Raw genomic sequence first — 54,831 nt, 5'->3', positions numbered from 1 at the left:
CGACGTTCGACACGATGTGCATGACCTGGCTGTAGCGCTCGATGAAGAACGAGTCGGTCACCCGGACGCTGCCGATCCGCGACACCCGCCCGGCGTCGTTGCGGCCGAGATCGAGCAGCATCAGGTGCTCGGCCCGCTCCTTCGGATCGGCGAGCAGCTCCTCGGCCAGGGCGGCATCCTCGGCCGGGGTCGCGCCGCGGCGGCGCGTGCCGGCGATCGGGCGGACCGTGACTACCCCGTCCCGCACCCGCACCAGGATCTCCGGCGAGGAGCAGACGATCTGGAAATCCTCGAAATCGAGGTAGCACAGGAACGGCGCCGGGTTCGTCCGCCGCAGCGAGCGGTACAGGCTGAAGGCCGGCAGCGTGAACGGCGCCGAGAAGCGCTGGGACAGCACCACCTGGAACACGTCGCCCGCGACGATGTACTCCTTGGCGCGCGCCACCATGGCGAAGAAGTCGGCCGGCGGCGTGTTCGAGACCGGCTCGGGATGGGCGACCGCCGACAGGTCGACCCGCGCCTCGATCGGCAGCGGCCCCTCGAGGGCGGCGGCGACCCGGTCGACGCGCTGCAGCGCGTCCTCGTAGGCGGCCCGAGCCGCGACGCCTGGGCCGGGCCGGACCGGCGACACGACGGTGATGACGTCGCGGATGGAGTCGAAGACCACCATCACCCGGGGGCGCACAAGGATCGCGTCCGGCACGCCGAGCGGGTCCGGGTTCGGCTCCGGCAGCCGCTCCATGGCGCGGACCATGTCGTAGCCGAGATAGCCGAACAGGCCGGCGGCCATCGGCGGCAGGTTTTGGCCATCCGACTCGCCGATGGCGCTCTCGGCGATCAGGGCGCGCAGGCTCGCGAGCGGCGCCCGGGAATCCGGCTCGAACCGCGTGAGGTCTGCCCCGCGCGCGATCGCGGGCGCGCCCGCCCGGCAGCGCCAGATCAGGTCCGGATCGAGTCCGATCATCGAGTACCGGCCGCGGACAGCGCCGCCCTCGACCGATTCGAGCAGGAAGGCCGGCCCGGAATGGCCGGCGCGCAGCTTGAGGAACGCCGCGACCGGCGTCTCGAGGTCCGCGACGAGGCTTACCGCCACGAGGCTCGGCTGCCCGGCCTCGTAGCGCGCCGCGAAGGCCGCGTAATCGGGCGCTTCGGCCATGCCTCAGTACTCGCCGCCGATGGCGCGCCGCAGGGCCGCCGGGTCGACCTTCACGCCCGCGTTCTTCTGGACCTCGCTGATGTACTGGGACAGCACGTCATCGGCGAGCGCCGCCTGGAAGCTCTGCGTGATCTGCTTGTCGCTCGGGCTATCGGCCACGAAGGCCGGCACCGTCGCCGCCGTGACCTTGAAGACCGCGCGCGAATCGCCCGCGGCCGCCGTGCCGGCCTTGCCGACCGGGGTCGCGAAGATCAGGTTCACGACGTCCGCCGTGAGCATGTCCTTGGCCTGGTTGCGCGCGAGATCCTGCGCCTCCTGCAGGTTGACGCCGACCTCCTGGGCGGCCGCCTCCATGGTCTCGCCCTTGTTGATCTTCTCGACGAGCTCGCGACCCTTGGCCTGAAGGCGCTTGGCGATCTCGGTCGCGGTCCAGCCAGCCTTCACGCCGTCCTTGACCTGATCGAGGGGCTTGTCGTGGGCGGCGTCGATCCCGGTCACGTCGTACCAGACGTAGCCGCCGGTCTTGGTCCGCAGGGGCTCGTTGTCGCCGCCGATCTCGGCGCGGAACAGGGCCGGCAGGGTGGTCTCCGCATCGGGAATGTCGGTGACCCGCTGCCCGTCCGGTCCCTTGCCGTTGGCGTCCACGGCCTTCACGGTGACGATCTTGAGGCCGCGCTCCGCGGCGATGTCGGCGAGGGGCTTGGCGCCGGCGCGCTGGTCCTCAATCGCGTCGCGGGTGGTCTCCATGGCGTCGCGGGCACGGGCCAGGGCGAGGGCCTTGCGGATCTCTCCCTCCACCGCCTCGAACGGCTTCACCGTCCCGGCCTCGATCTTGGTCACGCGCAGCAGCACCGTGCCGAACCGGCCCTGGACCGGCTGGCTCACGCCGCCCTCCGGCAGCGCGAAGGCGGCGTCGGCGACGGCCTTGTCGAACAGCTCGCTCTTGGTCAGCGTGCCGAGGGTCAGGTCCTTCTCGTCGGTGCCGCGCTCGGCCGCCACCGCGTCGAAGGTCTTGGAGCCGTCCGTAATCGCCTTGCGGGCCGCCTCGGCGGCGGCCGCGTCGGGGAACACGATCTGCTGGATGGTGCGCTTCTCGGGCGTGCCGTAGCGGTCCTTGTTCAGCGCGTAGGCGGCGCGGGCGTCGGCCTCCGTGATCGCGTCGGGCTTCGCCATCGCCTCGGGCTCGACCACGAGGAGGTTGACCGACCGGAATTCCGGCGCCCGGAAGCCGGACTTGTTGGCCTCGTACCAAGTCTTGAGCTCGTCGTCCGTCGGATCGGGGATCTGGCCGGCCACCGAAGGGGTCAGCATCAGGTAGGCGGCCGCGCGGCGCTCGGTGGTGTAGCGGTGAACGGCTTCGCGCATGGCGAGCGGCACGTGCAGGTCCGACGACACGGCCTCGGCCAGCTGAAGGCGGGCGATCACCGAGCGCTGCTCGCGCACGAACAGGCCCTCGTTGAGGCCGGCGCGCTGCAGGGTCTGGTAGAAGAGCTGCGGCTCGAACTGACCCTGCTGGTTCTGGAAGCTCTTCTCCTCGTGGATCGCCTTGATCACCGAGGCATCCGGCACGGCGAGGCCGAGATCGTGGGTCTTCTGATCGAGGGCGGCCTCGGTGATCAGCTGCGACATCACCTGCCGGTCCAGACCGAGCATCCGCGCCTGATCGGGCGTGAGCGGACGCTTCAGCTGCGTCTGATAGCGCTGGAGCTGGTTCTGGTAGGCTTGGCGCACCTGCTCGGCGGTGATCGGCGTGCTGCCGACCGTGGCCACCTTGTTGCTCGCGCCGCCGCGGAAGAACTCCTCGACCCCGAAGATGCCGACACCGGCGATCAGCAGCGTGAAGATGATCGTCAAGACGATCTTGCCGAGCCAGTGCTGGCTGGCGTTGCGGATGCCCTGAAGCATGGTCTGTGATCGAGTACCTTCGGCAGCCGCCCCGTCACCGGGCCGGCGCTGTCCCTGAGAGCCGACCGCGATAGACCATTCGCGTCCACAGGCAAAGGCTCGGGCACGCCGGGCCGTTTGCACGCTCAAGCTCGCTCTGGTAGGCCGCGGCAACTTCGGAAACGCCGCGACGGAGCGAGGGCAGGAATGACGCAGTCTGGGCGCAGGCCGCTTGTCGCCGGCAACTGGAAGATGAACGGGACCCGGTCATCCATCCAGGTGGTCGAAGCGATTCGCGACGGGCTGTCGCCGGACCTCGCGTCCCGCATCGACGTGCTGATCTGCCCGCCCGCGACGCTGATCGGATCCTGCGTGGCGGCAGCGGCCGGATCGCCGATCGCGATCGGCGGCCAGAACCTGCATGCCCGCCCGAGCGGCGCCTTCACGGGCTCGATCTCGGCCGAGATGCTCGCCGACCTCGGCGCCAAGTACGTGATCGTCGGCCATTCCGAGCGCCGGGCCTACCACCACGAGACCGACGACGGGGTCCACGCGAAGGCGCTGGGCGCCCGGCGCGCGGGCCTGTGCGGGATCATCTGCGTCGGCGAGACGATCGAGGAGCGCGAGCAGGGGCGCGCCCTCGACATCGTCCGCGCCCAGCTCGCCATCGGCCTGCCGAAGGGCGCGACCGCGGCCGACACGGTGATCGCCTACGAGCCGGTCTGGGCGATCGGCTCGGGGAGGACGCCGACGCCGCGCGACATCGCCGAGGTCCACGCCTCCCTGCGGGAGATGCTCGACAAGCTCGTGGGCGACGAGGCGCAGAAGATCCGCATCCTCTACGGCGGCTCGGTGAAGCCCGGGAACGCCAAGGAACTCCTGTCGGTGGACAACGTCGACGGCGCGCTCGTGGGCGGCGCCAGCCTCGTGGCGGAAGATTTCCTGGGGATCTGCGCCGCCTACGCCTGAGCGCGCAGCCGCCGTTAGGCCCGGGTGCGGCGCTCGCGCGCCCGGGTTGTCAGATCTTGAAGGCCTGCCGGGCGAGCAGCCGCCAGCGGCCGCCGTCGCTGTGCCAGACCTGCATCACGCCGATATGCACCGGTGACGTCTTGCCGACCGAGACCACCTCGCCGGTGAAGATGTGGCGCGCGATCGCGTCGTCGCCGACCACCGAGACGGACCGGTCCGACAGGGTGATGTTTGGGAAGGCCGAGCGCCTGCTGGTCAGCGTCTCGATGAAGGCCGTCTTGTCCTGCACCTGACCGCTGGAATGGCCGTAGCTCAGCCCGTCGAGGACCAGGGCGTCGAGGGCCGGCCCGTCCGCCGACAGAAGGGCCCTGGTGAGGGCGTCGACCGCCTGTTCCACGGCGGCGCCCTGAGCGGCATCGGATCCGCCCGCGGAGCCCGGGCCCGAGCAAATCAGGACGGGCACGGCGATGGCGGCGGCGGCGAGCGCCGCGCGGCGGGACACGGACATGGCTAGCCTCCCGGACCGAGCGGCGCGTTCGGTAGGCCGCCCTTCCCCGACAGAGAGCACGATGCGCGGCCGAAGGCGAGGGTCGAAGCGGACAGCCGGCCGCTCGCGTCAGGTTGGCGACGGGCGACCGGTGGTGTATGTCGTCGCCGAATTCCGGCCGGTCCGCCCGAAGCGTCGCCCCCGAAGCTCTCGCCGCACGCCCCCGTGCCCGGGAGGTTCGTGAACGATCGCGGGCCCCGGCCCTCGTGCGTTCGTCTTCCGGTGCCCGCTGCCGGCGCGCGGCGCTGAAGAAGACTCCGGAACACCGATGCAGACCGTCCTGATCGTCGTCCACCTCATCATCGTGCTCGCGCTGATCGGCGTCGTGCTGCTCCAGCGCTCCGAGGGTGGCCTCGGGCTCGGCGGTGGCGGCGGTGGCGGCGTCGGCGGATTCATGACCGGCCGCGGTCAGGCCAACGCCCTGACGCGGGCCACCGCGATCCTGGCGGCCCTGTTCTTCACGACCAGCATGGTCCTCGCCATCCTGTCGCATCGCTCGGCGGCGCCCAAGTCGATCCTCGACACCGGCGCGCCGCAGACGTCCGGCCAGCCGGCCAAGCAGCCGACCGGTGCCGACAACCTGCTCGACACGCTGCGCCAGCAGCAGGACCGGGCGCCCGCGAACGCTCCGGCCCAGTCGGCCCCGGCCCCCGCGCAGCCGGCGGTTCCGGAAGCGCCGCAGTCGCGCTGACGGCGCGCGCCGCGGGCGGCGCAGCGTCCGACCCTTGTCCCGACGGACCGGCGCTCGGCCGGTCCACGCCATGCGTCGCGCGATCCCCAGCCCATGCACCGGCCGGGGCCTCCGCCGTTTGGCAAATGCCAGCAGCTTCTTTATGGACCGAGGCCCATGACGCGGTACGTTTTCATCACCGGCGGCGTGGTTTCCTCTCTCGGCAAGGGCCTCGCCTCGGCTGCCCTGGCGGCGGTCCTTCAGGCCCGCGGCTACCGGGTCCGGATGCGCAAGCTCGACCCCTACCTCAACGTCGATCCGGGCACGATGAGCCCGACGCAGCACGGCGAGGTGTTCGTCACCGACGACGGCGCCGAGACCGACCTCGACCTCGGGCATTACGAGCGCTTCACCGGCGTCCCGGCGAGCCGGGCGGACAACATCACCACGGGCCGCATCTACCAGGACATCATCGCCAAGGAGCGGCGCGGCGACTACCTCGGCGCCACGATTCAGGTGATCCCGCACGTCACCAACGCGATCAAGGACTTCGTCCTCGACGGCAACGACAGCTTCGACTTCGTGCTGGTGGAGATCGGCGGCACGGTCGGCGACATCGAGGGCCTGCCGTTCTTCGAGGCGATCCGGCAGCTCGGCCAGGAACTGCCGCGGGGCACCTGCTGCTACGTCCACCTGACGCTGCTGCCCTACATCCCGTCCGCCGGCGAGCTGAAGACCAAGCCGACGCAGCACTCCGTGAAGGAGTTGCGCTCGATCGGCATTCAGCCCGACATCCTGCTCTGCCGCTGCGACCGGCCGATCCCGATGGACGAGCGGCGCAAGCTCGCGCTGTTCTGCAACGTCCGCCAGACCGCGGTGATCGAGGCGCTCGACGTGGCCTCGATCTACGAGGTGCCGCTCTCCTACCGGACCGCCGGCCTGGACCGCGAGGTGCTCGGCCATTTCGGCCTAGAGCACGGCGAGGAGCCGGATCTCGGCCGCTGGCAGACCATCGCGGAGCGCGTGCGCAATCCCGAGGGCGAGGTCTCGATCGCCATCGTGGGTAAGTACACGGGGCTGAAGGACGCCTACAAGTCGCTGACCGAGGCGCTGACCCACGGCGGCATCAGCCACCGGGTGAAGGTCAACCTCGAGTGGATCGAGGCCGAGGTGTTCGAGCGCGAGGATCCGGCGCCCTTCCTCGAGGGTCTCAACGGGATCCTGGTCCCGGGCGGCTTCGGCCAGCGCGGGGCCGAGGGCAAGATCCGCGCGGCCCGCTACGCCCGCGAGAAGCGCATCCCCTACCTCGGCATCTGCTTCGGCATGCAGATGGCGGTGATCGAGGCCGCCCGCTCGCTGGCCGGGATGCCGGAGGCGAATTCGACGGAGTTCGGCGAGACCGCCGAGCCGGTGGTCGGCCTGCTCACCGAGTGGCTGCGCGGCAACGAGCTGGAGCGGCGCGCCGCGGCCGGCGACCTCGGCGGCACGATGCGGCTCGGCGCCTACGAGGCGAAGCTCGACCCCGAGTCGAAGATCGCCCAGATCTACGGGTCCGAGCAGATCTCGGAGCGGCACCGCCACCGCTACGAGGTCAACATGGCCTATCGCGAGCGGCTGGAGGCCAAGGGCCTGCGCTTCTCCGGCGTCTCGCCCGACGGCCTGCTGCCCGAGACCGTGGAGCATGTCGGGCACCCGTGGTTCATCGGCGTGCAGTTCCACCCGGAGCTGAAGTCGCGCCCGTTCGAGCCGCACCCGCTGTTCAAGGGGTTCGTCGGCGCCGCGATCGAGCAGAGCCGCCTGGTCTGAGGCCGCGGCGGCGCGCCGCTGCTCGCGCGGCGCCCCGCGGCCCTATATCCTCGGTGCCGTGACCGAGATCCTCTTCTACCACATGCAGCGGCAGCCCCTGGAGAAGGTGCTGCCGAACCTCGTCGAGCGCTCGCTGGACCGCGGCTGGCAGGCCGCGATCCAGGCGGCCAGCGAGGAACGGCTGCAGGCGCTCGACGACCACCTCTGGACCTATTCCGACGAGAGCTTCCTGCCGCACGGCACCGACCGCGAGCCCGACGCCGCGAGTCAGCCGGTGGTGCTCACGCTCCGGGACGTGAATCCCAACACGGCCTCGATCCGCTTCCTCGTGGAGGGCGCCGACCTGCCGCCCGACGCCGGGCAGTACGAGCGGATCTGCATCCTGTTCGACGGGACCGATCAGGACGCCCTCCTGCGCGCCCGCGAGCAGTGGAAACAGGCCAAGGACGCCGGCCACGCGGTGGCCTACTGGCAGCAGGACGATACCGGACGCTGGAACAAGAAGGCTTGATGGTGCCCCTCCACGGACGTCTCGCGCGCGCCGCGCTCGCCCTCACCCTGGCTGTCGCCGCACCCGCCGGCACCCTGGCCCAGGACGCGCCGCATCCGCATCCCGCGGAGAGCAAGCCGGCGCCGCGCGGCCCGGAGGGGCGCCGCCTCCCGCCCGATTCGACGACGAGGCAGAGCGTCACGCTGCCGGACGGCCGGACCCTCGACTTCACCGCCACGGCCGGCAGCCTGCCCCTCGTCGACGAGGCGGGAAAGCTCCAGGCCGAGATCGCCTACGTCGCCTACACGATGGCGCCGCAGGCCGGCCGCGAGCGGCCCGTCACCTTCGCGGTCAACGGCGGCCCGGGCGCCGCGTCGGCCTATCTCAACATCGGGGCGATCGGGCCCTGGCGGCTGCCGGTCGGCGGCGACAGCATCAGCCCGTCGCAGCCGGTGACGCTGACGCCCAACGACGGGACGTGGCTGGGCTTCACCGACCTCGTCTTCATCGACCCCGTGGGCACCGGCTACAGCCGGGCCGCGGACGGGAACGGCAAGGCCTACTGGTCGATCGATTCGGACGCCTCGACCCTGGCGGCGACCATCGCCCGCTACCTGCGCGTCAACGACCGGATGGCGAGCCCGAAATTCTTCGTCGGCGAGAGCTACGGCGGATTCCGCGGCCCGCTGATCGCCGAGAAGCTCCAGGAGGAGATCGGCGTCGGCCTCTCCGGCATGGTGCTGCTCTCGCCGGTGCTCGATTTCGCGTGGCTGGAGACGCCGCGGGCCAACCCCTGGGGCTACGTGCTGAAGCTGCCCTCGCTGGCGGCCGGCGCCCTGGAGCGGGCCGGCACGGTGCCGACGCCCACCCTTCTCGGCGACGCGGAGGCGTACGCCACCGGTCCGTACCTGAGCGATCTGCTGAAGGGGCCGAGCGATGCGGCGGCCGTCGCCCGGATGACCGAGAAGGTCGCGCCCCTGGTCGGCCTCGACCCCGCCCTGGTGCGCGCGCAGGCGGCGCGCCTCTCGACCCGCAGCGTCCAGCGCGAGATCGACCGCGCCGAGGGCCGCGTGACCAGCGCCTACGACACCGGCATCACCGGCTGGGACCCGAACCCGGACGCCGCCCAGTCGAGCTTCGAGGACCCCCAGCTCACGGCCCTCCAGGCGCCGCTGACCAGCGCGATGCTCGACCTCTACGCGCGCGCGCTGAAGTGGCCGGTGACCAACATGCGCTACGAGCTCCTGAACAACGCGGTCAATCGCGGCTGGAGCTGGGGCTCGGGCCGGCAGGCCCCGGAGGTCCTGTCGAACCTCAAGGGCGACCTCGCGCTCGACGGGCACCTGCGCGTCCTCGTGGCGCACGGCTACACCGACCTGGTGACGCCCTACTTCGCCTCGAAGCTCCTGCTCGCGCAGGTCCCCGCCTACGCGGCCGGACGCCTGAGCCTCGCGGTCTATCCGGGCGGGCACATGTTCTACACGCGCCCGGACTCGCGCGCCGCGTTCAGGGCGGACGTCGAGCGGATGTACACGGACGCCCTGAAGGTGCGCGACGCCGGCCCGACCCGTCCGGCCGGCGCCCCCGCCGAGCATCTCAGGACCGCGCCGTGACGCTCCCCGCCCGCCTGGCCATTCACGCGTCGTCGAAGGCGAGGGCTTCGGCCGGGTAATCGACCATCGTCCGGCGCTGCGCGTCGGTGTTCTGCCACTCCCCGACCTTCATGTAGCGGCCCTCGAGATCGCGGACCTCGACCACCTTCCCGATGGTGGGGATCGACTGGAAGCCCTGCGGCCAGTTCGACGCGAAATAGAAGACCTGCTCGACGTGGTCCGAGAGGTGGCAGATCCCCGGTCCGAAGGTTCCCAGCCCGAACACGAGGTAGCGGCCGTTCACCAGGGCCGCGACGTCGGAGATCAGCGACTCGCTCTGGATCTCCACCGGCAGGCCGCGTCGCGCCGCGTAGGCCTCCACCTCGGCGATGACCGGGTTCAGCCTGTTCTCGAAGACGAGCTTGACCGAGCGGATCCGGCCCTCGGCCAGCAGCCGGTCGATGACCATCCGGTAGAATGCGAGGGGCGGTTGCGGGTAGTGCGGATCGACCCAGGTGCTGAAGATGTCGCCCGAGCGGATGTGGATCAGGAGCTGGTCGTCGGGCTTGGCCGGGAAGGTCCTGGGCAGGCCGTTGAACAGCGGCCGGATCACGCTCTGCACGATCGCGCGCGAATCCGTCGGTCCCCGCAGCGCGGTCACGCGCTCGAACTGCGTCGGGTCGAAGTACAGACCCGACAGGAAGTAGCCGTCCGGCGGCAGCGGTTCGTCCGGCGGGATGAAGGTGATGCCGTCGCAGGTCAGCCGCTCGGTCAGGAAGATCACCTTGCTGCGGTCGACCTTGGGGACCTTGATGTATTTCAGGTTGAGCGCCTTCGCGACCGACACCGCGATGATGTACTGGACGAGGCAGTTGCCGAAGGCGCCGTTCTCGAACAGCGACAGACCGACGAGGGCGCGGCTCGCGCGGTCGGGCGCCGATTGGAGATTGTAGGTGACGTAGACGTTGGCCCCGGACTTCTCGTTCAGGAGCGTCACGTCGAGGCCGAGCATCGCCCGGAGGGCGATCAGGTCGACGGCGGCCTCTTCGGCGCGGACGGCAACGGGGACGATCCGGGCCGGCTCCGGCGCGGCGACCCGCACCGCGCGCGCCCAGGCCCGCTCGTCGGGGACGATGGCGGCCACGAGGGCGTCCGGGGTCGCGCTCCAGCCGGCGAGGTCCGGCTCGATCCACGTCGCGCCGTCCTGCGAGACCGCCACGGCGACGTCGCCGGGTTCCGGAGGGACCACCCCTCCCCCCGGTCGCAGGGCGACGGAGTGGATCGGGAAACGGCCGCCGAGATCGACTTCGAGCCACCTCGTACCCGCGTCCGATACGATCCGCGGGTCTCGGCCGGCCGCCAGATCGACGAGGACCGGGGTCGGATCGTCTGTCAGGGCCATCGGGTCTCCGGGAGCTTACCGCCCGCGCCGGGCGGGTGTCGGGTGCGGCGGTGCCTGCTCCGGGGCGCGGCCGTCAAGCCCGTCCGTGCCGCGGCGCGGCGCGGGAATCGGCCGCGATCCGGCGTCGCTCCGTTGTGTCCCGGCGGTCATGCGTCTACAACGACCGGGTGACGGTGCCCCGGCGACGGGGTGAAAAGGGAATGCGGTGAGGGGTCCGAGGCCCCGATTCCGCGGCTGCCCCCGCAACTGTGAGCGGCGAGCGCCCGCCAAGCGCCACCGGAGCGATCCGGGAAGGCGGCGGGCGCGCCGAGCCGCGAGCCAGGAGACCTGCCGTCACGACAGGATCCCGCAATGCCGCCGGTGGGGCGGCTGGAGACACTGCTGATGACGACCCAAACCCTCGCCCCCGTCGCCGCCGGCACCCGCGCGTCGGAGCGCCCGATCGCCGTCGCGCTCGCGGCCGTGCTGGGCCTCGGCCTGCTGTTCATGGCGGGCTTCTCGCCGGCGATCGCGCTCCACAACGCGGCGCACGATTTCCGACACACCCAGAACTTCCCCTGCCACTGACGTCCCCGGAACAGGGATGATCATCCGGCTCCTGTCGGCGGCCCTCGCCGCCGGCTTCTTCGCGGCTGCCGTCGTGACGGGCCTCGAACTCACGCTGACCTCGCCGCTGATCGTCGCGGCCGAGCGCTACGAGCAGCAGGAGGCGCCGCGTCAGGCCGCCGAGACGCTCCCGATCAGGGCGCTCCCGATCGTGCTGGCCCATGCCGGGCACGACCACGCCGCGCCCGACGCCGCGCCGGAATGGCAGCCCGGCCCCGGCCTGCCGCGGATGGCCTTCACCGGGCTCGCGACCCTCGTCGGCGGCGTCGGCTACGCGCTGCTGCTCGGCGCGGTGATGCTTGCCTGCGGCCGCGAACCCACGCCACAGGTCGGGCTCGCCTTCGCGGTGGCGGGCTTCGCCAGCGTCGCCCTCGCGCCGGGCCTCGGCCTGCCGCCGGAACTGCCCGGCAGCGCGGCGGCCCCGCTCGCGACACGCCAGGCGTGGTGGGTGATGACCGCCGCGGCGACCGGGATGGGGCTCTACCTGATCACGATCCGCCGCGCGCTGATCACCATCCTCGGGGGGCTCGTCCTGATCATCGCCCCGCACGCGGTCGGCGCACCGCAGGCGCCGGAGGCCGCGTCGGAGCTTCCGGCCGCGCTGGCCGCGCAGTTCGCCGCGCGGTCGCTGGCCATCAGCTTCGTGTTCTGGATCCTGATCGGGCTGGGACTCGGCTGGGCGTGGCAGGCCTTCGCCCGCGGCGCGGATCGGGGAGCGGCCCGTGCCTGAGACCATTCTCTACGTCTGCACCACCTGCCGCCGCTCGGACGACGACCCGGACGGCCCCCGCGCCGGGGCCCGCCTGCTGGAGGCGCTCCGGGCGCGGAGCGGCGGCACGCCGGATCTGCGGGTCGAGGCGGTGGAGTGCCTGTCGGTCTGCAAGCGGCCCTGCACCGTGGCGGTCGCCGCGCCCGACCGCTGGACCTACGTCTACGGCGACATGGATCCGGCCGCCTCGGCCGAGATCATCCTCGGCGGGCTCGCGGCCTACGCGGCGACCCCGGACGGCATCGTGCCCTGGCGCGAGCGTCCGGAGGCGTTCCGCAAGGGCGTGATCGCCCGCATCCCCCCTTTCCCAGAACCCCGCCCGGTCCCCGCCGGCACCCTGGAGGCCGCGGAATGACCCTCGTGAACAAGATCCCCTGCACCATCGTCACCGGCTTCCTCGGGGCCGGCAAGACGACCCTCGTCCGCCACGTGGTCGAGAACGCCAAGGGGCGCCGCCTCGCCATCCTGGTGAACGAGTTCGGCGACATCGGCTTCGACAAGTCGTTCCTGGCGGCCTGCGGCGTCGAGGGCTGCACCGAGGACGCCATCGTCGAGCTGCCGAACGGCTGCATCTGCTGCACGGTCGCGGACGATTTCGTTCCCGCGCTGGAGACCCTGCTCGGCCGCGCCGAGCCGCCGGAGCACATCCTGATCGAGACCTCGGGTCTCGCGCTGCCGAAGCCGCTCGTCCAGGCGTTCCAGTGGCCGGCGATCCGCTCGCGGGTGACCGTCGACGGCGTGGTCGCCGTGGTCGACGGCCCGGCGGTGGCCTCGGGCGCCTTCGCAGAGGATCCGGAGGCCTTGGCGGCCCAGCGGGCCGCCGACCAGTCGGTCGACCACGACAATCCCCTGGAGGAGGTTTTCGAGGACCAGCTCCTCTGCGCCGACCTCGTGGTGGTCAACAAGGCCGACCTGATCGACGCCGCGACCCGGGCGCGGGTCCGCGCCGAGGTCGAGGGGCACCTGCCCCGCGCCGTGAAGGTCGTCGAGACCGAGAACGGCGCCATCGACCCGCGGGTGCTGCTCGGCCTCGGCGCGGCCGCCGAGGACGATCTCGACGCCCGCCCCTCGCATCACGGCGAGGGCGAGGACCACGACCACGACGATTTCGAGACCGTGGCGCTGCCGGTCCGCCCGGCGGTGACCGCGGGGGATCTCGCGGCCCGGGTCGAGGCGGCGGCCGAGGCCGCCGGCGTCCTGCGCATCAAGGGCTTCGCCGAGGTCGAGGGCAAGCCCATGCGCCTCGTGGTGCAGGGTGTCGGCCGGCGCGTCACCCATCATTTCGACCGCCCCTGGCGGGCCGGGGAAGCCCGCGACGGGACGCTGGTGGTGATCGGCCTGAAGGGCTTCGACAAGGACGCCGTCGCGGCGGCCCTCGCGGGATGAGGTCGGTCGCGCACGCCCGCCCGGACTCGCTCTAGGGGCCGCCGCGGTGCATCTCGTGCGCATCGATGCCGTGTCCCTCGACGAGGGCGAGGCGGCCGTGGATCTCGGGCAGGAGCCCGGCGACCTCGTGGTGCTGTCGTTCACCGACAGCGACCTCGCTTCGGTCGGGCAGGCCCACGCCGCGGAGCCCGGTCTGCCGAGCCTTCGGCTCGCGAAGCTCGCCAAGCTGCGGCATCCGCTCTCGGTCGACCTCTACGTCGAGCGGGTCGTGGCGCGCGCCAAGGTCGTGGTGATCCGCTGCCTGGGCGGGCTCGACTACTGGCGCTACGGGATCGAGCGTTGCGCCGAGGCCGCGCGGGCGCACGGCGTCGTGCTGGCGGTCCTGCCGGGCGACGACCGGCCGGATCCGCGCCTCGCGGCGTTCTCCACTGATCCCGACCTCGCCGGGCAGCTCGACGCCTATTTCCGCGGCGGCGGGCCCGACAACCTGCGGCGGATGCTGCGGAGCCTGGCGATCCGCCTCGGCGGCGACGGCCGGGTCGAGCCGCCGCAGCCGCTCCCGCGCGGCTTTCCGTGGTGCCCCGGCTGCGGGGTCCTGCCCCTCGAGACGGCCCTCGCCGCGGCCGGGACCGCGGTCCCGCTCGCCGGTGCGCGGATCGCCGCCGAGCCCGTCGCGCTCCTCCTGATCTACCGCTCCGCCGTGCTCGGCGGCGATACCGGCCCGTTCGCCGCCCTCGCCGCCGCCCTGCGGGCCCGCGGGATCGGCGTGCTGCCGATGGCGGTGTCCAGCCTGAAGGAGCCGCAGGCCGCCGCCGCGGTCGCCGCGGCCGTGCGCGCGCGCAGGCCCGACCTCGTGATCGCCGCCACCGCCTTCTCGGCCCGCGAGGACGAGACCGACTTCGTCCTCGACGGCGCCGACTGCCCGGTCCTCCAGGCCTTCACGGTGGGCTCGCCGCGCGCGGCCTGGGCGGCCTCCGCCCGCGGCCTGGGCGCGGCCGATCTCGCCATGCAGGTCGCGCTGCCGGAATTCGACGGCCGGCTCTCGGGCTTCCCGATCTCGTTCAAGGAGGAGAGCGCCGAGATCGCCGGCTTCGCCGAGCGCCGCGCCGTGCCCTACGAGGCCGGCATCGCCGCGCTCGCCGACCGGGCCACGGGATGGCTGCGGCTGGCCGCCCTGCCGCGCGCGGCGCGGCGCGTCGCCCTGGTCCTGTCCGACTATCCCGCCCGCGGCGGCCGGGCCGGGTTCGCGGTCGGCCTCGACACGCCCGCGAGCGCCCGCGCGATCAGCGCCGACCTCGCGGCCGCCGGCTACGCGGCGGGCGCGCTGCCGGAGGCGGGAGCGCTGATGGCGGCGCTCACGGAGGGCGCGGCCCAGTTCCGGGTGCCGCTCGCGGCCTACGCGGCGTGGTGGCGCTCGCTCACCGAGGACGTCCGCGCCGCCGTCACCGCCAGCTGGGGCGAGGCCGAGGCGGACCCGGCCTGCGTCGACGGCGCCTTCCGCTTCCGGATCGTCCGGGACGGCAACCTCGCGGTCTTCCTCCAGCCCGACCGCGGCCGCGATCCCGATCGCAAGACCGGCTACCACGACCTCGAGTGGGCACCGACCCACGCCTACCTGGCGTTCCATCTCGGTCTGCGGCAGGGTTTCGACGCCCTGGTGCAGCTCGGCACGCACGGCACCGCGGAGTGGCTGCCGGGCAAGGCCGTGGCCCTGTCGCCCGACTGCTTCCCGGCGCTCTGCGTGGGCGGGCTGCCGGTGATCTACCCGTTCATCGTCGACGACCCGGGCGAGGCCGCGCCGCTCAAGCGCCGTCTCGGCGGGGTCGCGCTCGGGCACCTGACGCCCGACACCGCCGTCCACGCGCTGACACCCGAGGCGGCCCGGCTCCGCGAGCTGGTGGAGGAGTATTCGGCGGCCAGCGTGCTCGACCCCCGCCGCGCCCACCTCATCGCCCGGGCCATCCTGGAGGAGGCCGGGGCGGCCGGTCTGCTGGACGGTGCCGGGATCGGCGCGGACACGCCGATGGACGAGGCGCTGACGCGGCTCGACGCGCATCTCTGCGATCTCGGCGAGACCGTGTTCCGCGACGGCCTGCACGTCTTCGCCCGCGCGCCGCACGGGGCTGCGGAGCCCGTCGCGGCGAGCGCGGACTCCGAGCGCGCCGGCCTGCTCGCCGCCCTCGACGGGCGGTTCGTCCGTCCGGGCCCCTCCGGCTCGCCGTCCCGCGGGCGGGCCGACGTGCTCCCGACCGGGCGCAACCTCGCGACCCTCGACCCGCGGGCCATCCCGAGCCGCGCCGCCGCGCTCCTCGGCGAGAAGGCCGCCGCCGCCGTGGTGACCCGCTACCTTCAGGACGAGGGCGCCTATCCGGCCCGGATCGTCATGGATCTCTGGGCCTCGCCGACCCTGCGCACCGGCGGCGAGGACGTGGCCCACGCCCTGGCCCTGATGGGCGTGCGGCCGGTCTGGGACCACGCCAGCACCCGCGTCACCGGCTTCGAGATCCTTCCCCTCGCGATGCTGGACCGGCCGCGGATCGACGTCACCGTCCGGGTTTCCGGCGCGTTCCGCGACACCTTCCCCGACACGCTGGCGCTCCTCGACCGCGCCGCCCGCGCCGTGGCTGAGCGGGACGAGGCCGACGACGAGAATCCCCTGGCGGCGGCGCGGCGGCGGGGCGACGGCGCCGCGCGCGTCTACGGGGCCGCGCCCGGCCGCTACGGCGCCGGCACCGCCGCCACCGCCCTCGACGGCGCCTGGGACGGCCGCGCCGACCTCGGCCGCGCCTATCTGGCCGCCAGCGGTCACGCCTACGGCGACCGCGACGGCCCGGACGCCGATTTCGCCGCCCGCGTCGCGGCGGCCGACGCCTATCTCCACGCCTTCGACGTGGCCGAGCGCGACCTGTTCGACGGCGACGCCGGCGTCGACGCGATGGGCGGTTTCGCGGCGGCCGCGGCCCTGGAGGGCGCGAAGCCCGCGCTCTACAGCCTCGACGTGTCGGTGCCGGAGCGGCCGAAGGCGCGGACGGCCCGGGAGGACGCCGCCCGCCTGATTCGCGGGCGCCTCGCGGATCCCCGCTGGATCGCGGCCCAGCTGCGCCACGGCTACAGGGGGGCGCAGGAGCTCGCCCAGGGGCTCGACGCGGTCTTCGTCCTGGCCGCCGCGAGCGACGCGGTGACGGATGCCGGCTTCGAGGCGCTCTACGCGGCCTGGGTCGCCGATGCCGAGGTGTTCGAGCACCTGCGCGCCGCCAATCCCGCCGCGGCCCGGGCGATCCTCGAACGGTTCGACGAGGCGCGGGATCGCGGCCTCTGGCACAGCCGGCGCAACGCCCTCCCGGCCGACGCCCTGATGCGCGAGGCCGCCGAGTGAGCGCCGCCCCGCATCGGCGCGTCCCGCCCGAGGCGCCCGCCCGCCGGGGCTGGTGCCCGGGCCTGGCCAAGCCCATGCCGACGGGCGACGGCCTGCTCGCGCGCGTGCACCCGCCGCTCGGAATCCTGACCCTGGATCAGGCCCGCGCGGTGGCGGACGGGGCGCGGCGCTTCGGGAACGGGCACCTGGATCTCACCGCGCGGGCTAATCTTCAGATCCGCGGCGTCTCCGAGGCGACGCGCGTTCCGCTCGCCGCCTGTCTCGCGGCCCGGGGCCTCGGCGACGCGCGCGCCGACGGCGGCCCCCAGCGCCTGACGCTCACGAGCCCGCTGGCGGGTCACGATCCGGACGAGACGATCGACGTGCCGGCCCTGGCCGCCGCCATCGAGGCTGCCGGGCTCGCGACACCCGGACTTCCGGCCAAGACCCTCGTCGTCGTCGAGGGCCGCCCCGGCCGGGCGGTGCCCGAGGCGGATCTCTGCGCCGTCGCCGAGGGGCCGGGCGTCGTCGCGATCGCGGTCGCCCGCGGTGAGACCTCGCGGACGCTCCTGACCTGCAGGGAGGACGCGGCGCCCGGCCACGTGGCGGCCCTGCTCGGCGCCTTCGCGGGGACGGGCCGGCGCCGGATGCGCGACCTGGCGGACGACGAGCTGGCCGCGCTGACCGAGGCTCTTCGCTCGGGCAGGCCGGCGCCCCCGATCGGACCGGCTTACACGCGCCGCGGCTTCGCACCGGAACGGGAGCCGGCACGTCCGGCGCGCGGATCGGATCTCCGGGGCGTCGCCATCGACGCGCCGTTCGGGCGCTGCACCGCCGATGCCCTCGACCGGGTCGCGGCCACGGCGACGGCGGTCGGCACGGACGCGATCCGCCTCTCCCCCACGCGCGGCTTCGTGCTGCTGGTGCCGGCCACCGCCTTCGACGCGGCGGCGGCCGCGACGGCGGCGCTCGCGGCGGAGTTCATCGTCGTCCCGGACGATCCGCGGCGCGCGATCGCGGCCTGCACGGGGGCTCCGGCCTGCGCCTCCGGATCGACCCCCACGCTGACGGATGCGGCGCGCCTCGCGGCGGCGTTCGGCCCGCTGGCGGGCGCGGGCCGCGCCGCGCACGTCTCGGGCTGCGCCAAGGGCTGCGCGCGACCGGGCCCGGCCGACCTGACCCTCGTCGGCCGGGACGGGCGCTACGGCGTGGTGATCGGGGGGGCGCCCGGCGATGAGCCGGCGATGGATCTCCCTATCGAGGCCGTGCTGGAGCGGCTAGGAAGAGCCGAGATCGACGGGCTTTCCGCCGCCTTCGCGCCGGAGATCACCCCTTCGGCATGCGGGAGGACCAGGAGACCGGCATGAGCGCGAGCCAGAACGCCCTGCGCCAGACAGGATCGGAGCCGGCCGCGGCCCACGAGTCCCCGTCCCGCTACGACTACATCCGCGACGGCGGCGCGATCTACGCGCGCTCCTTCGCGATGATCCGCGCCGAGGCGGATCTCGGGCGCTGGTCGGGCGCCGCCGAGCGCGTCGTCGTGCGCATGATCCACGCCTGCGGCATGACCGACCTGCCGACCGACGTGGAGATGGCGCCCGATTTCGCCGAGGCCGGGGTCGCGGCTCTGAAGGCCGGCGCGCCGATCCTGTGCGACGTCCGCATGGTCGCCGACGGCGTCACCCGGGCTCGCCTGCCCGCCGACAACAGGGTGATCTGCACGCTCGGTGACCCGCGCGTGCCCGATCTCGCCAAGAGCCTCGGCACGACCCGCTCCGCGGCCGCCATGGAGCTGTGGCGGGAGCATCTCCCGGGCAGCGTCGTGGCGGTGGGCAACGCCCCGACCGCCCTGTTCCGCCTCCTGGAACTGCTCGATGCCGGCGTGGCGCCGCCCGCCGCGGTGATCGGCATCCCGGTGGGCTTCGTCGGCGCGGCGGAGTCGAAGGAGGCCCTGGCGCGGGACGGCCGCGTGCCGTTCGTGGTCGTGCACGGGCGGCGCGGCGGCAGCGCCATGACGGCCGCGGCGGTCAACGCGCTCGCCAGCGAGGTCGAGTGATGGACGGTTTCGAACGCCTCGACGGCCCGACCGAGGAAATCCCCGCGGCCGCCGTGACGGGCACGCTCTACGGCGTCGGGATGGGCCCGGGCGATCCGGAGCTGCTGACCGTGAAGGCGCAGCGCATCCTGATGCGCGCGCCGGTGCTGGTGCATTTCTGCAAGCGCGGCCGGCGCGGCAACGCCCGCACGATCGCGGACGCGATCCTGCGCGATCCCGCCCGCGAGATGGCCCTCGCCTATCCCTACACGACCGAGATCCACCCCGAGCACCCGGACTACGTGGCGGCGCTGGCCGGCTTCTACGACGACGCGGCCGGGCAGCTCGCCGATCACCTGGGTGCCGGGCGGGACGTCGCGATCCTGTCGGAGGGCGACCCCTTCTTCTACGGCTCGTTCATGCACCTGTGGCGGCGCCTGAAGGACCGCTTCCCCGTGGATGTCGTTCCGGGCGTCACCGGCATGTCGGGCTGCTGGACCCGGGCCGGCACGCCGATCACCTGGGGCGACGACGTCCTCACCGTCCTGCCGGCAACCCTGTCGCTCGACGCGCTGACCGAGCGCCTGCGCGGCACGGACGCGGCTGTGGTGATGAAGCTCGGGCGCCACCTTCCGAAGGTGCGGGCCGCCCTGTCGGCCGCCGGGCTGCTCGCGCGCGCAGTCTACGTGGAGCGCGGCACGATGGCGGGCGAGCGGGTCGTGATGCTGGCCGACAAGGCCGACGACGACGCGCCCTACTTCTCGATGGTGCTCCTGCCCGGAGAGGGCCGCCGGCCGTGAGCGGGAGCCTCACCGTCGTCGGCCTCGGGCCAGGCGACGCGGCCCTGCTGACCGAGTCGGCCCGCCGGGCGCTGGACGCGGCGGAGGACGTCGTCGGCTACTTCCCCTACGTGGCCCGCGTGCCCGAGCGCCCCGGCCTCGTCCGGCACGCCAGCGACAACCGGGTGGAGGTCGACCGGGCGCGCCACGCGCTGCAGCTCGCAGCGTCCGGGCGCCGGGTCGCGGTCGTTTCCGGCGGCGATCCCGGCGTCTTCGCCATGGCGGCGGCGGTGTTCGAGGCGGTCGAGTACGGCGAGCCCGGCTGGCGCGACCTCGCCATCACGGTGGAGCCCGGCATCACCGCGATGCTCGCCGCCGCGGCCCGGCTCGGCGCGCCGCTCGGCGGGGATTTCTGCGCGCTCTCGCTCTCGGACAACCTGAAGCCCTGGCCGGTGGTGACCGCGCGGCTGGAGGCGGTGCTGCGCGCGGATTTCGTGGTCGCGCTCTACAACCCGATCTCCACCGCCCGGCCCTGGCAGCTCGGGGCGGCGCTGGAGATCGCGGCCGGGATCCGGGCGCCCGACACGCCCGTGATGTTCGCCCGCGCCGTCAGCCGGCCGGACGAGGCGATCCGGGTCGCGACCCTCGCGGAGGCGCCCGCGGTGGCGGCCGACATGGCCACGATGGTGATCCTGGGCGCCTCGACGACGCGGCTGATCCCGCGCGCCGGCCGGGCGCCGTTCGTCTACACCGCCCGCAAGGTCGAGGGACCGGCGTGATCGCTTGCGTCCAGCCAGCGGCGCGCGCCCGCTTCGTCCGCGACGCGGGGCACGTCGGGCTTGGCCGGCCGGCGCACCATCACGACCGGGAGGCCGAGGCTCCGCGCCGCCGCGATCTTGCCGTAGGTCGCCGCGCCGCCGGCGTTCTTGCTGACCACGATCTCGATCCGGTTCGCCCGCATCAGGGCCGCCTCGGACGCGGCGTCGAAGGGCCCGCGCGCCTCCAGGGCGGTGAGATGCGGCACCGGCAGGATCCCGGCCAGCGGCTCGACCGTCCGGGCCAGATAGCTGTGCTGGGGCGCCGCCGCGAAGGCCCCGGCCTCCTGCCGACCGATCGTCAGGAACACGCGCCGGGGTTCCGCGCCGAGGGCGGCGACCGCCTCCGCCATCCCGTCGACCTCGATCCAGTCGTCGCCGCGCTCGCGGCTCCAGGCGGGCCGGCGGATCGCGAGGAGCGGCACCCCCGTCAGGGCCGCCGCGCGCGCGGCGTTGGTCGACATCTGCGCGGCGAACGGGTGGGTCGCGTCGATCAGGCGGGTGATCGCCTCGGTCCGCAGGTAGCGGGCGAGACCCTCGGCGCCGCCGAACCCGCCGATCCGGGTCGGCACCGGCTCGGGCTTCGGCGCCGCGGTCCGGCCTGCCAGCGAGAGCGTCACGGCGCGATCCGCCCGGCCGGCGAGCGACCGGACCAGGGCGCTCGCCTCGCCGGTCCCGCCGAGGATCAGGACCCGCAGTGTGCCGGCGGTGGAGGGCGGCGTGTTCATGGGCGTCTTGTCCATGAGCGCTGATCGCCTGTCGAGCGTCCCGTGGCTGTCGATCGTCGGGATCGGCGAGGACGGGCGGGCCGGGCTGACGCCGTCCGCCGCCGCCGCGCTCGGCGCCGCTCGAGTGGTCTATGGCGGCCGGCGCCACCTCGCCCTCGCGGGGCCGCTCGACGCGGAGACGCGGCCCTGGCCGAGCCCGATCCACGAGGCCTATCCGGAGATCGTCGCGCGGCGCGGCCGGCCGACCTGCATCCTCGCCACGGGCGACCCGTTCCATTACGGCATCGGCGCCGAGATCGCCCGGCTGGTGCCGGCGGACGAGATCCGCGCCTTCCCGCAGCCGTCCGCCTTCAGCCTCGCCTGCGCCCGGCTCGGATGGCCGCTCGCCGAGTGCGCGCTGGTCACGCTTCACGGTCGGGCGCTGACACGGATCGTCCCGCACATCCAGCCGGGGGCGCGGCTGCTCGTCCTGTCGTGGGACGGCACCACGCCCGGCGCGCTCGCCGCCCTGCTGCGCGACCGCGGCTTCGGCGCGTCGACGCTGACGGTGCTGGAGGCGATGGGCGGCCCGCGCGAGCGCGTCCGCACGGCCCGCGCCGACGCGTTCGACGGCGCCGGCGTCGACCCGCTGAACACCGTCGCGCTCGCGGTGGCGGGTGCCGGCCGCGCCCTGCCCCTCGCGCCGGGCCTCGACGACGACCTGTTCGAGAATGACGGACAGCTCACCAAGGCCGAGATCCGGGCTCTGACCCTCTCGGCCCTGCGCCCGCATCCGGGACAGCATCTCTGGGATGTCGGTGCGGGCGCCGGCTCGATCGCGATCGAGTGGATGCTGCGCCACGCGACCCTGCGCGCCACGGCGATCGAGGGGAGACCGGACCGCGCCGAACGGATCCGGCGCAACGCCGCCGCGCTCGGCGCGCCGGACCTCGCCGTCGTCACCGGCACGGCCCCCGGCGCGCTCGCCGGCCTGCCCGCGCCGGACGCGGTGTTCATCGGCGGCGGGGTCTCGGAGCCCGGAATCCTGCCGACGGCGCTGGCGGCGCTGCGGAGCGGCGGTCGCTGCGTGGCCAACGCCGTGACCCTCGAGGGCGAGGCCGCGCTGCTCGCCGCCTTCGCGGCGCACGGCGGAACGCTGCGCCGCTACGGCGTGGAGCGGGCGAGCCCGGTCGGGGGGATGCACGGCTGGCGCCCCGCCATGCCGGTGACCCAGTGGGCCTGGACCAAGCCGTGACCGGAGCCCTGGTCGCCGGCATCGGCTTCCGCCGGGAAACCGATGCTGAGGAAATCGCGGGACTGATCGAGCGCGCCCTCGCCCTGGCCGGAGCCGCGCGCTCGAGCCTCGCGGCCGTGGCCACCGCGGCCGATCGGGCCTCGGACCCGGCGATCCGCGCGGCGGCGGCCCGGTTCGGCCTGGCACCGCATCCCGTCCCCGCCGCCGCGCTGGAGGCGCGCGACGCCGAGATCGTCACCCGCTCGGCGCGGATCGAGCACCTGCGCGGCGTCGGCTCGCTCGCCGAGGCGGCGGCCCTCGCCGGCGCGGGGGACAGGAGCCGGCTCGCCCTGCCCCGAATCGCAAGCCGCGGCGCCACTTGCGCCCTGGCCGTCCGATACGACACGACACGGGAACCATGACCGTCCATTTCATCGGCGCCGGCCCCGGCGCGGCCGACCTGATCACGGTGCGCGGGCGCGACCGCATCGCGGCCTGCCCGGTCTGCCTCTACGCCGGGTCGCTCGTCGCCCCCGAGATCCTGAGCTGGTGCCCCCCCGGCGCCCGGATCGTCGACACGGCCCCCCTCGACCTCGACGCCATCGTGGCGGAGATCCGGACGGCGCACGCGGCCGGCCAGGACGTGGCGCGCCTGCATTCCGGCGACCTGTCGATCTGGAGCGCCCTGGCCGAGCAGCTGCGCCGGCTCGACGCGCTCGCCATTCCCTACACGGTGACGCCCGGCGTCCCCGCCTTCGCGGCCGCGGCCGCGCTGCTGCGCCGGGAACTGACCGTCCCGGGCGTGGCGCAGAGCGTGGTCCTGACCCGCACCTCCGGTCGGGCGAGCGCCATGCCCGAGCGGGAGACCCTCGCGGCCTACGCGGCCACCGGCGCGACCCTCGCGATCCACCTGTCGATCCACGTGGTCGAGGCGGTCGCCGCCGAGTTGATCCCCTTCTACGGCCCGTCCTGCCCGGCGGCGGCGGTGTTCCGGGCATCCTGGCCGGACGAGCGGGCGCTTGTCGGCGATCTCGCCGGGCTGCCCGGGCTGGTCGCGGCGGCCGGCCTGGAGCGCACAGCCCTGATCCTGGTCGGACCGGCGCTCGGCGCCGCGGATTTCCGCGAGAGCGCGCTCTACGCGCCCGACTACGACCGGCGCTACCGGCCCGGCGGCACGGTGGGGAGCCGCTCGTGAGCGCCCCGGGCCTCCTCGTCGCGGCGCCGCGCTCCAGTTCCGGCAAGACGACCGTCACCCTCGCGCTGATGCGCGCCCTCACCCGGCGCGGCCTGCGGGTGCGCGGCGCGAAGTGCGGTCCCGACTACATCGATCCGGCCTTTCACCAGGCCGCGACCGGCCATCCGAGCTTCAACCTCGACAGCTTCGCGATGGCGACGCCTCTCCTCGACGCCCTGGCGGGCGCGACGGCGGCGGCCGATCTGGTGATCGCCGAGGGGTCGATGGGCCTGTTCGACGGTGTCCGGGCGGCCGAGAACCGCACCGGGGCGAACGCCGATATCGCCGCGCGCTACGGCTGGCCGGTGCTGCTCGTGGTGGACGTGTCGGGTGCGGCCCAGTCGGCCGCCGCCGTGGCGCTCGGCTGCTCCCTCTACGATCCCCGCATCCGGATCGCCGGCGTGATCCTCAACAAGGTGGCGAGCGCCCGGCACCGGCGCCTCGTGGAGGCCGGCATGGAGCGTGCCGGACTGCCGGTGCTCGGCGCGCTGATGCGCGACGCGCAGCTGGTCCTGCCCGAACGCCACCTGGGGCTCGTGCAGGCCGGCGAGACCGCGGATCTCGCCACCCGTCTGGACCGGCTCGCCGACCTCGCCGAGGCCGGCATCGACCTCGACGCCGTCACGGCCTGCGCGGGCGGCGCCGTGCCGGCCTCCGGCGGCCAGCTGCCCCGGCCGCCCGGGCAGCGCGTGGCGGTCGCCCGGGACGCGGCGTTCAGCTTCCTCTACCCGCATCTCGAGACCGGCTGGCGGATGGCCGGCGCCGAGCTCGTGCCGTTCTCGCCCTTGGCCGACGAGGGACCGCCCGAGGAGTGCGACGTCTGCTGGCTGCCGGGCGGCTATCCGGAACTGCACGCGGGCCCGATCGCCGGCGCGACCCGCTTCCTGGACGGGCTGCGCCGCTTCGCGCGGACCCGGCCCATCCACGGCGAGTGCGGTGGCTACATGGTCCTCGGGCAGACGCTCCAGGATGCCGACGGCGCCACCCATCCCATGGCGGGCCTGCTGCCGGTCGCGACCTCGTATCACCGGCGCAAGCTGCATCTCGGCTACCGCGTCGCGCGGCTGTGCGGGTCCGGCGTGCTCGGCGGCGCGGGCACGCGCCTCGTCGGACACGAGTTCCACTATGCCAGCGAACTGTCGCCGATCGCGCCGGAGGCAGCGGCGCTCGCCCGCGTGACGGATGCCGAAGGTGTCGATCTGGGACTGGCCGGGCACCGGGTCGGACCCGTCACCGGCAGCTTCTTCCACCTGATCGCGACCGATCCGCCGTGACGCCGGCCTGCCGGGCCTGTCAGGCCGGATCCGTCGTCGGCGCGCGGTTCTGCGCGAGGCGGGCGGCGCTGCGGACCAGCGCGAGCACGTCGCGGCGCATCTGCTCGTCCTCGATCTGAGCGTAGGCGCGCAGCAGCTCGATGGCGCCGTGGGCGCTGAGGAAGCCGAACACGTCCTCCTGGGCGTTCTCGCGCGGCTCGCTCTCCTCGAAGAACGCGGAGACCGGAACCTCGAGGAGGCGCGCGATCTCGCGCAACCGGCCGGCACCGACGCGATTCTGGCCCTTCTCGTATTTCTGCACCTGCTGGAAGGTCACGCCGACCGCGTTGCCCAGAGCGGTCTGACTCATGCCGCGGGCCTTGCGCAGGGCGGTGATCCGGATGCCGACCAGGCGATCGACGTCGGTCGTCTGCTTCGGCATCGTCTGGCCGGAGGTCTCTTTCTCCATGGCGTGGGCTGCATCCTCCTGCAGACGCGGTGTCTTCGCCTCGCCGTCGCGCCGCTTCACCGTCCGCCCCTTCGTCGCATGTCCTGCACGCCAGGCTGCCGGTACTCCGTGCCGCTATCCGGCTATAGCCCTGATCCCGACACAGCTGAACCGCGGCGCAGTAGGACACCAAGTTGTCAAGCTTCGCAAGTCGAAGATTACATCTTCTAGTTTAAGCCCACACATCTTTGCAACATTGTTGCTCAAATGTCGACGCTGAGGTCTCGGCTGCTTTTATGGGTGCGCCTTGTCGCCGCGCGGGCGTTCCCCTTACGAGCACCGAGGCATGTAGGTTCGGTACCGCGCAGGAGACACGCATGTTCATCGCGATGAATCGCTTCAAGGTCGTCAAGGACGCGACGGCGGATTTCGAGGCCGTCTGGCTCGGGCGCGACAGCCACCTCGGCGAGATGCCCGGCTTCGTGGAATTCCACCTGCTGCGCGGGCCCGAGCACGAGGATCACGTGCTGTACGCCTCCCACACGATCTGGCGATCGCGCGCGGATTTCGAGGCCTGGACCCGGTCCGAGCAATTCCGCAAGGCGCACGGTCGCGTCCCGTCGACCAAGCCCCTGTATCTCGGCCACCCGCAATTCGAAGGTTTCGAGACGATCCAGACGGTCGGCGGCTCCGCCGACGCCCGCCAGGACGCCGACGCCGTCTGAGCGAGACCGACCCCGGCCCTCCCGTGGCCGGGGTCGCACGCGGGCACCGACGCGGTTGAAACCGTGAGTTAAGAAACCCGCATGAATTGAAATAGCTCCGGCGAAAATGGTTCCCTACCAAATCTGGCCCCTGCCGGATGCGCCGAACAGTCACTCAGCATTAATCATGTATTGCAACGTCCGGAGGCTCGCCCTAGGTCGCAGCCTTCCTTCGTGACTGCGATCGTGAACCCGCGGGGCCCGCGGCTTGCTCCGTCACCGTCACCAGGCGGCGCTGAAACCTTTCGTGTCTCAGACTGGTACAGAGTCCGACTAAGACGGGACGTTGCGGGTCAGATGTTTCACGATCGGCTTCCGGAGACGTTTCAGGCGCTGCCGACCTCGGCGGAGCGCCGCCGCAACGTGTGGTCGGCCCTGCTGCCGCGCCGCGGTCGTGCGCTGGCGCGCATCGCCCTCTCCGCGGGGCTCGCGGTCACCGACATGGCGGCGATCGTGGCGGTGACGCTGGGCCTCGAATGCGCCTACCACGCCATCGCGCAGGACAGCACGGTCTGGGCGGGTCTCGTCCGCGGCCTGCGGCTGTCGGCGCTGCTCGCCTTGGTGATCGTCGCCACGAACGTGCTCCGCGAGGAGTACAGTCTCGAGAACGTGATGGCGCAGAAGCCCGGCATCCAGCGCGTGGCCTCCCTCTGGCTGATCGCCTGGGCCGCCGTGCTCGTCGTCAGCTTCATGACGAAGACGACCAACGATTACTCGCGGCTCGTCTCGCTCGGGATCTTCGCCGCCGGCCTGCCGGTCCTGATCGGAGCGCGGGCCGCGGTGCGGCGGCTCGTGCGCGAGCGGCTGAGCGCCGGCTCGGCCACCGCCAGCCGGATCCACCTCGTGGGCTACGAGGAGGACATCGCGCGGTTCTACGCCGGCAAGGAGGTCGACCAGCTCGGCTCGCGGATCATCGGGACGAGCTACCTGCGGCGGGTCGATCCCGGCGCGGACGCGGCCACGCGCCACGACCAGCTGCAGGAAGACCTCGACCTCGCCGTCTCCGTCGTCCGCTTCCTGCGGCCGGACGACGTCTTCGTCCTGGTGCCGTGGGCCGACACCGCGGAGGTCGAGCGCTGCATCGACGCGTTCCTGCGGGTGCCCTCGGCCCTGCACCTGCGTCCCGGCGCGGTCCTCGACCGGTTCCCCGACCTGCAGGTCGCCCGAGTCGGCGGCGTCTCGGGGATCAACATCGGCCGCCGGCCGCTCAACGTGGGTGAGGTCATGCTCAAGCGCGCCCTCGACCTGACGGTGGCGACCATCGCCCTCGTGTCGCTGTCGCCGCTGCTCGCCGCGATCGCGGTGGCGATCAAGCTCGACAGCCCCGGCCCGGTCTTCTTCCGGCAGAAGCGCTACGGATTCAATCAGCAGCCGTTCGGCGTGTTCAAGTTCCGGTCGATGCGGGCGGACCCGAACGCCGCCTTCCGGCAGGCGACCCGCAACGACAGCCGGATCACCCGGATCGGCGCCATCCTGCGGCGGACGAATCTCGACGAGCTGCCCCAGCTCATCAACGTCCTGCGCGGGGAGATGTCGCTGGTCGGTCCGCGCCCGCACGCGCTGGCGCATGACCGCAGCTTCGAGCGCCGGATCGCCCTCTACGCCCGCCGACACAACGTGAAGCCCGGCATCACCGGCTGGGCCCAGGTCAACGGCTACCGCGGCGAGACGCAGACCGACTTGGCCATGGAGCGGCGCGTCGCCTGCGACCTGCACTACATCGACAACTGGTCGATCTGGTTCGACATCCAGATCATGATCCAGACGGTCGTCTCGCGCCGCGCCTACCAGAACGCCTTCTGACCGGCAGCCGGCGATCGTCCGGCGCGCCGGTGTACACGGCGCGGCCGGCCGGGCCTCGCAGCCCGGGCGGTGCGCCTCAGAGGGCCTGCTTCCGCTCCCGGCAGGCGCCGCAATCGCCCTCGACCTCCAAGATGCTGTGGCTCGGCGTGAACCCGGCCCGCTCGAGCGTGCGCCCGAGACTGCCCTCGACCTCCTCCGACGAGGCCTCGTCGACGCCCCCGCAGATGCGGCAGATCAGGAAGATGACGCCCTCACCGGGCGCGTGGCCGTGCGCGCACGGGATGAAGGCGTTGCGGCTCGCGATCCGATGGACCAGCCCCTGCTCCATGAGGAAGTCGAGGGCGCGGTAGACCGAGACCGGCGCAACGCGCTTGCCCGGCGCGCTCAGCCGCTCGGCGATGTCGTAGGCGCCCTGAGCCTTCCCGGCCTCGGCCACGGCCTCCAGCACCTCCCGGCGCAGGGGCGTGAACTGAAGACCGCGCTCGCGACACAGGGCCTCGGCCCGCGCGAGCATGTCACCGGTGCCGGCGTGGCACGCGTCGTGACCCTCGTGACGGTGCATGATTGCTCCAGACGTGATCCGCAGGTTGTCCCACGGGTTTGTTACAGTGTATCACCGCCGCCCAGCACCGCACCAGTAGCCCCGCGCGGTGCCCGCGCCGGCGTGAGCGCGCGACGAGGACTCCGTGCCGACCATTCCCAGCCCGAGACACGCGGCGCGGCGATCGCTGTTCCAGAGCGGGATCGGCCTGCGGCTGGCGCTCGCCGCGCTGCTCTCCGCGCTGGTCTGGCTGACCATCGCCTGGGCGCTCGCCACATGAGCGGCCCGATACCGGATCCGATCCGCCTCGTCGGTCTCACCCTCGGTTACGACCGGCATCCCGCGGTCCACCACCTCGACGGATCCGTGCGGGCCGGTGACCTGCTCGCCCTCGTCGGGCCGAACGGGGCCGGCAAGTCGACGCTCCTCAAGGGCATGGCCGGCGAGATCCGCTGCCTGGACGGCCGCATCGAGCGCGCGGGCGCCCTCGCCTACATGCCGCAGGTCGACGAGATCGACCGGAGCTTCCCGCTCACGGTGATGGATCTCGCCGGCATGGGCCTCTGGCGCCGCGCGGGGGCGTGGCGCAGCCTCACCCGGAGTCGCCCGGCCATTCAGGCGGCGCTGGCCACGGTCGGCCTCGACGGCTTCGCGGCGCGGCCGATCGGCACCCTGTCGGGCGGGCAGTTCCGGCGCGCGCTGTTCGCCCGGCTGATCCTGCAGGACTGCCCGGTCGTGCTCCTCGACGAGCCGTTCACCGGCATCGACACGCGGACGGTGGACGACCTCCTGGCGCTCATCCGCGCGTGGCATTCCGAGGGGCGGACCGTGGTCGCCGCCCTCCACGACCTCCAGCAGGTCCGCGCGCATTTCCCGACGACGCTGCTCCTCGCCCGCGAGCCCGTGGCCTGGGGGCCGACCGCGCGGGTCCTGACGGCCGAGAATCTCGCCCGCGCGCGCAACCTGTCCGAGGCCTGGGACGAGGGCGCGGCGATCTGCGCCGGCCCGCGGGCGGTCGCGGCCCCGGCGCACGCGCACGGCAGCGCGAACCATCATCACCACGAGGATGCCGCGTGATCGATCCGCTCGGATCCCTGTTCGCGCCGTTCGTGGAGTTCGGCTTCATGCGTCGGGCCCTGGCGGGCTGTCTCGCGCTGTCGGTGTCGGCGCCGCCCATCGGCGTGTTCCTGACGCTGCGCCGCATGAGCCTGATGAGCGACGCCATGAGCCACGCGATCCTGCCCGGGGCCGCTATCGGCTTCCTGGTCGCCGGCCTGTCCCTTCCGGCGATGACGCTGGGCGGCCTCGTCGCCGGGCTCGCGGTCGCCCTGCTCGCCGGCGCCGTCACTCGGGCGACGGTCGTGCGGGAGGACGCGAACCTCGCGGCCTTCTACCTCATCTCGCTCGCGGCCGGCGTGCTGCTGGTCTCCCTGCGCGGCTCGCAGATCGACCTCATGCACTTCCTGTTCGGCTCGGTCCTGGCGCTGGACGACGCCGCCCTCTGGCTGCTCGGCGGCATCAGCACGCTGACCCTGCTGGCCCTCGCCCTGATCTACCGACCGCTCGTGATGGAATGCGTCGACCCGCTGTTCCTGCGGAGCGTCAGCCGCAGCGGCGGCCCGGTCCACCTCGCCTTTCTGGCGCTGGTGGTGGTCAACCTCGTGGGCGGCTTCCAGGCTCTCGGCACGCTGCTGGCCGTGGGGCTGATGCTGCTGCCGGCGGTGGCGGCCCGGTTCTGGGCGCGCGACCTGGCCGGGCTGATCCCTGTCTCGATGCTGATCGCCGCCCTGGCCAGCGTGTCGGGGCTCAGCCTGTCGTACCGGTACGACGTGCCGAGCGGGCCGGCCATCGTGCTGGCGGCCGGCGCGCTCTACGTGGCCTCGATGATGGTCGGCCCCCGCGACGGCCTGCTCCGCCGCCTCGTCCGGCCGCGCCACCTCGAAGCCTGATCAGGGCTGGTCCTTGAGGGCGGCGAGACCCTCGCGGTAGGTCGGGTAGGCGAGCGCGACGCCGAGCTCGTCGCGGATCAGCCGATTCCGGACGCGCTTGTTCTCGCCGTAGAAGCTGCGCGCCATCGGCGACAGGTCGGCGGTCTCGAAATCGATGGCGGGCGGGAGCGGCAGGCCGGTGAGGGCCGCGGCGTGCTCGGTCACGGTCTGGGGCGCGGCCGGCTCGTCGTCGGTGACGTTGTAGATCGCTCCCGGCCGCGGCCGGTCGATCGAGGCGAGCAGCGTCGTGGCGATGTCGTCGACGTGGATGCGGTTGAAGACCTGCCCGGCCTTCACGATGCGCTGCGAGCGACCCTCGCGCAGCTTCACGATCGGGTTGCGCCCGGGTCCGTAGATGCCCGAGAGCCGGAAGATCTGGACGGCCTTGCCGGTCGCGGCGCCGAGCGCCAGCCACGCCGCCTCAGCGTCGAGGCGCACCTTGGACCGGGCGCTGCGCGGGGTCGCCGGCGTGGCCTCGTCGGTCCAGGCGCCGCCCTGGTCGCCGTAGACGCCGATGGTCGACAGGTACCCGATCCAGCGGATCCGGCTCGCCGCGACGGCGTCGGCGTAGCGGGCGAGCACCGGGTCGCCGGCCTCGCCGGGGGGCGCCGAGACCAGGAGCACGTCCGTGTCGGCGAGCTCCGCGGCGATCCGGGGATCGTCGGCCTCCGGCCCGAAGGCGCGCATGGCGAAGGACGTCTCCGCCGCGATGCGGTCGGCGGCCGCGGGGTCGGTGACGGTCGCGCGGACGGTCTCGAAGCGCGCCCGTGCCCGCGCGGCGAAGTGGCGGCCCGTGAAACCGAGCCCGAAGACGAAGAGATTCATGCGGCGGATGTCTCGTCCGTCCGCGATCCCGTCAAGCCGGTCGCGGCCCGCCACTCGTCGCGCACGTGGGCGTCCGTCTCGCGCTCGCCCTGCTGCCGACGGAGCGCGCGCACGGTCTCCGGCTCCAGCAGCCGGCCGCAGGCCCAGACCGCCATGCCGCGCACCAGCGGGGACGGGTCGCGCAGCCGCGCGACGGCCGCCTCCGCCAGCGACGGGTCACCCGAATTGCCGATCGCGATCATGACGTTGCGCAGGAAGCGGTCGCGCCCCGTACGCTTCACCGGCGTGCCGGCGAAGAAGGCGCGGAACGCCGCGTCGTCGAGTTCCGCGAGATCCGCGAGCGACGGGGCCGCCAACTCCGCGCGCGCGGCGAGCCGGCTCTCCGCCGCGGTGCGGGCGAACTTGTTCCAGGGGCAGACGGCCAGGCAATCGTCGCAGCCGAAGACCCGGTTGCCGATCGCCGCCCGGAACGCCGCCGGGATCGGCCCGGCATGCTCGATCGTGAGGTACGAGATGCAGCGGCGGGCATCGAGCCGGTAGGGCGCCGGGAAGGCTTCGGTGGGGCAGACGTCCAGGCAGGCGCGGCAGGAACCGCAATGGTCGCGCTCCGGCGCATCGGGCTCGAACTCCGCGCTCGTGTAGATCGCGCCGAGGAGCAGCCAGTTGCCGTGGCCGCGGGAGATCAGCACCGTGTGCTTGCCCTGCCAGCCGAGGCCGGCCGCCTCCGCGAGGGTCTTCTCCATGACGGGGGCGGTGTCGCAGAAGACCTTCACCCGCACGTCGCCCTTGGCCGACAGGTACCCGCCCAACTCTTTCAGGCGCCCCTTCAAAACCTCGTGATAATCCCGCCGCTGCGCGTAGGCGGCGACGGCACCGCGGTCGCGTCGTCCCACGAGGTCGAGGGGATCGTGCTCCGGCCGGTAGCTCATCGCCAGGACCAGGATGCTACGCACCCCCGGCCAGAGCGCGATCGGGCTGGCCCGCTGGTCGGCCCGCTCCGCCATCCAGTCCATGGTGCCCTGCGCGCCCTCGGCGAGCCAGGCGGACAGGCGGCCCGGCAGGTCGGGGAGCCGGTCGGGACGGGTCACGCGCAGGCCGCAGAACCCGAGCGTCCGGGCCCGGGCCTCGACGAGGCGGCGCAGGTCGGCGCCGTGATAGGTCCGTCGCGCGTTCAGAAATCCAGATCCGCGTAGTGGGCGGCCGGCGCCATGCCGGGCACACGGTCGGCGAGCAGGGCGCGGAACGAGGGCCGCGACTTGACCCGGGCGTACCAGTTCCGCGCCATCTCGTCCTCGTCCCAGGGCACGTCGCCCAGGTAGTCGACGCAGGAGAGATGGGCGGCCGCCGCGAGATCCGCATAGGTCAGGTTGTCGCCGGCGATCCAGCGCCGCCGCGCGATCAGGTAGCCGATGTATTTGAGGTGGTAGCGCACGTTGGAGCGCGCCGCGCGGATCGCGTTCATGTCGGGCGGGCCGCCGCCCTCGTTGGCCGACATGAAGCGCTTCGAGATCTTCTCGTTCACGAGGTAGGCGGTCACCTCGGACTCGAACTTCACCAGGAACCAGTCGAGCAGCCGCCGGACCTCGACGCGCTCGACCGTGTCCTCCGGCAGCATCCGCCGGCCGGAGAGGCCGAGGCCGCGGGTCTCGTCGAGGTACTCGGCGATGACGCCCGCACCGGGGACCACAAGCCCGTTCTGCTCCAGCAGCACGGGCGTGACGCCCGCCGGGTTGATCAGCAGGAAGTCGTCGCGCCGTTCCCAGGGCCGTTCTTCGAACAGCGTCGGCTCCATGCCCATCTCGGCGAGCACGAGACGGATGAATCGGGAATTCGCGCAGAAGGGGAAATGGTAGAGGGTCGCCATCGAGGCCGTGCGGGACGTTCGGTCTGCCAGCGCGGCCGGTCCCGCGCTCGTCGTGGGTCCTGATGCGCAGGTCTTCGGCGCGCAGGACTTCGGACCGAGCGTTATTGCCCGACCGTTGCCGAGCCCTTAACACGCGCGGCCCGGCCCGGTAACTGCCCGTCAACCCTGATCGGCGAAGCCTCGGGTACAACCATTTCGCGTGGCAGGCGGCGGCCCGACGGGGGCCGCCGCGCGCGCGGCATCAAGGCGTCGCGATGGATCCCGCAAGCATCGGCAAGGCAGTGCTGCTCGCCCTGGTGGAGGGGGCGACCGAGTTCATCCCGGTCTCCTCCACCGGCCACCAGCTGCTGGTGGGGCACTTCATCGGCTTCCACTCGCCCAACAACACCTTCGAGGTGCTGATCCAGCTCGGCGCCATCCTGGCGATCCTGCTGGTGTATTTCCGCCGCCTCCTCGGGATCGCCACCGCCCTCCCGTCCGATCCGAAGGCCCGTCGCTTCGTGCTCGGCATCCTGGTGGCGTTCCTGCCGGCGGCGATCATCGGCGGTCTCTTCTCGAAGCTGATCAAGGCCTACCTGTTCAACCCGTGGATCGTCTGCGCGACCCTCGTGGCCGGCGGCCTGGTTCTCCTCGTCATCGACGACACCGACCTCGAGGTGAAGAAGACCGACGTCTACGACTTCACGCTGCCGATGGACCTGAAGATCGGCATCTTCCAGTGCCTGGCGATGATCCCCGGCGTCTCGCGCTCGGGCGCCACGATCGTGGGCGCGATGCTGATGGGCGCCGACAAGCGCTCGGCTACCGAGTTCTCGTTCTACCTCGCGATGCCAACCATGGCGGGCGCCTTTGCCAAGGACCTGCTCGACAACTACAAGTACCTTTCGGGCAACGATGTCGGCCTGATCGTGATCGGCTTCATCGTGTCGTTCGTCTCGGCGCTGTTCGTGGTGCGATTTCTCCTCGACTACGTCTCCCGTCACGGCTTCTGGCTGTTCGCGTGGTGGCGGATCATCGTCGGCGCCCTCGGCTTCGCCGGCCTGATCATCCTCGGCTGACGCGGGGGCGCCGCGCTCCTGTACACGCGACGGCCCATCCGCCTCGCCGGCGGCGCCCCGGCGCGACGATCCGGATTGACGGGCGCTCCTCGCTTCGCCTCGGCCGCCGCCCTCAAAAATCGGTGATCGGCGGCTTGAGCTTTCCTCAACCATCGGGCGATTGCCAGCGGCGGGGCGGCGTGCGAGGCAAACGCATGAAAGCGGTGCAGAAGACGCCGCGCCCTGGGACGTACCGATGGAAGACAGACCGCTCGCCGACCTCTTCGAGCCCGCGGACCGAGCCCGCTGGCTCGGCCTCGTCGAAGGCGTCCTGAAGGGGGCCGATTTCGAGAAGCGGCTGGTGTCGCGCACGGCCGACGGCCTGCGGATCGAACCCCTCTACGGACCGGCCGAGCCGGCGGCGCAGCCGGTGCGCGAGCCCGGGCCCTGGCGGATCGCCCAGCGTGTCGACCATCCCGACCTCAACACCGCCAACGCGCAGGCGCTCACCGACCTCGAAGGCGGGGCCGATGCCCTCGTGCTCGCCTTCGCGGGCGCGCCGGGCGCCCGCGGCTACGGTCTGACGGCGGCGAGCGTCGAGGAGCTCGACGCCGCGCTGAAGGGCGTGATGCTGCCGCTGATCGCCCTGCGGATCGACGCCGGGGGCCGCGGCCTGGAGGTGGCCCGGCTGGTCAAGGCGCTGGCGGAGCGCCGCGGCGAGGATCTCTCGACCTACGATCTGGATCTCGGGCTCGATCCCGTGGGCGTCCTGGCGGCCACCGGCAGCCTCGGGGCCGTCTGGACGGACATCGCCCCCCGCCTCGCCGAGACCGTGGCCGAGCTGGAGGCCGCGGGTTTCCGCGGCCGAGCCTTCCTGGCCGACGGCCGGCCCTACCACGAGGGCGGCGCGGGCGAGGCGGCAGAGCTCGGTGCTGTGCTCGCCACCGCCGTCGCCTACCTACGCGCCCTGGAGGCCTCCGGTCACGATCTCGCGAGCGCCCGCGACCGCGTCGCGATGCTGCTGGCGGCCGATGCCGACGAGTTCGTCACCGTCGCCAAGTTCCGCGCCGTGCGGCGCCTCTGGGCGCGGGTGGAGCAGGCCTGCGGCCTGGACCCGAAGCCGCTGCGGCTCCACGCCGAGACGGCGTGGCGGATGATGACCAAGCGCGATCCGTTCGTGAACATCCTCCGCACCGGCATGGCGGCGGCCTCGGCCGGCATGGGCGGCGCCGACAGCGTCGCGGTCCTGCCCTACACGCAGGCGCTCGGCCTGCCCGACGCCTTCGCCCGGCGCGTGGCGCGCAACAGCCAGATCGTGCTCATCGAGGAGTCGCATCTCGCGCGCGTCAGCGACCCCGCCGCGGGCGCCGGCGGTTTCGAGGCCCTGACGGCCGAGCTCGCCGACGCGGGCTGGGCGGCGTTCCAGGCGATCGAGGCCGAGGGCGGCATCGTGGCCTCGCTCAGCGTCGGCAAGCTCCAGCGGCGAATCGAGGTGACCCGCGAGGCCCGCGCCAAGGCGGTGGCGAACCGCCGCGAGCCGCTCACGGGTGCGAGCGAGTTCCCGAACCTCCCCGAGAAGCAGGTCACGGTTCTCGACGTGCCGCCCGTGGCGGCGGGGCGCGGCTCCAACTTCGGTGCGGGTTCCGCGGTCGCCTGCGACGCGCTGCCGTCCCAGCGCCTCGCGGAGCCCTACGAGGCCCTCCGGGACGCCTCGGACGCCTTCCTCGCCAAGACCGGGCGCAGACCGGTCGTGTTCCTGGCCAATCTCGGCCCGGTGGCGGCCTTCAACGCCCGGGCGACCTTCGCGGCCAACGCCTTCGCGGCCGGCGGACTCGAGTCGGTCTCGAACGAGGGCTTCCCCGACGCCGAGTCGGCGGCGGCGGCGTTCCGGGAGTCCGGCGCCAGCCTCGCCTGCATCTGCTCCACCGACGGGATCTACGCCGAGCGCGCGGTCGAGACGGCGAAGGCGCTCGCCGAGGCCGGCGCCGGACCGGTCTACCTCGCCGGGAAGCCGACGGACCTGGCCGAGCCGCTGAAGCAGGCGGGCGTGGCCGCCTTCCTGCATGTCGGCTGCGACCTGCTCGCCCTCCTCAACGCGGCGCTCCGCGCGGCCATGCGGACACCGGCGCCGCAGACGTCGCGCTGACGGGGCGCCGGCCTCTCCGAAGCCCTCGGCACCCCGGACTCGCATGACGCCCCGCCTCGCCGTCGCCCTGCTCCTCGTCGGCACGCTGCCCGCCGCGGCCGCCCCGCGCCCGGCCGCCCAGCCCGACCGCTTCGACGGCACGTGGAGCGTCGAGATCATCACCGAGGCGGGGACCTGCGACCGCGCCTATCGCTACCCGGTGCGGATCGAGCGCGGGCGGGCCCGCTTCATCGGGACCGCCTTCACGGTCGAGGGCGGCGTCGCCCGGAACGGCGCGATCCGCGGCACGATCTCGAACGGCGCCGCGACCGCCGACGTGCGGGGGCGGCTGGGCTCGGACGGGTTCGGTGCCGGAACCTGGGTCGCGTCCGGAGCCCTCGCCTGCCGGGGACACTGGAACGCGGAGCGGCGCGGCTGAGCCCGGCTGTGGCCGTCGCGAAACAGCCCGGATCTTGCCCGGGATCGGGCGTCCGGACCGAGCCGCCAGCCCCGATCCCGACGCAATCATGAGCGAGAGCTGAACACGGTTCGGACACCCGACGAGGCCGCCCGTATGAAGACTTCGATCCTCGCCACTTTCGCCGTCCTCGCGCTCGTCTCGGCTGCCGAGGCGCGGCCTCACCGGCACCCGGCCGCCCCGAAGGTGAACGCCGCCGAGGCCGAGAAGGTGCTGGGGCCGCTGCGGCAGGCCGCCACCGCGTGCTTCGCCGAGACGGTGCTGTCGAACCCGAAGGCCACCGCCGAGGCGCGCGCCGGCCGCTGGTACGAGGCCGTCGGCATCACCGGCTTCCTCTGCCGCCCGGAGGTCGCCGCGATGATCCAGGCCCACGACAGCCTCTACGGCGCGAAGACCGGCGAGCGCTACTTCAAGGGTGCCTACGTCAAGCACCTGGACCAGCAGCTCGCCGAGCGCCTCCAGCCGATGTTCGCGCGCAAGGCCGTCGCCAGCGCCGAGCCGCCGGTCGAGAAGGCCTCGGCCGAGGAGCCGGCCGAGAACAACTGAGCGGGAACCGACCGGGCCCGCCGCGCCTTCCCCGACCCGGAGGCGGCGATGCCCTACGAACTCCATTACTGGCCGATGATCCAGGGGCGCGGCGAGTTCGTCCGCCTCGCGCTCGAGGAAGCCGGCGCCGACTACGTCGACGTGGCCCGCCAGGACGACGATTCGGGCGGTATCGGACCGATGCTCGACCGCCTGTCCGACCCGGCCGATCCGCGGCCGCCCCTGGCTCCGCCCTTCCTGCGCGACGGCGACGTCGTCGTCGGGCAGAGCGCCGCGATCCTGCTCTATCTGGGGCCGCGCCTCGGCCTCGTGGGCGCTTCGGAGAGCGACCGGATCTGGACCCACCAGCTCCAGCTCACCGTCGCGGACGCGGTCGACGAGGCGCACGACACCCACCATCCCGTCGGCGTCGGCCTGTACTACGCAGATCAGAAGCCCGAGGCGCTGCGCCGGGCGGCCGAGTTCCGGGACGAGCGCATCCCGAAATACCTCGGCTATTTCGAGCGCGTGCTGGCGGCGAACGGCGGCGGCCGGCTCGTCGGCGCGAATCTCTGCTACGCCGACCTGTCGCTGTTCCAGCTCGTCGACGGCCTGCTCTACGCCTTCCCCAGGGCCACCGCCGCGGCCCTTCGGAGGACGCCGCAGGTGGCGGCGCTCCACGAGACCGTGGCGCGGCGCCCGCGGCTCGCCGCCTACCTCGCCAGCGAGCGCCGGATCCCGTTCAACGAGGACGGCATCTTCCGCCGCTATCCCGAACTGGATCCCTGAGGCGCGCGCCGGGGCTCACCGACGCGGGCCGGCGATCAGGATCGCCGCGAGCGCCAGCGCGATGAGCCCGAGCACCAGCGACAGGAGGCGCCAGAACAGCAGCGGGTCGCGCTCCAGAAGCGACGCCCGCCGGCCGTCCGTGAAGGCCGGGTTGGGGTGGCGCAGGTCGTGGACGAAGGCCGACAGGGCCGCGTAGCGCCGTTCCGGATCGGGATGAACGGCCCTGCGCAGCGCTTCGTCGACCCAGACGGGCAGCAGCGGGCGTACGGTGAGCGCCGACGCGTAGCGCAGCCGCCGCTGCGCCGCGCGCGTCCGCGCCCGGGGCACCGCGTCGCCGTAGGGCAGCCGCCCCGTCAGCATCTGGTAGGTGATCACGCCGACCGCGAAGACGTCCGACCGGACGGTCGCCGGGGCGCCGAGGAAGCACTCGGGCGCCGTGTACTGCACCGTGCCCAGGATCTCCGACGGGTCGATCCGCGGGTCGCCCTCGACCACGCCGGCGACCTGCGTCGCGCCGAAATCGATGACCTGGACGGTCCCCGCCGCGTCGATCAGGACGTTGTCGGGCCGCAGGTCCTGATGGACCATCTCCCGCCGGTGGAAGGCCTGCACGCCCCGGGCGAGCTGCTCGACGAGCGCCCGCACCGCCTCCAGTTCTGGCGCCGCGTGGTCGCGCATCCACTGGGTCAGCGTCTGGCCCTCGACGTAGCGCATCACCGTGTAGAGGTGGCTGCGCTGGCCGGCCCGGGAATGGGCCTTGAGCACGTGAGGACTGTCGATCCGGCGCGCGATCCACTCCTCCATCACGAAGCGCTTCCGATGCGCCGGGTCGTCCCGCAGGTCGAGGGACAGCACCTTCAGGGCGACCTGGGCGCCGGTCTCGGCGTCCACCGCGAGGTAGACGCGGCTGCGCGGACCGGAGTGCAGGATCCGCAGCAGCCGGAAGCCGTCGAGCTCCGCGGGCGGATCGAGCAGCGGCGCCGGGTCCAGCCCCTCGGCCTCGCCGAGCAGGTCCGCCGGCTCGCCGGCCGGCACCGTCTCGACCCGCACGATCTGGATCGTCAGGTTGTCCGGGCTGCCGGCCGCCAGGGCCATCTCCACGATCGCCCGCGCGGCGGCGTCCAGGGTCTCGGCCGCCGCGATCGCCGCCACGATGTCGCGGGGCCGGACATGCTCGTGCACGCCGTCGGTCGTCAGCACGAAGGTGTCGCCCGCCGCGATGCCGACGGCGTGGTAGTCGATCTCCAGGCGGGCCTGCGCCCCGAGCGCCCGGCCGAGATAGGATTCCGCGGGGGAGACCACCACGCGGTGGTCCTCGGTGAGCTGCTCGAGGGACCTGCCGGAGACGCGCCAGATCCGGCCATCACCGACGTGGAAGAGGTGGGCCGCGCGCGATTTCAGCACGAGGGCGTCGAAGGTCGTGACGTGACCCCGGTCGAGGTCGTTCGGGTCGGCGCCGCGCCGGGTCTCGGCGAAGAGCCAAGAATTGGTCGCCGCGATCACGCGCTGCGCCGAGGTCTTCACCGACCACGTGTCGGGCGTGGCGTAGTAGTCGCTGAGGAAGCTCTTGACCGCGGTCTCGCTCGCCGCGGCCCCGGCGGCGCTGCTGCTGATCCCGTCGGCGAGGGCCACCGCGATGCCCTTCAGGCCGAGGGCCGGCTGGACCGGGACCAGGGCGCCGTTGAAGTCCTGGTTGGCCGCCTTGCGGCCGGCGCTGCTGTGCTGGCCGATCGTGACCGTCAGGTCGGCCGGACCGTCCGAGACGGCACTCACGCGGCGGCCGCCGCGCCGTCGCCGCGGCCCCGGTACGACAGGGCCTCCGCGAGGTGGAGCCGGCGGACCTGGGCCTCGCCGTCGAGATCGGCGAGGGTCCGGGCGACGCGCAGCGTCCGGTGGAAGCCGCGGGCGGAGAGGCGCATGCTCTCGGCCGCCTGACGGATCAGCGCCGTCCCGTCGGCGTCGGGGCTCGCGACGTCCGAGATCAGCGTCGCCGGACAGGTCGCGTTGGTGGTGGAATCCGGCAGACCGCGCGCGGCGTAGCGCGCGCCCTGGAGGGCGCGGGCGGCCGACACGCGCGCGGCCGCCTCGCGGGAGCCCTCGGCCGGCGCCGGCAGGATCAGGTCGGCGGCCGTGACCGCCGGCACCTCGACGCGCAGGTCGATGCGGTCGAGCAACGGTCCGGAGATCCGCGACTGGTACTGCGCCATGCAGCGCGCGTTCGGCCCGCGCCGGCAGGCGTAGCCCGGTTCGAGTCCCTGGCCGCAGCGGCACGGGTTCATCGCCGCGACCAGCTGGAAGCGCGCCGGGTAGGTGACCCGGTGGTTGGCCCGGGCGATCATCACCGCCCCGGTTTCCATCGGCTGGCGCAGGCTGTCGAGCACCTGCGGGGCGAATTCGGGCAGCTCGTCCAGGAACAGCACCCCGCCATGGGCGAGGGAGACCTCCCCGGGCCGGGCGCCGAGCCCGCCACCCACGAGCGCCGCCATCGAGGCGGAATGGTGCGGCTGCCGGAACGGGCGGCGGCTGGAGAGGGCGCCGCCCTTCAGCGCGCCCGCCACCGACTGGATCATGGAGATGTCGAGCAGCTCGCGCGGCGTGAGCGGCGGCAGGATCGACGGCAGACGGGCCGCGAGCATGGATTTGCCCGAGCCCGGCGGACCGTTCATCAGCAGGTTGTGGCCGCCGGCCGCCGCGATCTCGAGGGCGCGCTTGGCACCCTCCTGCCCCCGGATGTCGGCGAGGTCCGGAAGCGGCCCGGTCGGCGCGGCGACGGCGGGCTCCGGCCGCGCCATGACCTGGCTGCCCTTGAAATGGTTGGCGAGCTGGATCAGCGAGCGCGGCGCGAGCACGTCGAGGTCGCCCCCGGCCCAGGCCGCCTCCGGTCCGGTGGCGGCCGGGCAGATGAGCCCGAGCCCCCGGGCACCGGCCGCCACGGCGGCCGGCAGCACGCCGCTGACCGCCGTGATGCTGCCGTCGAGGGCGAGTTCGCCGAGGACGCAGTAGCCGGCGAGCGCGTCGGCCGGGATCGCGCCGATCGCCGCCATGACGCCCAGCGCGATCGGCAGGTCGAAGTGCGAGCCTTCCTTGGGAAGATCCGCCGGAGCGAGATTCACCGTGATGCGCTTGGCGGGCAGTGCCAGTCCGGAGGCGATCAGCGCGCTGCGGACCCGCTCGCGCGATTCCGCCACCGCCTTGTCGGGCAGACCGACGACGGTGAAGACCACGGAGCCCGGGACGATCTGGACCTGCACGTCCACCGCCCGCGCCTCGATGCCCTCGAAGGCCACGGTGGCGACGCGGGTGACCATCGGTGCCAAGTCCTCGCCGCCGCGTTCCGGTACGGCCCAGATGTGCGGCAGATCCGGGAGCGGCTCAAGGGCATCGCCGCCATGGAACTCCGCTGCCGCCGGCCTGTTCACAGCCGGACACAATGGCCGGATCGGAGACAGCCATGCGCCTGACCACGACCCTTCTCGCCCTGACCCTGATCGCCGGCAGCAGCCTCGCCGCCCGCGCCGACGAGAAGCTCCCGCCCGACCAGCAGGCGAAGGTCGAAGCCATGCTCAAGCAGGAGGGCTTCACCAAGTGGAAGGAGATCGAGCTCGACGACGGCATGATCGAGGTCGACGACGCGATCGACGCGAGCGGCAAGCAGTTCGACCTGAAGCTCGATCCGCAGACCCTGGCGATCGTCAAGCGCAAGGCCGAGTAGGCGGCGCCGAGAGGCAGCGCTTGCGTTCGGAGCGAGGCCCGGCCATATAGCCGGCGGGGGGTTGGCGAGGGACGTTTCACTCGCCAACCGGGTCAGGTCCGGAAGGAAGCAGCCCTAACGAGACCGAGCGGGTCTTCGTCCAGCCTCCCACCTCATTCCACGGCGCGCGGCAGCCAGACCCAGACACGGCATGGACGCTACGACCGGCACGCCTGACGACGAGCCGGGCCTGCCCGGGTTTCCAGCGCCCCCCGCCGCGGCGACGCCCTACCGGGTGCTCGCTCGAAAGTATCGCCCCACCAATTTCGGCGACCTGATCGGCCAGGACGCGATGGTGCGGACCCTCGCCAACGGGTTCGCGGCCAACCGCATCCCGCAGGCCTGGATGCTCACCGGCGTTCGCGGCGTCGGCAAGACCACGACGGCGCGCATCCTGGCCCGCGGCCTCAACTACGCCCGCGCCGGACAGCCCGACACCGGCCCGACCGTGTCGATGCCGGAACTCGGCCTCCACTGCGCGGCGATCATGGAATCCCGGCACATGGACGTGCTGGAGATGGACGCCGCCTCGCATACCGGTATCGACGACGTCCGGGCGATCATCGACGGCATCCGCTACGGGCCGGTCTCGGCGCGCTACAAGGTCTACATCGTCGACGAGGTCCACATGCTCTCCGAGAAGGCGTTCAACGCCTTCCTGAAGACGCTGGAGGAGCCGCCGCCGCACGCGAAGTTCGTGTTCGCCACCACGGAGATCCGCAAGGTCCCGGTGACGATCCTGTCCCGCTGCCAGCGATTCGACCTGCGCCGCGTCGAGGCGCCGACCCTGCACGCCCATCTCGCGAAGGTCTGCGCGGCCGAGGGGGTCACCGTCGAGGACGAGGCGCTGGGGGCCATCGTGCGGGCCGCGGAAGGGTCCGTGCGCGACGCGCTCTCGCTGCTCGACCAGGCGATCGCCCACGGCGCCGGCACGATCACCGCGCAGAGCGTCCGCGACATGCTGGGCCTCGCCGATCGCGCCCGGATCCTCGACCTGTTCGAGGCGGTGATGCGCGGGTCGGTCCCGGCCGCCTTCGCGGAACTGCGGGCGCAGTACGATTCCGGTGCGGACCCGTCGGTGGTGCTCTCGGATCTCGCGGCCTTCACGCATCTCGTCACCCGGCTCAAGGTGGTGCCGGAGGCGGCCGCGGACCCGACGCTCAGCGAGACGGAGCGCGTCCGCGGGGCCGCGTTCGCCGACAAGCTCTCGATCCGCGCCCTGTCGCGGGCGTGGCAGATCCTGCTGAAGGCGATTCCCGAAGTCCAGGCCGCGCCCCGGCCGCTCGCGGCGGCCGAGATGGCGATCGTGCGCCTCGCCTACGCGGCCGATCTGCCGACCCCCGACGAGGCGCTGCGCCAGCTCAGGGCCGAGGCGGCCGCGGCCCCTGCGGACGAGGCCCCGGCCGTGTCGGCCCGGCCGCCGCTGCCGCCGATCCCCGACCTGCGCGGCGGCTCCGCCGCGCTCGCCGCGGCACCCCGCACGGCAGCCGCGGACACCGCCCCGGTCGCGGCACCCGTGACCGCGCCCATCGCCGTGAACGCGACCGCGAGCGTCGCCATGAGCGCGCCCGTCGCTGCGCCGGCGCCGAGACCGGCGCCCGTGGCACCGCCGACGCCGCGCCTCGGACGGTTCGAGGACCTGATCGCGCTGGCGGACGCCAACCGGGACATCCTGCTGCGGACCGCCCTCGAGCGCGACGTCCACCTGGTGCGCTTCGAGGAGGGCCGGATGGAGTTCCGCCTCGCCTCCGGCGGCCGGTCGAGCCTCGCCAACGACATCGCCGCCGCCATCGAGCGGTGGACCGGGCGGCGCTGGGTGGTGGCCCTGTCGAAGGACGAGGGCGCCCCGACCCTCGACGCGGCGGCCCGGGCCGCCACCGAGACCCGCCGGGAGAATGCCGCCGCCGACCCCTTCGTGCGCGAGGTGCTGACGCGCTTCCCCGGGGCCGAGATCGTCGACGTGCGCGAGACCGCGCCCGAGGCCCTGCCCTCCGCCGAGCAGGAGATCCTCGGGGAAGGCGATGCCGCGCGGGTCGGCGAGGTCGAGGACGACGACGCCTGACGCGGCGCACGGTGGCGCCCGGGCCGGGCCATACCCAGATCAGACGAGGAAACGGAAAGAGAGCCGCATGCGCGACCTGATGGGCATCATGAAGCAGGCTCAGGCCATGCAGGAGAAGATGGCCAACCTGCAGTCCGAGATGGACGAGATCGAGGTGAGCGGCGCCTCCGGCGGCGGCTCCGTCCGGGTCACCATGACCGCCAAGGGCCAGATGAAGGGCGTCAGCATCGACCCGTCGCTGATGGTGGCGGACGAGCGCGAGATCCTGGAGGACCTGATCGTGGCCGCCTGCAACGACGCCCGCGGCAAGGCCGAGGCGACCATGCAGGAGCGCATGGCCGAGCTGACGAAGGGCCTGCCGCTACCGCCGGGCATGAAGCTGCCCTTCTAGGCTGCAGGTCCGACGGAACGGTCGAATCCGTCGTCTTCGCGAGTGCGGCGGAGCGATCCGGCAGCGCCGCGCTCGTCGAGGACGCGCTGCTCTGGACTGCTTCGTCGCGCTCGCGAGGACGGGAGGAACGGGCGGCCCTGCGAGCCGCCCGTCCGATCTTCAGGCCGCGATCGCCTGCGCGGTCGGTCCGGCAGAGCGCACGTCGGCGTCGACATGGTCCTCGAACCGCTTGAAGTTGTCATCGAACATCTTCACCAGCCGCGCGGCCGTCTCCACGAAGGCACCCTTGTTGGCCCAGGTCTTCACCGGGGTCAGGATGTGCGGCTCGACGCCCGGAACCGAGACCGGCACCGCGAAGCCGAAGTACGGGTCACGCCGGAACTCGGCCTGCGCCAGCGAGCCGTCGAGGGCGGCGCTCAGCAGGCGGCGCGTCACGCGGATCGGCATCCGCCGGCCGGTGCCGACGCCGCCGCCGGTCCAGCCGGTGTTGACCAGCCAGCAATCGACGCTGTGCTTGGCGATGAGGTCGCGCAGCAGGTTGCCGTAGGTGCTCGGGTGCCGCGGCATGAACGGCGCGCCGAAGCAGGTCGAGAAGGTCGCCTCCGGCCCGGTCAGGCCGCGCTCGGTGCCGGCCACCTTGGCGGTGTAGCCCGAGAGGAAGTGGTACATCGCCTCGGCGCCGGTGAGCTTGGCGATCGGCGGCATCACCCCGAAGGCGTCGCAGGTCAGCATCACGATGTTCTTCGGATGCCCGGCCCGGCCCGTGGCGCTCGCGTTGGCGATGAAGTCCAGCGGGTAGGCGCAGCGTGTGTTCTCGGTGAGCGAAGCGTCGTCGAAGTCCGGCACGCGGGTGACCGGGTCGATGATCACGTTCTCCATCACCGTGCCGAAGCGCTCGGTGGTGGCGTAGATCTCCGGCTCGGCGTTGCGCGAGAGACGGATCGTCTTGGCGTAGCAGCCGCCCTCGAAGTTGAAGATCCCGGAATTCGACCAGCCGTGCTCGTCGTCGCCGAGCAGCTGGCGGGAGGAATCGTTCGACAGCGTCGTCTTGCCGGTCCCGGACAGGCCGAAGAAGATCGCCGAGCCGCCCTCGGCGTCGAGCGCCGCGTTGGCCGAGCAGTGCATCGGCATCACGCCCTGACCGGGCAGGATGTAGTTCAGGTAGGTGAAGACCGACTTCTTCATCTCGCCCGCGTAGGCGGAGCCGCCGATCAGCACGAGCTTCTTCGAGAAGTCGATGGCGATCACGGTCTTCGACCGGCAGCCGTGCCGGGCGGGATCCGCCTGGAAGCTCGGCAGGTCGATGATCGTCATGTCCGGCACGTAGGACGCGATCTCGGAGCGGTCCGGCCGGATGAGCAGGTTGCGGATGAACAGCGAGTGCCACGCGAACTCGGTGAACACCCGCGCCTTCACCCGGTAGGCCGGATCGGCACCGCCGTAGAGGTCCTGGGCGAACAGCTCCCTGCCCTCGGCGTGCTTCAGGAAGTCCTGGCGCAGGGTCTCGAACTGCTCGGGCGTGATGGCGCCGTTGTTGTCCCACCAGACCTCGTTCTCGGTGCCGGCGTCGCGGACCACGAACTTGTCCTTGGGCGAGCGGCCGGTATGGCTGCCGGTGGTGGCGACGATCGCGCCCCCGCGGGCGAGCTGCGCCTCCTTGCGGGACAGGGCCTCCTCGTAGAGGCGCGGAGCCTCGAAATTCCAGTGGACGGCCTTGAGGTCGCGGAAGCCGGCCGCCTCGGCGCCGTGGGCCGCGTTGTGATCACCGATGTTGGTCAAGATCGTATCTCCCGGGCCCCTGTTCGACCGTCGACGCGACTGAACCGGACGGCACCGCCGTCCGGGCTTGCCCGGGAGACGTCCGTGCGGTCGTACAGGACCGCCGCACGCAGGATCTCCGTTCCCGGCCGCTCGCCTCCCCACTCTCGAGTAGGTGGCGAAGCTTCGCTGTCATAAGGGGCCCCGCCGGGAGCCCGCAACGTGTACAAACAGGTTAGACCACAGTCGTGGACTCAGGAACCCAAGTCTGTAAGCAGTTCCGTTCGTCGGGCAGCATAATGCCACCGGCGGAGCGGCTTCGGAATACCCATATACCACACAAGCGGGTACTCACCCGTCCCCGGACCCTTGCGCGGCGCCCGCCGCCGTCTATGCCCGTCCGGATCCGAAGCCCCTTCCTCGCCCCAGAGGCACGATGCCCCAAGCCGTCGCCGGCCCCGAGATCGAGCGCCTGATCCAGCTCCTCGCCCGCATGCCGGGCCTCGGACCGCGCTCGGCGCGGCGGGCCGCCCTCCAGCTCATCAAGAAGCGCGACACTTTGCTCGGGCCCCTCGCCGACGCGATGCGGGTGGCGGCCGACCGCATCGTCGTGTGCACGAGCTGCGGGAACGTCGACACCTCGGACCCGTGCACGATCTGCCGCGACGCCGAGCGCGATCCGACGACGCTCGTGGTGGTGGAGGACGTGTCCGACCTCTGGGCCCTGGAGCGCTCCGGGGCCGTGAAGGCGCGCTATCACGTGCTCGGCGGCGTCCTCTCGGCGCTGGACGGCGTCCGGCCGGAGCACCTGAACCTCGCGAGTCTCGTGGAGCGCGTGGCCCGGCCCGAGGTCACCGAGGTCATCCTGGCGCTCAACGCCACGGTCGACGGCCAGACCACCGCCCACTACGTCACGGAGTCGATCCGGCACTGCGACGTGAAGGTCACGCGCCTCGCCCACGGCGTGCCGGTCGGCGGCGAGCTCGACTACCTCGACGAGGGCACGCTGTCGGCGGCGATCCGCAGCCGGACGGCGTTCTGAGGGTCGGCGACGGGCACCAACCGGTATTTGACCGGTCCACGGCCGCATCCTATTCGACGGAGAGCCCGGACCCGTCCCGGCGCCTTCCCTGCCGGTTCCTGCCATGACCATCCGCCCGCTCGTCATCCTTCCCGATCCTGTCCTGCGCCTGGGCTCCGAGCCGGTCGGGCCGATCACCGCCGAGATCCGCACCCTCGTCGCCGACATGTTCGAGACGATGTACGACGCCCCCGGCGTCGGGCTCGCGGCGATCCAGATCGGGGTGCCGAAGCGCGTCGTCACGATCGACACGTCGAAGGAGGAAGGCGTCCGCGACGCGCGGGTGTTCATCAACCCCGAGATCGTCTGGTCCTCGGAGGAGAAGCGGGTCTACGACGAGGGCTGCCTGTCGATCCCGGACTACTACGCCGAGGTCGAGCGGCCGGACCGGGTGCGGGTGAAGTTCCGCGACCTCGACGGCACGGAGCGGGAGATCGAGGCCGACGGCCTGCTCTCGACCTGCATCCAGCACGAGATCGACCATCTCAACGGCGTGCTGTTCATCGACCACCTGTCGAAGCTGAAGCGCGACCGGGTGATCAAGAAGTTCACCAAGGCGGCCAAGCGCGACGCGGCCTGATCCGGCCATGCGCGTCGTCTTCATGGGCACGCCGGACTTCGCGGTGCCGACGCTCGCCCGGCTCGCGCAGGACGGGCACGACATCGCGGCGGTCTATACCCGCGCGCCCGCCCGGGCCGGCCGCGGCATGAGCCTGCGCCCCTCGCCGGTCCACGCGCTGGCCGACTCGCTCGGCATCCCGGTCCTGACACCCGCGACGCTCCGCACGCCCGAAGCCGCCGAGACCTTCGCGGCGCACCGGGCCGACGTCGCCGTGGTGGTGGCCTACGGGATGCTGCTGCCGCAGGCGATCCTCGACGCGCCGAAGCACGGCTGCCTCAACCTGCACGGCTCCCTGCTGCCGCGCTGGCGCGGGGCGGCGCCGATCCAGCGCGCCGTGATGGCGGGCGATGCCGAGAGCGGCGTCGGCGTGATGCGGATGGAGGCGGGCCTCGACACCGGCCCGGTGGCGCTGGAGGCCCGGCTGCCGATCGCGCCGGGCATGACGGCGGGCGCGCTGCACGACGCCCTGATGCCGCTCGGCGCCGACCTGATGGCGCGGGCCCTCGCGGCGCTCGACGCGGGCACGCTGACCTTCACGCCGCAGCCGGAGGACGGCGTCGTGTACGCGCACAAGATCACCAACGACGAGGCGCGGATCGACTGGTCCCGGCCGGCCGCTGAGGTCGCGAACCGGATCAACGGGTTGTCGCCGTTCCCCGGCGCCTTCTTTGAGGTCGATCTCGGCAAGGGGCCCGAGCGGGTGAAGGTGCTGCGCGCCGCCCTCGCCCAGTGCGCGGGTTCGGGCGCGGGCGTGCCGGGCACGCTGCTCGACGCCGAAGGCACCGTCACGTGCGGGGACGGCGCCGTGCGGCTCGTGGAGCTGCGCCGCGCCGGGAAGGGCGGAAGCGCGAGCGGGGCCGAGTTCGTCCGCGGCGCGCGGCTGGCGCCCGGCGCCCGCCTCGGCTGATGCCCCGCTACAAGCTCGTCATCGAGTACGACGGCGGCCCCTTCTGCGGCTGGCAGCGGCAGGCCGACGATCCCACGGTCCAGGGCGCGATCGAGGCGGCCGTCACGCGCTTCTCCGGCGAGAATGCCCGGCTCACCTGCGCGGGTCGGACCGATGCCGGCGTGCACGCGATCCATCAGGTCGCCCATCTCGACCTCGCCAAGGACTGGCGGACCGACACGGTCCGGGACGCCCTGAACGCCCATCTGCGGCCGCAGCCGGTGGCGATCCTGTCTGCCGAGACCGTGCCCGACAGCTTCGACGCCCGCCACTCGGCGATCCGCCGGCACTACCGCTACCGCATCCTCAACCGGCGCAGCCCCGCGGCGCTGACGCGGGCCCATGTCTGGCACGTGCCGTGGCCCCTCGACGCGGACCTGATGCACGACGCCGCCCAGCGCCTCGTCGGCCGCCACGACTTCTCGGCCTTCCGGGCCGCCGAATGCCAGGCGAACAGCCCGATCCGCACGCTGGAGCAGCTCGACGTCGCCCGCGCGCCGATGGCGCTCCACGACGAGATCGTGGTGGCGACCGCGGCGCGCTCCTTCCTGCACCATCAGGTGCGGGCGATGGTCGGCACGCTGATGCTCGCCGGCTGCCGTCGCCTCGCCGCGGACGACGTGGCCGAGATCCTCGCCTCGGGCGACAAAAGCCGCTGCGGGCCGCTGGCCCCGGCCGCGGGGCTGACCTTCGTGGGCGTCGACTACGATCCCGGGAAATAGGCGTCGAGCACGCGCCCGTAGATCGCGGTCAGCCGCTCGAGGTCGGCGACCGCCACGCATTCGTCGACCTGGTGCATCGTCTCGCCGACGAGGCCGAACTCGATCACCGGGCAGGCATCCTTGATGAAGCGCGCGTCCGACGTGCCGCCGGTGGTGGAGAGCGTCGGCGTCAGACCGGTCTCGGCCCGGATCGCCTCGGCGACGAGCGTCACGAAGGCGTCCGGCCGCGTCAGGAAGGCCGGCGCGTTCGAGGGCTGGAGGTCGAGGGTGAAGCGGACCGCGTTCCCGGCCGCCTGCTCCAGGCGCCGGCGGATCTCGGCGCCCAGGCTCTCGGCCGTCCAGTCGTCGTTGAAGCGGACGTTGAAGGTTGCCCGGGCGGTCGACGGGATCACGTTGGTGGCTGGATTGCCGACGTCGACCGTGGTGAATTCGAGGTTCGAGGCGTCGAAATGCGCGGTCCCACGATCCAGAGGCTCGGCGATCAGCGCCGAGGCGAGGCGCAGCAGGCCGGGAATCGGGTTCTCGGCCTTGTGCGGGTAGGCGACGTGGCCCTGCCGTCCGAGCACAGTGAGCTTGCCGGTCAGCGACCCGCGCCGGCCGATCTTGATCATCTCGCCGAGCCGGCCTGGGTTGGTCGGCTCCCCGAGGACGCAGTGGTCGAACCGCTCGCCCCGGCGCCGCGCCCAGTCGAGGAGCTTCACGGTGCCGTTGACCGCGGGTCCCTCCTCGTCGCCGGTGATCAGGAACGCGATGGAGCCGCCGAAATCGGCCCCGCGCCGGTCGAGGAAGGCGAGGGTCGCCGCGAGCATGCAGGCGACGCCGCCCTTCATGTCGGCCGCGCCCCGGCCATACAGCATCCCGTCGGCCACGGCGCCCGCGAAGGGATCGTGGCGCCAGGCGCCCTCGCCCTCCGGCACGACGTCGGTGTGGCCGGCAAAGACGAGGCACGGACCGTTCTGCCCGATGCGGGCATAGAGGTTCGGCGTATCGGGATAGCCGGGCTCCGCGAAGACCGGCCGCTCGATCGCGAAGCCGGCCGGCCGGAGCGCGTCGGCGACCACGTCGAGGGCGCCCCGATCTTCCGGTGTCACGGACGGGCAGCGGATCAGGTCCTGCGCGAGGCGCAGGGCCGCGTCGGGGGCGTGATGGTCAGCCGGCATGAACCCGTCCTCGGCGGCGCGAGGTGCCGCGCGGCCCGCTTAACCCGAAGCGGGCCGCCCCGGAACTCCCGACCCGGGCCCTACTTGGTGACCACGACCTGCACGTCGCCGTGGCGGCGCTGCACCGAGACGGTGACGTCGTCGTCGTAGCGCTGGAAGCGGATGTCCAGGCGCGAGCCGCCGAGCTTCACGTTGTAGAGCGTCACCCCGTCGAGGAAGCCCGGCAGGATCGGGTTCTTGAGCCGGACGCGGTTGCGCTCGTGGTCCAGTTCGAGGCCGAGGCAGGCCGCCAGGAACGCGAACGGCGCCGCCGCCGCCCAGGCCTGCGGGCTGCAGGCGACCGGGTACGAGACCGGGCCGCGCTGCTTGCGGCGCATGAAGCCGCAGAACAGCTCCGGCAGCCGCTTCTGGTCCTGGTAGAGCGAGGTGTCGAACATCCCCTGGAAGATGCGCGCGGCCTCGTGCTTGCGGTCGTAGCGCGCGAGACCCATCGCGATCAGCGCGTTGTCGTGCGGCCAGATCGAGCCGTTGTGGTAGGACATCGGGTTGTAGCGCGCCTCGCCCTTGGCGATCGTGCGCACGCCCCAGCCGTTGAAGCCGTCCTTGCACAGCAGCGTCTCGGCGACCCGCGCCGCCCGCTCCGGCTTGGCGATGCCGGTGAACAGGGCGTGGCCGGCATTGGAGGAGCGGACCGCGCACTGCTTCTTCGCGCCGTCGAGCGCCAGCGCGTAGGTGCCGATCTCCTCGTTCCAGAACGCCGCGTCGAACCGCTCGCGCAGGCTCGCGGCCTCCTGGGTGAGCCGCTCGGCCATCGGGTCGTGGCCGAGGAGCGCCGCGAGCTTCGCCATGCCGTTCTTGGCCGCGTAGACGTAGCCCTGTACCTCGCAGAGAGCGATCGGGCCCTTGGCCAGGTGGCCGTCGGCGTGGAAGATCGAGTCGTGGCTGTCCTTCCAGCCCTGGTTCTCGAGGCCCTTGTCGGTGTCGCGGGCGTACTCGACGAACCCATCACCGTCGCGGTCGCCGTAGCGGTCCATCCATTCGAGCGCCAGTTCGAGGGCCGGCCAGATCGCCCGCACGGTCTCGAGGTCGCCCGTGACCGCGTAGTACTCCCAGGCCAGCATCACGAAGAGCGGCGTGCCGTCGATGGTGCCGTAATAGTGCCGGAACGGCACCTCGCCGAGCATCGCCATCTCGCCGCGGCGGGTCTCGTGCAGGACCTTGCCGGGCTGGGCGTCGGCGGCCGGATCGACCGCCTTGGCCTGCGTCGAGGCGAGGTAGCGCAGGACCCCCCGGGCGAATTTCGGGTCGATCCACAGGGCCATCATCGCGGTGATGATGCCGTCGCGCCCGAACACCGTGGAGTACCAGGGGATGCCGGCGAACGGGTAGATGCCCTCCGGGGTGCGGCTCGCGAGCATGTAGAGGTCGGCGGTTGCCCGGCACAGGCCCTCGTTGAACTGGTCGTTCGACGAGATGATCGTGGTGATGCCGGCGGTCAGCGCGCGCAGGTCGCGCCGCGAATCGCGGTAGGCGCGCGCGAAGATCGTCCCCTCACCGAGATCCTTCGGCTCGCGCCGGGCGCCGCCGGCATTGGCCGCCAGCGTGAGCCGGGCGGCCGCGTCCTCGCCGACCATCGTGTCGGTCGGCGGCTTGGTGAAGGCCCGGTGCGCCTCGAAGGTCACCCGGATGAACAGGGAGGTCCGGCCGCCCGGCGGGAGCGACACGTCGAACGCCACCTTGCCGGGCTCGATCGAATCGGGCTTCGGGCCGAAATGCAGGGACGTCGTCCGGACGATCTCGTCCAGGCCGACGTAGCGGAACTGCACCTCGCGGTCGCTCGCCACCAGGACGCCGCGCTTGCCGCGCTCCTGACGGTCGGTCCCGCGGACCTCGAAGAGGTCGCGGAAGTCCGCGTCGAAGGTGACGGCGATGCGCAGGCGCCGGTGCTTCGAATCGTACGAGCGAAGGCCGATCCGGTCGTAGCAGGCGCCGCGGAACAGGAACTTGGTGCGCTCGATCGCGATCGTCTCGCGGGGGATCGAGGTCTCGTCGTGGGCGTCGATGCGGATGTCGGGTGTCGTCATGTCGACGCTGAGCGCGCCGTTATCGTCCTGCATCACCGAGGAGAGCATCAGCGGGCGCTGGCCCTCGACCGTCACCTCCAGGCGCGAGAGGTAGCGCGTGTCTTGGAAATAGAGGCCTTCCGGCCCGGGCTGGACGCCGATGTCGCCGTAGGAATCGAGGACGCCGAAGGCCTCGCCGAACTTCAGCGAGCGCAGCGGCCGCTCGACCAGGGAGGTCTGCGCCTCGATATGGTAGGTCGGGAGGACGTCGTCCGCGTCCTGGAATCCGTGCGCCACGCTTCCGGCGCTCGCCGCGGTCCGGGCCTTCGCATCGTGGGCCGCTGCCGTGTTGTCCGCCGCCATGCAGGGCATCTCCGGGTGCAAGTGAGGGGTGCGAATCGAGAGGGCTGCTGCATCCCTACGATGCAGCAGCCCTTGTTCACCCTACGGATGAGTCGCCTTTAAGACGCTAGGCCGAGCCGGACCCGCCTCGCAAGCCCGGTGCCGTGTTTCAGGCCGGCATGGCGGCGACCGGGATCGCCGGTCGCGCGGAGCCGTTGACCTCGCCGTACTGCGGCATGAACCCGGACTTCGGCAGCTTGATCACGTCGGCGCCGCGGGCGAGCAGCTCCTCGTAGGCGGCCACGTACTTCTTCACCATGCACTCGGCGGTGAAGGCGCTCTCGAAGTGGCGGCGCACGCCGGCGCGGCTCATCGCCTTCACCTTGGCGACAGCGGCCACGGCGTCGTCCATGTTATCGCAGAGCACGCCGCCGACGCCGTCCTTGATGACCTCCGGCACGGAGCCGTTCCGGAACGCGATCACCGGGGTGCCGGCCGACATCGCCTCGATCATCACGAGGCCGAAGGGCTCCGGCCAGTCGATCGGAAAGGCGAGCGCCAGGGCGTTGCCGAGGAAGTCCTTCTTCTGCTCCTCGTTGATCTCGCCGATGTACTCGATCAGCGGGTGGTGGAACATCGGCTCGATGACCTCGTCCCAGTAATCCTGATCGGCCTTGTCGACCTTGGCGGCGATCTTGAGGGGCGTGCCGGAGCGGATCGCCATCTCGATCGCGCGGTCGGGCCGCTTCTCGGGCGAGATCCGGCCGAGGAAGGCGAGGTAGCCGCCCTTGGCCTCCGGGTAGTACGGGCAGTTCTCGGCCGGCAGGCCGTGATGGATCGTCGCCAGCCAGTTGGAGGTCGGCGGCATGGGCAGGCGCTGATTGTCGGAGATCGAGACCAGCGGCATGCCCGTAAAGGTGCGGTAGACCGGCATGAAGTCCGGCACGTCGAGCCGACCGTGCATCGTGGTGATGCACTTGTGGTTCAGATCCTCGAACATCGGGTACTGAAGCAGGTCGATGTGGAAGTGCAGGATGTCGAACTCGTGCGCGCGGCGGTGCACCTGATGCAGCATCGCCAGGTGGCTGGCCGTGTGATCCCGGTAGCCGAGCAGGCGCAAGCCCTCGGGCGTGCAGGCCGCGAGCTTGGCAGTCGTCTCGGAGTCACCGCTTGCGAACAGCGTGACTTCGTGGCCCTGGCGAACCAGTTCCTCTGTAATCCAGCTGACGACGCGCTCGGTGCCGCCGTAGAACTTCGGAGGGACGGCCTCCGACAACGGAGCGATCTGGGCAATGCGCACGAAGTGTCTCCTGGTTGGCCAATTTGACGGGGGGTCTAACCCTGCCGGCCTGAGCGGGACATGAATGAAACCGACGGCTAAGGTTATGGTTCCTGGCGCACCCGCTGTCCCTCGCCGTTTTGTGCGGCGCGCAAGCCGTCCCCGAATTCCCCCGAATCAGCACGGGTGAAACGGCCGCTGCCCCGCCGTCGCCGATTCGCCGGAGCGGGTGTCCTGCAGAGAAGCTCGGTCTCCGGGCTCGATACGCCGAAGCACGGCGACGCGTTCCGTCTGATCTCGATCTCGTGCTCCGATCCGCGGGCGTTGCCGCCGCGTCAGCTTTCTGTCATAAGCCGCCCCGCGTCGAACCGCCCGGCCGATAGGGCTGCCGTGGCGGCTCGTGCTGCTCCACCAGAAGCATCAGCGCGCGAACCTCATCCGATCCTCCCGGATCGGTCCGAGATCATTTCGCGCAACGGAGAGCCAAATGCCCAAGTTGAAGACGAAATCGGGCGCGAAGAAGCGCTTCAAGATCACCGGCACCGGCAAGGTGATGTACGCCCAGGCCGGCAAGCGCCACGGGATGATCAAGCGGACGACCAAGCAGATCCGCAACCTGCGCGGCACCACGACCCTGTTCGAGGGCGATGCCGCCAACGTGAAGAAGTACTTCCTGCCGAACGCGCGGTAAGTCCTTCAACACCCGTTGCCACTGTCTTTCGTCGAATCCAGGAGATAACCGATGGCCCGCGTCAAGCGCGGCGTGACCAGTCACGCG

Annotated in this window: 53 protein-coding genes, 1 other RNA gene and 1 riboswitch (2 of these 55 cut by a window edge); of the genes, 38 read left to right on the top strand and 16 right to left on the bottom strand. The window is 72.5% G+C overall.

Translation table 11 applies throughout. The features are described 5' to 3' along the window. Positions 1-1,156: the 5' portion of an anthranilate synthase component I gene (trpE, locus tag ME121_RS04250; RefSeq protein WP_029357785.1), read on the bottom strand. The gene continues 365 nt to the left of window position 1, outside the view; only the first 1,156 of its 1,521 coding nucleotides appear in the window; it begins with the start codon at positions 1,154-1,156; its stop codon lies beyond the left edge, outside the window. A 3-nt stretch (positions 1,157-1,159) separates the two neighbouring features. Further along, positions 1,160-3,061: a peptidylprolyl isomerase gene (locus tag ME121_RS04245; RefSeq protein ID WP_043074028.1), complete on the bottom strand. Its 1,902-nt coding sequence runs from the start codon at positions 3,059-3,061 to the stop codon at positions 1,160-1,162. Positions 3,062-3,247: 186 nt separating this feature from the next. Here ME121_RS04245 and tpiA point away from each other — a divergent pair, with 186 nt between their 5' ends. After that, positions 3,248-4,009 (top strand): triose-phosphate isomerase, encoded by a 762-nt coding sequence (gene tpiA, locus ME121_RS04240; protein WP_012320051.1) that lies wholly within the window; start codon positions 3,248-3,250, stop codon positions 4,007-4,009. Between the two features lie 49 nt (positions 4,010-4,058). Here the strand turns inward: tpiA and ME121_RS04235 are convergent, their stop codons facing one another. Further along, the gene (locus tag ME121_RS04235; RefSeq protein ID WP_012320052.1) at positions 4,059-4,517 is read right to left on the bottom strand and encodes a nuclear transport factor 2 family protein; all 459 of its coding nucleotides are present in this window, start codon (positions 4,515-4,517) and stop codon (positions 4,059-4,061) included. Between the two features lie 307 nt (positions 4,518-4,824). Here ME121_RS04235 and secG point away from each other — a divergent pair, with 307 nt between their 5' ends. The 4 genes from secG (at position 4,825) to ME121_RS04215 (ending at position 9,135) form a co-directional block, all read left to right on the top strand. Continuing rightward, entirely contained in the window at positions 4,825-5,247 is a 423-nt protein-coding gene (secG, locus tag ME121_RS04230; protein WP_024829522.1) for a preprotein translocase subunit SecG, read from the top strand. A 156-nt stretch (positions 5,248-5,403) separates the two neighbouring features. Then, on the top strand, positions 5,404-7,032 hold the full coding sequence (pyrG, locus tag ME121_RS04225) for a CTP synthase (protein WP_012320054.1): 1,629 nt from the start codon (positions 5,404-5,406) through the stop codon (positions 7,030-7,032). Between the two features lie 58 nt (positions 7,033-7,090). Continuing rightward, entirely contained in the window at positions 7,091-7,543 is a 453-nt protein-coding gene (locus ME121_RS04220; RefSeq protein ID WP_012320055.1) for a DNA polymerase III subunit chi, read from the top strand. Continuing rightward, the gene (locus ME121_RS04215; protein ID WP_059408405.1) at positions 7,543-9,135 is read left to right on the top strand and encodes a S10 family peptidase; all 1,593 of its coding nucleotides are present in this window, start codon (positions 7,543-7,545) and stop codon (positions 9,133-9,135) included. The genes ME121_RS04220 and ME121_RS04215 overlap by 1 nt, the downstream gene beginning before the upstream one ends. Positions 9,136-9,157: 22 nt before the next feature. Here the strand turns inward: ME121_RS04215 and ME121_RS04210 are convergent, their stop codons facing one another. Further along, positions 9,158-10,516: a coagulation factor 5 8 type domain-containing protein gene (locus tag ME121_RS04210; RefSeq protein ID WP_059408404.1), complete on the bottom strand. Its 1,359-nt coding sequence runs from the start codon at positions 10,514-10,516 to the stop codon at positions 9,158-9,160. Between the two features lie 154 nt (positions 10,517-10,670). Next, positions 10,671-10,865: riboswitch (cobalamin riboswitch) on the top strand. 35 nt (positions 10,866-10,900) lie between these two features. On the opposite strand from ME121_RS04210, the gene ME121_RS04205 reads away from it, so the two are divergent. Genes ME121_RS04205 through cobJ form a run of 9 tightly spaced genes read left to right on the top strand, consistent with a single transcriptional unit; the run spans position 10,901 to position 20,225 of the window. After that, a complete protein-coding gene (locus ME121_RS04205; RefSeq protein WP_024829520.1) occupies positions 10,901-11,083 on the top strand; it encodes a CbtB domain-containing protein in 183 nt (60 codons plus the stop codon). Positions 11,084-11,099: 16 nt separating this feature from the next. Continuing rightward, complete coding sequence (locus ME121_RS04200) at positions 11,100-11,852, top strand: CbtA family protein (protein ID WP_012320059.1); 753 nt, start codon at positions 11,100-11,102, stop codon at positions 11,850-11,852. Beyond that, positions 11,845-12,246 (top strand): DUF1636 domain-containing protein, encoded by a 402-nt coding sequence (locus ME121_RS04195; RefSeq protein WP_012320060.1) that lies wholly within the window; start codon positions 11,845-11,847, stop codon positions 12,244-12,246. Before ME121_RS04200 ends, ME121_RS04195 begins: the two co-directional genes overlap by 8 nt. Further along, complete coding sequence (cobW, locus tag ME121_RS04190) at positions 12,243-13,277, top strand: cobalamin biosynthesis protein CobW (RefSeq protein WP_012320061.1); 1,035 nt, start codon at positions 12,243-12,245, stop codon at positions 13,275-13,277. Before ME121_RS04195 ends, cobW begins: the two co-directional genes overlap by 4 nt. A gap of 46 nt (positions 13,278-13,323) precedes the next feature. Then, positions 13,324-16,653 carry a cobaltochelatase subunit CobN gene (gene cobN, locus ME121_RS04185; protein ID WP_059408403.1) on the top strand — a complete coding sequence of 1,110 codons (3,330 nt, stop codon included), beginning with the start codon at positions 13,324-13,326 and terminating at the stop codon, positions 16,651-16,653. Next, complete coding sequence (gene cobG / locus ME121_RS04180) at positions 16,650-17,999, top strand: precorrin-3B synthase (RefSeq protein WP_059408402.1); 1,350 nt, start codon at positions 16,650-16,652, stop codon at positions 17,997-17,999. The genes cobN and cobG overlap by 4 nt, the downstream gene beginning before the upstream one ends. Continuing rightward, positions 17,996-18,688, top strand: a complete 693-nt coding sequence (locus tag ME121_RS04175) for a precorrin-8X methylmutase (protein WP_012320064.1) — start codon at positions 17,996-17,998, stop codon at positions 18,686-18,688. The genes cobG and ME121_RS04175 overlap by 4 nt, the downstream gene beginning before the upstream one ends. Then, positions 18,688-19,467 (top strand): precorrin-2 C(20)-methyltransferase, encoded by a 780-nt coding sequence (locus tag ME121_RS04170; protein WP_059408401.1) that lies wholly within the window; start codon positions 18,688-18,690, stop codon positions 19,465-19,467. Before ME121_RS04175 ends, ME121_RS04170 begins: the two co-directional genes overlap by 1 nt. Next, positions 19,464-20,225, top strand: a complete 762-nt coding sequence (gene cobJ, locus ME121_RS04165) for a precorrin-3B C(17)-methyltransferase (RefSeq protein WP_024829515.1) — start codon at positions 19,464-19,466, stop codon at positions 20,223-20,225. The genes ME121_RS04170 and cobJ overlap by 4 nt, the downstream gene beginning before the upstream one ends. Here the strand turns inward: cobJ and ME121_RS04160 are convergent. Beyond that, the gene (locus tag ME121_RS04160) at positions 20,192-21,004 is read right to left on the bottom strand and encodes a cobalt-precorrin-6A reductase (protein WP_053621087.1); all 813 of its coding nucleotides are present in this window, start codon (positions 21,002-21,004) and stop codon (positions 20,192-20,194) included. The genes cobJ and ME121_RS04160 overlap by 34 nt on opposite strands. On the opposite strand from ME121_RS04160, the gene ME121_RS04155 reads away from it, so the two are divergent. The 4 genes from ME121_RS04155 to ME121_RS04140 are packed head-to-tail and all read left to right on the top strand — an operon-like array spanning position 21,003 to position 24,710. Beyond that, entirely contained in the window at positions 21,003-22,223 is a 1,221-nt protein-coding gene (locus ME121_RS04155; protein WP_059408400.1) for a bifunctional cobalt-precorrin-7 (C(5))-methyltransferase/cobalt-precorrin-6B (C(15))-methyltransferase, read from the top strand. The genes ME121_RS04160 and ME121_RS04155 overlap by 2 nt on opposite strands. Continuing rightward, positions 22,202-22,624 carry a cobalamin biosynthesis protein gene (locus ME121_RS04150; RefSeq protein ID WP_024829512.1) on the top strand — a complete coding sequence of 141 codons (423 nt, stop codon included), beginning with the start codon at positions 22,202-22,204 and terminating at the stop codon, positions 22,622-22,624. The genes ME121_RS04155 and ME121_RS04150 overlap by 22 nt, the downstream gene beginning before the upstream one ends. Next, positions 22,621-23,397, top strand: coding sequence for a precorrin-4 C(11)-methyltransferase (gene cobM / locus ME121_RS04145; protein WP_059408399.1), 777 nt, complete (start codon positions 22,621-22,623; stop codon positions 23,395-23,397). Before ME121_RS04150 ends, cobM begins: the two co-directional genes overlap by 4 nt. Continuing rightward, positions 23,394-24,710, top strand: coding sequence for a cobyrinic acid a,c-diamide synthase CobB (locus ME121_RS04140; RefSeq protein WP_059408398.1), 1,317 nt, complete (start codon positions 23,394-23,396; stop codon positions 24,708-24,710). Before cobM ends, ME121_RS04140 begins: the two co-directional genes overlap by 4 nt. A gap of 19 nt (positions 24,711-24,729) precedes the next feature. On the opposite strand, the gene ME121_RS04135 is transcribed toward ME121_RS04140, so the two are convergent. After that, positions 24,730-25,158: a helix-turn-helix domain-containing protein gene (locus tag ME121_RS04135; RefSeq protein WP_081437813.1), complete on the bottom strand. Its 429-nt coding sequence runs from the start codon at positions 25,156-25,158 to the stop codon at positions 24,730-24,732. A gap of 356 nt (positions 25,159-25,514) precedes the next feature. Here ME121_RS04135 and hmuQ point away from each other — a divergent pair, with 356 nt between their 5' ends. Together hmuQ and ME121_RS04125 are read left to right on the top strand one after the other, a co-directional pair. Then, complete coding sequence (gene hmuQ / locus ME121_RS04130; protein ID WP_012320073.1) at positions 25,515-25,862, top strand: heme-degrading protein HmuQ; 348 nt, start codon at positions 25,515-25,517, stop codon at positions 25,860-25,862. Positions 25,863-26,198: 336 nt separating this feature from the next. After that, positions 26,199-27,704, top strand: a complete 1,506-nt coding sequence (locus tag ME121_RS04125; protein WP_012320074.1) for an undecaprenyl-phosphate glucose phosphotransferase — start codon at positions 26,199-26,201, stop codon at positions 27,702-27,704. 76 nt (positions 27,705-27,780) lie between these two features. Here ME121_RS04125 and ME121_RS04120 read toward each other — a convergent pair whose 3' ends face one another. Next, on the bottom strand, positions 27,781-28,266 hold the full coding sequence (locus tag ME121_RS04120) for a transcriptional repressor (protein ID WP_012320075.1): 486 nt from the start codon (positions 28,264-28,266) through the stop codon (positions 27,781-27,783). A gap of 124 nt (positions 28,267-28,390) precedes the next feature. Here ME121_RS04120 and ME121_RS33215 point away from each other — a divergent pair, with 124 nt between their 5' ends. Genes ME121_RS33215 through ME121_RS04110 form a run of 3 tightly spaced genes read left to right on the top strand, consistent with a single transcriptional unit; the run spans position 28,391 to position 30,194 of the window. Then, positions 28,391-28,525, top strand: coding sequence for a hypothetical protein (locus ME121_RS33215; RefSeq protein ID WP_020094646.1), 135 nt, complete (start codon positions 28,391-28,393; stop codon positions 28,523-28,525). Then, positions 28,522-29,322 (top strand): metal ABC transporter ATP-binding protein, encoded by an 801-nt coding sequence (locus ME121_RS04115; RefSeq protein ID WP_012320076.1) that lies wholly within the window; start codon positions 28,522-28,524, stop codon positions 29,320-29,322. The genes ME121_RS33215 and ME121_RS04115 overlap by 4 nt, the downstream gene beginning before the upstream one ends. A gap of 47 nt (positions 29,323-29,369) precedes the next feature. After that, positions 29,370-30,194 carry a metal ABC transporter permease gene (locus ME121_RS04110; protein ID WP_043074057.1) on the top strand — a complete coding sequence of 275 codons (825 nt, stop codon included), beginning with the start codon at positions 29,370-29,372 and terminating at the stop codon, positions 30,192-30,194. On the opposite strand, the gene ME121_RS04105 is transcribed toward ME121_RS04110, so the two are convergent. Genes ME121_RS04105 through ME121_RS04095 form a run of 3 tightly spaced genes read right to left on the bottom strand, consistent with a single transcriptional unit; the run spans position 30,195 to position 32,922 of the window. After that, a complete protein-coding gene (locus ME121_RS04105) occupies positions 30,195-31,058 on the bottom strand; it encodes an SDR family oxidoreductase (RefSeq protein ID WP_059408397.1) in 864 nt (287 codons plus the stop codon). It lies immediately after the preceding gene. Beyond that, entirely contained in the window at positions 31,055-32,200 is a 1,146-nt protein-coding gene (gene queG, locus ME121_RS04100) for a tRNA epoxyqueuosine(34) reductase QueG (protein WP_089231079.1), read from the bottom strand. The genes ME121_RS04105 and queG overlap by 4 nt, the downstream gene beginning before the upstream one ends. A 29-nt stretch (positions 32,201-32,229) precedes the next feature. Further along, complete coding sequence (locus ME121_RS04095; protein WP_012320080.1) at positions 32,230-32,922, bottom strand: glutathione S-transferase family protein; 693 nt, start codon at positions 32,920-32,922, stop codon at positions 32,230-32,232. 254 nt (positions 32,923-33,176) lie between these two features. Here ME121_RS04095 and ME121_RS04090 point away from each other — a divergent pair, with 254 nt between their 5' ends. From ME121_RS04090 to ME121_RS04070, 5 genes are all read left to right on the top strand, one after another. Then, a complete protein-coding gene (locus tag ME121_RS04090) occupies positions 33,177-33,980 on the top strand; it encodes an undecaprenyl-diphosphate phosphatase (RefSeq protein WP_012320081.1) in 804 nt (267 codons plus the stop codon). Positions 33,981-34,215: 235 nt separating this feature from the next. Next, entirely contained in the window at positions 34,216-36,105 is a 1,890-nt protein-coding gene (locus tag ME121_RS04085) for a methylmalonyl-CoA mutase family protein (RefSeq protein WP_059408395.1), read from the top strand. A gap of 43 nt (positions 36,106-36,148) precedes the next feature. Further along, positions 36,149-36,523, top strand: coding sequence for a hypothetical protein (locus tag ME121_RS04080; protein WP_012320083.1), 375 nt, complete (start codon positions 36,149-36,151; stop codon positions 36,521-36,523). A 135-nt stretch (positions 36,524-36,658) separates the two neighbouring features. Next, positions 36,659-37,108 (top strand): hypothetical protein, encoded by a 450-nt coding sequence (locus ME121_RS04075; RefSeq protein WP_012320084.1) that lies wholly within the window; start codon positions 36,659-36,661, stop codon positions 37,106-37,108. A gap of 48 nt (positions 37,109-37,156) precedes the next feature. Beyond that, positions 37,157-37,876: a glutathione S-transferase gene (locus tag ME121_RS04070; RefSeq protein ID WP_053621081.1), complete on the top strand. Its 720-nt coding sequence runs from the start codon at positions 37,157-37,159 to the stop codon at positions 37,874-37,876. A 15-nt stretch (positions 37,877-37,891) separates the two neighbouring features. Here ME121_RS04070 and ME121_RS04065 read toward each other — a convergent pair whose 3' ends face one another. Then, complete coding sequence (locus ME121_RS04065) at positions 37,892-39,649, bottom strand: bifunctional protein-serine/threonine kinase/phosphatase (protein WP_059408394.1); 1,758 nt, start codon at positions 39,647-39,649, stop codon at positions 37,892-37,894. Continuing rightward, positions 39,646-41,184 (bottom strand): YifB family Mg chelatase-like AAA ATPase, encoded by a 1,539-nt coding sequence (locus ME121_RS04060; RefSeq protein WP_059408393.1) that lies wholly within the window; start codon positions 41,182-41,184, stop codon positions 39,646-39,648. Before ME121_RS04060 ends, ME121_RS04065 begins: the two co-directional genes overlap by 4 nt. Positions 41,185-41,327: 143 nt before the next feature. Between ME121_RS04060 and ME121_RS04055 the strand changes: the two genes are divergently transcribed. The 4 genes from ME121_RS04055 (at position 41,328) to ME121_RS04040 (ending at position 44,080) form a co-directional block, all read left to right on the top strand. Beyond that, positions 41,328-41,588: a PepSY domain-containing protein gene (locus ME121_RS04055; RefSeq protein ID WP_043074035.1), complete on the top strand. Its 261-nt coding sequence runs from the start codon at positions 41,328-41,330 to the stop codon at positions 41,586-41,588. 54 nt (positions 41,589-41,642) lie between these two features. Then, an RNA gene (gene ffs / locus ME121_RS04050) (signal recognition particle sRNA small type) lies at positions 41,643-41,741 on the top strand. A gap of 37 nt (positions 41,742-41,778) precedes the next feature. Beyond that, positions 41,779-43,689 carry a DNA polymerase III subunit gamma/tau gene (locus ME121_RS04045; RefSeq protein WP_059408392.1) on the top strand — a complete coding sequence of 637 codons (1,911 nt, stop codon included), beginning with the start codon at positions 41,779-41,781 and terminating at the stop codon, positions 43,687-43,689. 67 nt (positions 43,690-43,756) lie between these two features. After that, positions 43,757-44,080 carry a YbaB/EbfC family nucleoid-associated protein gene (locus ME121_RS04040; RefSeq protein WP_012320090.1) on the top strand — a complete coding sequence of 108 codons (324 nt, stop codon included), beginning with the start codon at positions 43,757-43,759 and terminating at the stop codon, positions 44,078-44,080. Positions 44,081-44,239: 159 nt separating this feature from the next. Here the strand turns inward: ME121_RS04040 and ME121_RS04035 are convergent, their stop codons facing one another. Next, a complete protein-coding gene (locus ME121_RS04035) occupies positions 44,240-45,859 on the bottom strand; it encodes a phosphoenolpyruvate carboxykinase (protein WP_012320091.1) in 1,620 nt (539 codons plus the stop codon). Positions 45,860-46,274: 415 nt separating this feature from the next. Here ME121_RS04035 and recR point away from each other — a divergent pair, with 415 nt between their 5' ends. The 4 genes from recR (at position 46,275) to truA (ending at position 49,209) form a co-directional block, all read left to right on the top strand. Continuing rightward, positions 46,275-46,880, top strand: coding sequence for a recombination mediator RecR (gene recR, locus ME121_RS04030; protein WP_012320092.1), 606 nt, complete (start codon positions 46,275-46,277; stop codon positions 46,878-46,880). Between the two features lie 103 nt (positions 46,881-46,983). Next, the gene (gene def, locus ME121_RS04025) at positions 46,984-47,499 is read left to right on the top strand and encodes a peptide deformylase (RefSeq protein WP_012320093.1); all 516 of its coding nucleotides are present in this window, start codon (positions 46,984-46,986) and stop codon (positions 47,497-47,499) included. A 7-nt stretch (positions 47,500-47,506) separates the two neighbouring features. Beyond that, positions 47,507-48,448, top strand: coding sequence for a methionyl-tRNA formyltransferase (gene fmt, locus ME121_RS04020; protein WP_059408391.1), 942 nt, complete (start codon positions 47,507-47,509; stop codon positions 48,446-48,448). Then, positions 48,448-49,209 carry a tRNA pseudouridine(38-40) synthase TruA gene (gene truA, locus ME121_RS04015; RefSeq protein WP_043074038.1) on the top strand — a complete coding sequence of 254 codons (762 nt, stop codon included), beginning with the start codon at positions 48,448-48,450 and terminating at the stop codon, positions 49,207-49,209. The genes fmt and truA overlap by 1 nt, the downstream gene beginning before the upstream one ends. Here the strand turns inward: truA and dapE are convergent. From dapE to ME121_RS04000, 3 genes are all read right to left on the bottom strand, one after another. Further along, entirely contained in the window at positions 49,191-50,369 is a 1,179-nt protein-coding gene (dapE, locus tag ME121_RS04010) for a succinyl-diaminopimelate desuccinylase (RefSeq protein WP_012320096.1), read from the bottom strand. The two genes, truA and dapE, sit on opposite strands and share 19 nt — an antisense overlap. 80 nt (positions 50,370-50,449) lie before the next feature. Further along, positions 50,450-52,795: an amylo-alpha-1,6-glucosidase gene (locus ME121_RS04005; protein ID WP_024829497.1), complete on the bottom strand. Its 2,346-nt coding sequence runs from the start codon at positions 52,793-52,795 to the stop codon at positions 50,450-50,452. A gap of 148 nt (positions 52,796-52,943) precedes the next feature. Next, entirely contained in the window at positions 52,944-54,074 is a 1,131-nt protein-coding gene (locus ME121_RS04000; RefSeq protein ID WP_059408390.1) for a glycosyltransferase family 4 protein, read from the bottom strand. 466 nt (positions 54,075-54,540) lie between these two features. Between ME121_RS04000 and rpmI the strand changes: the two genes are divergently transcribed. Further along, positions 54,541-54,744, top strand: a complete 204-nt coding sequence (rpmI, locus tag ME121_RS03995) for a 50S ribosomal protein L35 (RefSeq protein ID WP_007561407.1) — start codon at positions 54,541-54,543, stop codon at positions 54,742-54,744. 51 nt (positions 54,745-54,795) lie between these two features. Continuing rightward, positions 54,796-54,831: the start of a 50S ribosomal protein L20 gene (rplT, locus tag ME121_RS03990; protein ID WP_012320099.1), read on the top strand. It continues 342 nt past the right edge of the window; the window shows 36 of its 378 coding nt (coding positions 1-36); it begins with the start codon at positions 54,796-54,798; its stop codon lies off the right edge, out of view.

It is taken from the genome of Methylobacterium sp. ME121 (genome assembly GCF_000974725.1).
GTDB lineage: Bacteria > Pseudomonadota > Alphaproteobacteria > Rhizobiales > Beijerinckiaceae > Methylobacterium > Methylobacterium radiotolerans.
The sequence above is the reverse complement of the archived record's forward strand: the minus strand, read 5'-3'. Positions and strand labels throughout refer to the sequence as shown.

Bases quoted from the DNA above. Each gene is read 5' to 3' on its own strand.
- ME121_RS04205 (WP_024829520.1), top strand. From the start codon at position 10,901: ATGACGACCCAAACCCTCGCCCCCGTCGCCGCCGGCACCCGCGCGTCG.
- ME121_RS04045 (WP_059408392.1), top strand. From the start codon at position 41,779: ATGGACGCTACGACCGGCACGCCTGACGACGAGCCGGGCCTGCCCGGG.
- ME121_RS04095 (WP_012320080.1), bottom strand. From the start codon at position 32,922: ATGGCGACCCTCTACCATTTCCCCTTCTGCGCGAATTCCCGATTCATC.
- ME121_RS04235 (WP_012320052.1), bottom strand. From the start codon at position 4,517: ATGTCCGTGTCCCGCCGCGCGGCGCTCGCCGCCGCCGCCATCGCCGTG.
- ME121_RS04055 (WP_043074035.1), top strand. From the start codon at position 41,328: ATGCGCCTGACCACGACCCTTCTCGCCCTGACCCTGATCGCCGGCAGC.
- ME121_RS04120 (WP_012320075.1), bottom strand. From the start codon at position 28,266: ATGCACCGTCACGAGGGTCACGACGCGTGCCACGCCGGCACCGGTGAC.
- ME121_RS04105 (WP_059408397.1), bottom strand. From the start codon at position 31,058: ATGAATCTCTTCGTCTTCGGGCTCGGTTTCACGGGCCGCCACTTCGCC.
- recR (WP_012320092.1), top strand. From the start codon at position 46,275: ATGCCCCAAGCCGTCGCCGGCCCCGAGATCGAGCGCCTGATCCAGCTC.
- ME121_RS04200 (WP_012320059.1), top strand. From the start codon at position 11,100: ATGATCATCCGGCTCCTGTCGGCGGCCCTCGCCGCCGGCTTCTTCGCG.
- rpmI (WP_007561407.1), top strand. From the start codon at position 54,541: ATGCCCAAGTTGAAGACGAAATCGGGCGCGAAGAAGCGCTTCAAGATC.
- pyrG (WP_012320054.1), top strand. From the start codon at position 5,404: ATGACGCGGTACGTTTTCATCACCGGCGGCGTGGTTTCCTCTCTCGGC.
- ME121_RS04245 (WP_043074028.1), bottom strand. From the start codon at position 3,061: ATGCTTCAGGGCATCCGCAACGCCAGCCAGCACTGGCTCGGCAAGATC.
- ME121_RS04160 (WP_053621087.1), bottom strand. From the start codon at position 21,004: ATGGACAAGACGCCCATGAACACGCCGCCCTCCACCGCCGGCACACTG.
- ME121_RS04170 (WP_059408401.1), top strand. From the start codon at position 18,688: ATGGACGGTTTCGAACGCCTCGACGGCCCGACCGAGGAAATCCCCGCG.
- ME121_RS04060 (WP_059408393.1), bottom strand. From the start codon at position 41,184: ATGGTCACCCGCGTCGCCACCGTGGCCTTCGAGGGCATCGAGGCGCGG.
- ME121_RS04090 (WP_012320081.1), top strand. From the start codon at position 33,177: ATGGATCCCGCAAGCATCGGCAAGGCAGTGCTGCTCGCCCTGGTGGAG.
- cobM (WP_059408399.1), top strand. From the start codon at position 22,621: ATGACCGTCCATTTCATCGGCGCCGGCCCCGGCGCGGCCGACCTGATC.
- ME121_RS04115 (WP_012320076.1), top strand. From the start codon at position 28,522: ATGAGCGGCCCGATACCGGATCCGATCCGCCTCGTCGGTCTCACCCTC.
- tpiA (WP_012320051.1), top strand. From the start codon at position 3,248: ATGACGCAGTCTGGGCGCAGGCCGCTTGTCGCCGGCAACTGGAAGATG.
- ME121_RS04070 (WP_053621081.1), top strand. From the start codon at position 37,157: ATGCCCTACGAACTCCATTACTGGCCGATGATCCAGGGGCGCGGCGAG.
- secG (WP_024829522.1), top strand. From the start codon at position 4,825: ATGCAGACCGTCCTGATCGTCGTCCACCTCATCATCGTGCTCGCGCTG.
- hmuQ (WP_012320073.1), top strand. From the start codon at position 25,515: ATGTTCATCGCGATGAATCGCTTCAAGGTCGTCAAGGACGCGACGGCG.
- ME121_RS04215 (WP_059408405.1), top strand. From the start codon at position 7,543: ATGGTGCCCCTCCACGGACGTCTCGCGCGCGCCGCGCTCGCCCTCACC.
- ME121_RS04085 (WP_059408395.1), top strand. From the start codon at position 34,216: ATGGAAGACAGACCGCTCGCCGACCTCTTCGAGCCCGCGGACCGAGCC.
- ME121_RS04080 (WP_012320083.1), top strand. From the start codon at position 36,149: ATGACGCCCCGCCTCGCCGTCGCCCTGCTCCTCGTCGGCACGCTGCCC.
- ME121_RS04005 (WP_024829497.1), bottom strand. From the start codon at position 52,795: ATGGCGGCGGACAACACGGCAGCGGCCCACGATGCGAAGGCCCGGACC.
- def (WP_012320093.1), top strand. From the start codon at position 46,984: ATGACCATCCGCCCGCTCGTCATCCTTCCCGATCCTGTCCTGCGCCTG.
- ME121_RS04135 (WP_081437813.1), bottom strand. From the start codon at position 25,158: ATGGAGAAAGAGACCTCCGGCCAGACGATGCCGAAGCAGACGACCGAC.
- ME121_RS04075 (WP_012320084.1), top strand. From the start codon at position 36,659: ATGAAGACTTCGATCCTCGCCACTTTCGCCGTCCTCGCGCTCGTCTCG.
- ME121_RS04155 (WP_059408400.1), top strand. From the start codon at position 21,003: ATGAGCGCTGATCGCCTGTCGAGCGTCCCGTGGCTGTCGATCGTCGGG.
- truA (WP_043074038.1), top strand. From the start codon at position 48,448: ATGCCCCGCTACAAGCTCGTCATCGAGTACGACGGCGGCCCCTTCTGC.
- ME121_RS04110 (WP_043074057.1), top strand. From the start codon at position 29,370: ATGCGTCGGGCCCTGGCGGGCTGTCTCGCGCTGTCGGTGTCGGCGCCG.
- ME121_RS04210 (WP_059408404.1), bottom strand. From the start codon at position 10,516: ATGGCCCTGACAGACGATCCGACCCCGGTCCTCGTCGATCTGGCGGCC.
- dapE (WP_012320096.1), bottom strand. From the start codon at position 50,369: ATGCCGGCTGACCATCACGCCCCCGACGCGGCCCTGCGCCTCGCGCAG.
- ME121_RS04125 (WP_012320074.1), top strand. From the start codon at position 26,199: ATGTTTCACGATCGGCTTCCGGAGACGTTTCAGGCGCTGCCGACCTCG.
- ME121_RS04040 (WP_012320090.1), top strand. From the start codon at position 43,757: ATGCGCGACCTGATGGGCATCATGAAGCAGGCTCAGGCCATGCAGGAG.
- ME121_RS04175 (WP_012320064.1), top strand. From the start codon at position 17,996: ATGAGCGCGAGCCAGAACGCCCTGCGCCAGACAGGATCGGAGCCGGCC.
- fmt (WP_059408391.1), top strand. From the start codon at position 47,507: ATGCGCGTCGTCTTCATGGGCACGCCGGACTTCGCGGTGCCGACGCTC.
- cobW (WP_012320061.1), top strand. From the start codon at position 12,243: ATGACCCTCGTGAACAAGATCCCCTGCACCATCGTCACCGGCTTCCTC.